49 protein-coding genes and 1 pseudogene (1 of these 50 running past the window's edge) are annotated in these 56,635 nt (G+C 75.2%); 12 read left to right on the top strand and 38 right to left on the bottom strand.

Annotation, left to right across the window (positions count from 1 at the left end; genetic code table 11):
- Window positions 1-30 precede the first annotated feature (30 nt).
- The 5 genes from RM780_RS01685 to RM780_RS01665 all read right to left on the bottom strand — a co-directional run bounded on the left by RM780_RS01685 (window position 31) and on the right by RM780_RS01665 (window position 8,202).
- The gene (locus RM780_RS01685) at window positions 31-1,485 is read right to left on the bottom strand and encodes a hypothetical protein (protein WP_311628587.1); all 1,455 of its coding nucleotides are present in this window, start codon (window positions 1,483-1,485) and stop codon (window positions 31-33) included.
- 4 nt (window positions 1,486-1,489) lie between these two features.
- The gene (locus RM780_RS01680) at window positions 1,490-1,834 is read right to left on the bottom strand and encodes a hypothetical protein (RefSeq protein ID WP_311628586.1); all 345 of its coding nucleotides are present in this window, start codon (window positions 1,832-1,834) and stop codon (window positions 1,490-1,492) included.
- A 35-nt stretch (window positions 1,835-1,869) separates the two neighbouring features.
- A complete protein-coding gene (locus tag RM780_RS01675; RefSeq protein ID WP_311628585.1) occupies window positions 1,870-4,401 on the bottom strand; it encodes a TPR repeat region-containing protein in 2,532 nt (843 codons plus the stop codon).
- Window positions 4,402-4,726: 325 nt separating this feature from the next.
- Window positions 4,727-6,127, bottom strand: a complete 1,401-nt coding sequence (locus RM780_RS01670; protein ID WP_311628584.1) for a class I SAM-dependent RNA methyltransferase — start codon at window positions 6,125-6,127, stop codon at window positions 4,727-4,729.
- Between the two features lie 44 nt (window positions 6,128-6,171).
- Window positions 6,172-8,202: an APC family permease gene (locus tag RM780_RS01665; RefSeq protein WP_311628583.1), complete on the bottom strand. Its 2,031-nt coding sequence runs from the start codon at window positions 8,200-8,202 to the stop codon at window positions 6,172-6,174.
- Between the two features lie 103 nt (window positions 8,203-8,305).
- On the opposite strand from RM780_RS01665, the gene RM780_RS01660 reads away from it, so the two are divergent.
- Complete coding sequence (locus RM780_RS01660; protein WP_311628582.1) at window positions 8,306-8,971, top strand: potassium channel family protein; 666 nt, start codon at window positions 8,306-8,308, stop codon at window positions 8,969-8,971.
- A complete protein-coding gene (locus RM780_RS01655) occupies window positions 8,968-9,630 on the top strand; it encodes a potassium channel family protein (RefSeq protein ID WP_311628581.1) in 663 nt (220 codons plus the stop codon). Before RM780_RS01660 ends, RM780_RS01655 begins: the two co-directional genes overlap by 4 nt.
- A gap of 343 nt (window positions 9,631-9,973) precedes the next feature.
- Here the strand turns inward: RM780_RS01655 and RM780_RS01650 are convergent, their stop codons facing one another.
- The 7 genes and pseudogenes from RM780_RS01650 to dut all read right to left on the bottom strand — a co-directional run bounded on the left by RM780_RS01650 (window position 9,974) and on the right by dut (window position 14,532).
- Complete coding sequence (locus RM780_RS01650) at window positions 9,974-10,753, bottom strand: DUF3159 domain-containing protein (protein WP_394812861.1); 780 nt, start codon at window positions 10,751-10,753, stop codon at window positions 9,974-9,976.
- A 199-nt stretch (window positions 10,754-10,952) separates the two neighbouring features.
- Window positions 10,953-11,354, bottom strand: coding sequence for an OB-fold nucleic acid binding domain-containing protein (locus tag RM780_RS01645; protein ID WP_311628580.1), 402 nt, complete (start codon window positions 11,352-11,354; stop codon window positions 10,953-10,955).
- 51 nt (window positions 11,355-11,405) lie between these two features.
- On the bottom strand, window positions 11,406-12,092 hold the full coding sequence (locus tag RM780_RS01640; protein ID WP_311628579.1) for a response regulator: 687 nt from the start codon (window positions 12,090-12,092) through the stop codon (window positions 11,406-11,408).
- A pseudogene (locus tag RM780_RS01635) lies at window positions 12,067-12,855 on the bottom strand (sensor histidine kinase); the annotation flags it as partial. The gene RM780_RS01640 and the pseudogene RM780_RS01635, both read right to left, overlap by 26 nt.
- On the bottom strand, window positions 12,852-13,139 hold the full coding sequence (locus RM780_RS01630; protein ID WP_311628578.1) for a DUF6343 family protein: 288 nt from the start codon (window positions 13,137-13,139) through the stop codon (window positions 12,852-12,854). The pseudogene RM780_RS01635 and the gene RM780_RS01630, both read right to left, overlap by 4 nt.
- A gap of 99 nt (window positions 13,140-13,238) precedes the next feature.
- On the bottom strand, window positions 13,239-14,009 hold the full coding sequence (locus RM780_RS01625; protein WP_311628577.1) for a DUF3710 domain-containing protein: 771 nt from the start codon (window positions 14,007-14,009) through the stop codon (window positions 13,239-13,241).
- A 1-nt stretch (window position 14,010) separates the two neighbouring features.
- Window positions 14,011-14,532, bottom strand: a complete 522-nt coding sequence (gene dut / locus RM780_RS01620) for a dUTP diphosphatase (RefSeq protein ID WP_311628576.1) — start codon at window positions 14,530-14,532, stop codon at window positions 14,011-14,013.
- A 57-nt stretch (window positions 14,533-14,589) separates the two neighbouring features.
- Between dut and RM780_RS01615 the strand changes: the two genes are divergently transcribed.
- Entirely contained in the window at window positions 14,590-15,111 is a 522-nt protein-coding gene (locus tag RM780_RS01615) for a DUF3093 domain-containing protein (protein ID WP_311628575.1), read from the top strand.
- A 22-nt stretch (window positions 15,112-15,133) separates the two neighbouring features.
- Here the strand turns inward: RM780_RS01615 and RM780_RS01610 are convergent, their stop codons facing one another.
- The 3 genes from RM780_RS01610 to RM780_RS01600 form a co-directional block, all read right to left on the bottom strand.
- On the bottom strand, window positions 15,134-15,433 hold the full coding sequence (locus RM780_RS01610; RefSeq protein WP_049571160.1) for a DUF4193 domain-containing protein: 300 nt from the start codon (window positions 15,431-15,433) through the stop codon (window positions 15,134-15,136).
- A 355-nt stretch (window positions 15,434-15,788) separates the two neighbouring features.
- Window positions 15,789-17,111: a sensor histidine kinase gene (locus RM780_RS01605; protein WP_311628574.1), complete on the bottom strand. Its 1,323-nt coding sequence runs from the start codon at window positions 17,109-17,111 to the stop codon at window positions 15,789-15,791.
- Window positions 17,112-17,116: 5 nt separating this feature from the next.
- Entirely contained in the window at window positions 17,117-17,770 is a 654-nt protein-coding gene (locus tag RM780_RS01600) for a response regulator transcription factor (RefSeq protein ID WP_311628573.1), read from the bottom strand.
- Between the two features lie 277 nt (window positions 17,771-18,047).
- Between RM780_RS01600 and RM780_RS01595 the strand changes: the two genes are divergently transcribed.
- The gene (locus RM780_RS01595; RefSeq protein WP_311628572.1) at window positions 18,048-18,209 is read left to right on the top strand and encodes a hypothetical protein; all 162 of its coding nucleotides are present in this window, start codon (window positions 18,048-18,050) and stop codon (window positions 18,207-18,209) included.
- Between the two features lie 535 nt (window positions 18,210-18,744).
- Here RM780_RS01595 and RM780_RS01590 read toward each other — a convergent pair.
- Both RM780_RS01590 and RM780_RS01585 read right to left on the bottom strand, forming a co-directional pair.
- Complete coding sequence (locus RM780_RS01590; RefSeq protein WP_311628571.1) at window positions 18,745-19,578, bottom strand: inositol monophosphatase family protein; 834 nt, start codon at window positions 19,576-19,578, stop codon at window positions 18,745-18,747.
- Window positions 19,579-19,597: 19 nt separating this feature from the next.
- Complete coding sequence (locus RM780_RS01585; protein WP_311628570.1) at window positions 19,598-20,722, bottom strand: ferrochelatase; 1,125 nt, start codon at window positions 20,720-20,722, stop codon at window positions 19,598-19,600.
- A 487-nt stretch (window positions 20,723-21,209) separates the two neighbouring features.
- Here RM780_RS01585 and sepH point away from each other — a divergent pair, with 487 nt between their 5' ends.
- The gene (gene sepH, locus RM780_RS01580; RefSeq protein WP_311628569.1) at window positions 21,210-22,265 is read left to right on the top strand and encodes a septation protein SepH; all 1,056 of its coding nucleotides are present in this window, start codon (window positions 21,210-21,212) and stop codon (window positions 22,263-22,265) included.
- A 35-nt stretch (window positions 22,266-22,300) separates the two neighbouring features.
- Here sepH and RM780_RS01575 read toward each other — a convergent pair whose 3' ends face one another.
- A complete protein-coding gene (locus tag RM780_RS01575; RefSeq protein WP_311628568.1) occupies window positions 22,301-23,140 on the bottom strand; it encodes a sulfurtransferase in 840 nt (279 codons plus the stop codon).
- A 98-nt stretch (window positions 23,141-23,238) separates the two neighbouring features.
- Here RM780_RS01575 and RM780_RS01570 point away from each other — a divergent pair, with 98 nt between their 5' ends.
- The gene (locus RM780_RS01570) at window positions 23,239-24,021 is read left to right on the top strand and encodes a VOC family protein (protein WP_311628567.1); all 783 of its coding nucleotides are present in this window, start codon (window positions 23,239-23,241) and stop codon (window positions 24,019-24,021) included.
- Here RM780_RS01570 and RM780_RS01565 read toward each other — a convergent pair.
- Window positions 23,999-25,024 carry an EamA family transporter gene (locus RM780_RS01565; RefSeq protein ID WP_311628566.1) on the bottom strand — a complete coding sequence of 342 codons (1,026 nt, stop codon included), beginning with the start codon at window positions 25,022-25,024 and terminating at the stop codon, window positions 23,999-24,001. The genes RM780_RS01570 and RM780_RS01565 overlap by 23 nt on opposite strands.
- Before the next feature lie 99 nt (window positions 25,025-25,123).
- On the opposite strand from RM780_RS01565, the gene RM780_RS01560 reads away from it, so the two are divergent.
- Window positions 25,124-25,636, top strand: coding sequence for a MarR family winged helix-turn-helix transcriptional regulator (locus RM780_RS01560; protein ID WP_311628565.1), 513 nt, complete (start codon window positions 25,124-25,126; stop codon window positions 25,634-25,636).
- A 20-nt stretch (window positions 25,637-25,656) separates the two neighbouring features.
- Here the strand turns inward: RM780_RS01560 and RM780_RS01555 are convergent, their stop codons facing one another.
- The 4 genes from RM780_RS01555 to RM780_RS01540 form a co-directional block, all read right to left on the bottom strand.
- Window positions 25,657-26,346 carry a thymidine kinase gene (locus RM780_RS01555; RefSeq protein WP_311628564.1) on the bottom strand — a complete coding sequence of 230 codons (690 nt, stop codon included), beginning with the start codon at window positions 26,344-26,346 and terminating at the stop codon, window positions 25,657-25,659.
- 21 nt (window positions 26,347-26,367) lie between these two features.
- Window positions 26,368-27,528, bottom strand: a complete 1,161-nt coding sequence (locus RM780_RS01550) for an alkaline phosphatase family protein (RefSeq protein ID WP_311628696.1) — start codon at window positions 27,526-27,528, stop codon at window positions 26,368-26,370.
- Between the two features lie 80 nt (window positions 27,529-27,608).
- Window positions 27,609-28,196 carry a DUF5998 family protein gene (locus RM780_RS01545; RefSeq protein ID WP_311628563.1) on the bottom strand — a complete coding sequence of 196 codons (588 nt, stop codon included), beginning with the start codon at window positions 28,194-28,196 and terminating at the stop codon, window positions 27,609-27,611.
- A gap of 99 nt (window positions 28,197-28,295) precedes the next feature.
- Entirely contained in the window at window positions 28,296-31,421 is a 3,126-nt protein-coding gene (locus RM780_RS01540) for a GNAT family N-acetyltransferase (RefSeq protein ID WP_311628562.1), read from the bottom strand.
- Window positions 31,422-31,498: 77 nt separating this feature from the next.
- Between RM780_RS01540 and RM780_RS01535 the strand changes: the two genes are divergently transcribed.
- The gene (locus tag RM780_RS01535; protein WP_311628561.1) at window positions 31,499-31,789 is read left to right on the top strand and encodes an HPr family phosphocarrier protein; all 291 of its coding nucleotides are present in this window, start codon (window positions 31,499-31,501) and stop codon (window positions 31,787-31,789) included.
- 103 nt (window positions 31,790-31,892) lie between these two features.
- Here RM780_RS01535 and RM780_RS01530 read toward each other — a convergent pair whose 3' ends face one another.
- The 3 genes from RM780_RS01530 to RM780_RS01520 form a co-directional block, all read right to left on the bottom strand.
- Window positions 31,893-32,570 (bottom strand): GntR family transcriptional regulator, encoded by a 678-nt coding sequence (locus tag RM780_RS01530; protein WP_311628560.1) that lies wholly within the window; start codon window positions 32,568-32,570, stop codon window positions 31,893-31,895.
- Between the two features lie 275 nt (window positions 32,571-32,845).
- Entirely contained in the window at window positions 32,846-34,246 is a 1,401-nt protein-coding gene (locus RM780_RS01525) for a M16 family metallopeptidase (RefSeq protein WP_311628559.1), read from the bottom strand.
- Window positions 34,243-35,634 (bottom strand): M16 family metallopeptidase, encoded by a 1,392-nt coding sequence (locus RM780_RS01520; protein WP_311628558.1) that lies wholly within the window; start codon window positions 35,632-35,634, stop codon window positions 34,243-34,245. Before RM780_RS01520 ends, RM780_RS01525 begins: the two co-directional genes overlap by 4 nt.
- Window positions 35,635-35,806: 172 nt before the next feature.
- Here RM780_RS01520 and RM780_RS01515 point away from each other — a divergent pair, with 172 nt between their 5' ends.
- A complete protein-coding gene (locus tag RM780_RS01515) occupies window positions 35,807-38,257 on the top strand; it encodes a DNA gyrase/topoisomerase IV subunit A (protein ID WP_311628557.1) in 2,451 nt (816 codons plus the stop codon).
- Between the two features lie 325 nt (window positions 38,258-38,582).
- On the opposite strand, the gene RM780_RS01510 is transcribed toward RM780_RS01515, so the two are convergent.
- Window positions 38,583-39,584: a CobW family GTP-binding protein gene (locus RM780_RS01510; protein WP_311628556.1), complete on the bottom strand. Its 1,002-nt coding sequence runs from the start codon at window positions 39,582-39,584 to the stop codon at window positions 38,583-38,585.
- 148 nt (window positions 39,585-39,732) lie between these two features.
- Here RM780_RS01510 and RM780_RS01505 point away from each other — a divergent pair, with 148 nt between their 5' ends.
- A complete protein-coding gene (locus tag RM780_RS01505) occupies window positions 39,733-40,623 on the top strand; it encodes a sucrase ferredoxin (protein ID WP_311628555.1) in 891 nt (296 codons plus the stop codon).
- A gap of 22 nt (window positions 40,624-40,645) precedes the next feature.
- Here RM780_RS01505 and RM780_RS01500 read toward each other — a convergent pair whose 3' ends face one another.
- Window positions 40,646-42,763 carry a DNA gyrase/topoisomerase IV subunit B gene (locus RM780_RS01500; RefSeq protein WP_311628554.1) on the bottom strand — a complete coding sequence of 706 codons (2,118 nt, stop codon included), beginning with the start codon at window positions 42,761-42,763 and terminating at the stop codon, window positions 40,646-40,648.
- A gap of 449 nt (window positions 42,764-43,212) precedes the next feature.
- Here RM780_RS01500 and RM780_RS01495 point away from each other — a divergent pair, with 449 nt between their 5' ends.
- The gene (locus RM780_RS01495; RefSeq protein WP_311628553.1) at window positions 43,213-43,443 is read left to right on the top strand and encodes a DUF7455 domain-containing protein; all 231 of its coding nucleotides are present in this window, start codon (window positions 43,213-43,215) and stop codon (window positions 43,441-43,443) included.
- A 78-nt stretch (window positions 43,444-43,521) separates the two neighbouring features.
- Here the strand turns inward: RM780_RS01495 and RM780_RS01490 are convergent, their stop codons facing one another.
- From RM780_RS01490 to RM780_RS01465, 6 genes are all read right to left on the bottom strand, one after another.
- On the bottom strand, window positions 43,522-44,400 hold the full coding sequence (locus tag RM780_RS01490; RefSeq protein ID WP_394812866.1) for a S1 family peptidase: 879 nt from the start codon (window positions 44,398-44,400) through the stop codon (window positions 43,522-43,524).
- Between the two features lie 136 nt (window positions 44,401-44,536).
- A complete protein-coding gene (locus tag RM780_RS01485; protein WP_311628551.1) occupies window positions 44,537-46,177 on the bottom strand; it encodes an RNA polymerase sigma factor in 1,641 nt (546 codons plus the stop codon).
- Window positions 46,178-46,459: 282 nt separating this feature from the next.
- Window positions 46,460-47,434 (bottom strand): FadR/GntR family transcriptional regulator, encoded by a 975-nt coding sequence (locus tag RM780_RS01480; protein ID WP_311628550.1) that lies wholly within the window; start codon window positions 47,432-47,434, stop codon window positions 46,460-46,462.
- A 132-nt stretch (window positions 47,435-47,566) separates the two neighbouring features.
- On the bottom strand, window positions 47,567-49,369 hold the full coding sequence (locus tag RM780_RS01475) for an ABC transporter ATP-binding protein (protein WP_311628549.1): 1,803 nt from the start codon (window positions 49,367-49,369) through the stop codon (window positions 47,567-47,569).
- A 79-nt stretch (window positions 49,370-49,448) separates the two neighbouring features.
- Entirely contained in the window at window positions 49,449-50,189 is a 741-nt protein-coding gene (locus tag RM780_RS01470; protein WP_311628548.1) for an NUDIX hydrolase, read from the bottom strand.
- Window positions 50,190-50,217: 28 nt separating this feature from the next.
- Entirely contained in the window at window positions 50,218-51,372 is a 1,155-nt protein-coding gene (locus tag RM780_RS01465) for a DUF4192 domain-containing protein (RefSeq protein WP_394812858.1), read from the bottom strand.
- A 143-nt stretch (window positions 51,373-51,515) separates the two neighbouring features.
- Here RM780_RS01465 and RM780_RS01460 point away from each other — a divergent pair, with 143 nt between their 5' ends.
- Entirely contained in the window at window positions 51,516-53,708 is a 2,193-nt protein-coding gene (locus RM780_RS01460; RefSeq protein WP_311628547.1) for a RecQ family ATP-dependent DNA helicase, read from the top strand.
- Window positions 53,709-53,717: 9 nt separating this feature from the next.
- Here RM780_RS01460 and RM780_RS01455 read toward each other — a convergent pair whose 3' ends face one another.
- From RM780_RS01455 to RM780_RS01440, 4 genes are all read right to left on the bottom strand, one after another.
- Window positions 53,718-54,422, bottom strand: a complete 705-nt coding sequence (locus tag RM780_RS01455) for a ribonuclease HII (protein WP_311628546.1) — start codon at window positions 54,420-54,422, stop codon at window positions 53,718-53,720.
- Between the two features lie 13 nt (window positions 54,423-54,435).
- The gene (locus RM780_RS01450) at window positions 54,436-55,101 is read right to left on the bottom strand and encodes a histidine phosphatase family protein (RefSeq protein ID WP_311628545.1); all 666 of its coding nucleotides are present in this window, start codon (window positions 55,099-55,101) and stop codon (window positions 54,436-54,438) included.
- A 51-nt stretch (window positions 55,102-55,152) separates the two neighbouring features.
- Window positions 55,153-55,761 carry a DUF4937 domain-containing protein gene (locus RM780_RS01445; RefSeq protein ID WP_311628544.1) on the bottom strand — a complete coding sequence of 203 codons (609 nt, stop codon included), beginning with the start codon at window positions 55,759-55,761 and terminating at the stop codon, window positions 55,153-55,155.
- Window positions 55,762-55,950: 189 nt separating this feature from the next.
- Window positions 55,951-56,635 carry the end of a vitamin B12-dependent ribonucleotide reductase gene (locus RM780_RS01440; protein ID WP_311628543.1) on the bottom strand. 2,204 nt of this gene lie beyond the right edge of the window, so the window shows 685 of its 2,889 coding nt (coding positions 2,205-2,889); the start codon falls outside the window, past its right edge — the gene reads right to left on this strand; it ends in the stop codon at window positions 55,951-55,953.

Here is a 56,635-nt window from a genome sequence, read left to right as displayed (position 1 = left end):
CGGGCCGGGTGGGCCCGGCCTTCGGCCCGGTCAGTCGCCGAGCACGCCCCGGCCGGCCCGCCGGGCGGGCGACCAGACGGCGGGGTCCTCGGTGAGGTCGGTGGGGGCGCCCTCGCGCCGCCGCTCCTCGCCGCGGGAGGCGCGGGTCGCGCCGGGGGCCGGCGGGGCGGCGGCCGGGCGGGCCGGCCCGGCGGGGCGCGCGGCGCCGGCGAGCTGGTGGCGGGCGGCGGCGTCCGCGCGGCGTCCGCCCCAGGTGGCGGCCCGCTCCCCCGCGGCGCGGGCGCGGGCGCCCGCGGCGGTGGCCGCGCCGCCTCCCGCGGCCCGTCCGGCCGCGTGCGCGGCGGCGCCGGGCGGCGGGGTGAACGGCCGCCCGCCCTGGGCGGCTTCGTGCAGCGCGAAGCGGGTGGCGACGCGGGCCCGCTGCCCGAGGTTACGGGTGGCCTGGTCGACCATCTGGCCTCGCGCCGGCCCGGTGTGCCCGACGCTGGGCGGCACCAGGCCGCCGTAGAGGGCGGCGAGGGATCCGGCGCCGCCGGTGGCGGCCAGGGCGGCGGGGGCGACTCCTCCGGTCAGGCCGAGGCCGGAGGCCAGCGCGCCGGGGCCGCTGCCCAGGCCCGCGAGCCGGGCGGCGTACTCGGTGACCTCCCCGAAGGGCTGGCCGGTCACCGGGTCGATCCACCGGCCCGTGACGGGGTCGAACTCCCGCCCGGTGGCCGGGTCCACGAGGAAGCCGGTGTTCGGGCTGCGGACCCAGCCCGCGAAGTCGCCCTGGTCGGGGCCCAGCACGCTGGAGCCGGGGTAGTCCCCGGCGCCGACGCGGCTGCCGTTGGGCGCGGGCACCCGGTCGGCGGGCCCGCCGGGACCGGTCCGCGCCGCGCCCCCGGTCCGCGCGGTGGCGGCGGCCGTCCCGGCCCCCGCGGTGCCGGCCGCGGCGGTGGCCAGGGCCGTTCCGCCCGCGTCGGCGCCCCCGCCGCCGGAGGCGGGCGCGGTCGGCACCTCGGCGCCGATCACCTCCGCGAACGCCTGGCCCAGCGTCTCCAGCAGGTTCCGCGCCTCGTCGGTGAGGGCCCGCTTCTCCTCGCTCGCCCGCTGGGTCGCCCGGACGGCGGCCATGCCGACGTCCTGCACGGCGAGCAGGCCGTTGGTGCGGTCGGTGACCTCGTCGAACTCCGCCTGGAGCCGCAGAGCGTTCTCGCTCGCGCGGGCGGCCTGCTCGCCGGCCCGGCCGAGCTGCCGGGAGATCTCCCGGGCGACGCGGCCTGCGCCCGTGGCCCAGCCGCTGGTCTCCTCCATCCGGTCCGCGAGCTGGAGCAGGCCCGCGCCCCGCTGCCCCGAGGCCTCGGCGGCGCTTCCGGAGAGCGCGCCGCTCTCGCGGTCGGCGGTCACGGCCAGCGCCAGCCAGGCACCGGAGGCGGCCCGCATCGACAGGTGCCGGGCGGAGAGGATCTTGCCGATGGTGGCCTGGAAGTCCTGGTCGGTGGTCACCGCGTCACCGCCCCGTGTCCACGGCGGAGGTGAACGCCCGGATGGCGTCGACCTGCACGGCCGTCAGCCGGCCGCGGGCCTCCTCGTCCGCGTCCTCGCCGATGCCGGCCGCGGCGGCGGCGCTGTCGCGGATGTCGAGCACGGTGTGCCCGGCGCGCTCCAGCTCGCGCAGCATGTCCCGGGCCGCCCGCTCCAGCGCGGCGGAGGCCGCGGGCGCGTTCGGCACGTCCCCGAACATGCCCAGATCGGAGGCGATCGAGGCGAAGCTCGCCTTCATGGCGGCCAGGCCGTCGCGGTCCCCCGCCCCCCGCTGGGCACCCCGGAGGGCGCCGATGTTCATCGTGACCATCTGTGTCCCCGTCCTCAACGTCTCCGTGGTTCCGGTCAGTTGTGGGTGGCGTCGTTGTACGCCTCGATCAGCGCGTCGCGGTACGCGGAGTACCGGGCGCCCTCCAGGCCGAGCGTGGCCCGGCGCAGGTCCTCCTCGTCCACGTCGGCGCTGCGGGTGTCCGGCAGGGTGGTGTCCCCCGCGCCGTGGTAGTCCGCCCGGACCGCGGCCTCGGCGACGATGGCCCGCACGCCCGTGTCGCCGTGGTTGACGACCTCCTGGTTGCGCTGGTCCGCGATGGCGGCCGGGTCGGGCATCGAGCCGCGCACCAGCTCGCCGATGCCGTAGGCGCCCGCGATGACCGCGAGCTTGGCGGGCGTGGGGGGCGTGAGGTCCTTGATGGCCGCGGCGGAGGCGGCGATGGTGGCCAGGGTCGTGGCCTGCCCGCGCGAGGAGGGGTCGCCGCTGCCCGCGTCCTCGCGCTGCACGTGCTCGACGGTGCCGGCGATCCGGCCGATGGCGTCGAAGGCGGCCGACTGCTGGGGCGGGCCTTCCCCGTCGCGGACGAAGGCGTTGTAGGCGGTGGTGCCCTGCCAGGTGGTGACGCCGTTGAAGAAGTCGGTGCGCACCGGCTGGTCGGTGCTGTTCATCAGCCCGAACAGCGCCTCGCGGTCGGAGCCGGAGAGCTGGAAGGAGTACCGGTAGTCGTTACCCAGCAGGTCGCGGTCGGTGCGCGCGTTGGGGTCGTTGGGGTCGCCGGGCGCGTGGAAGCCGCTCTCCTGGCCGTTCTTGGAGATCATGTCCATGTACTGGAGGGCGGTGTCGCCGATGGCCTGCTGGAGCCGGCTGTGGTCCAGGTGGTCCTCCAGGCGCATCATCGGCGGGACGCGCTCGCCCAGGATGGCGGGCTCGGCGTCGGGCGCGGAGCTGAGCAGGTTGTAGGCGGCCTGGACGTACTGCCGCGCCTCGGTGGCGTTGTGGTCCATGCCCTCGGGGATGGTGGTGGCGCTGCGCACCAGCTCGCCGGCGCCCTGGCTGTCCTCCCAGGAGGAGTTGAGGAAGCGCTCGCGGAACTCGCCGTCGTTCATCAGGCCCGCGCTCGCCTCGGTGTTGAGGGCGGCGGCGCTGAGCAGGCCGGTGCCGAAGTGGTTCTCGGTGGGGTCGCCGTAGCTGCCGCCGATGGCGCCGACGTACTGGTTGTTGGTGCGCTGCTGCACGTCGAGGGCGGCATGGGCGAGGTCCCTGCTGAACTGGTCGCCCGAGGCGATGTTCGCGGAGTCCAGGAGCCCGCCGAAGGCGTTGAAGCGCTCCATCTCCTCGCGGAAGCCCTCGGTGCCGAAGACCGAGTGGTAGCCGCCGCCGGTCTCGGGCGGGTAAAGGCCGCTGCGCTCGTAGTCGTAGACGAACGGCCGTACCCCCGAGGGTACTTGAGCGCGGCCGGCCTCGGTGGAGGGGTCGATGCCGCCGATCTCCGGGTTCATCAGCATCATCAGTCCGTTGGAGACGTTCTGGGCGGCGGCGAAGCGCAGGCCGTTCACGCCGGGGTCGAGGTCCCGGGACTGCTCGGTCAGGTGGCCGAGGCGGACGAGGTCGTCGGCGTCGAGGCGGCCGAAGAACTGCTGGAGGTAGGCGCGTTCGGCCGCCGTCAGGTCGCGGGCGGGGTCCCCGCCGCCGTGCGGGACGCCGGAGCCCTGCTCGTAGATGCCCTGGACGAGGGACTCCAGGGTCTGGGTGTACATCAGCAGGACGTCGGTGTCGGGGCGGTCCTTCTCCAGCTCGGCGGCGAGCCGGCCGGCGGCGAAACGGGCCTGCTCCTCGGTGAGGAAGAGCCGGAAGGGGCCGTCGGAGAGGTCGTAGCCCAGCTCGTCCAGCTCCAGGCCGTACTCGGCGAGCCGGCGGCGGTAGGCGTTGATGGCCTCGGCTATCTGCGTGTCGTAGTCCGAGGCGTACTCGGCCGTCTCGTTGATGTGCCGCTCGCGGATGTCCTCGGCCAGGCTGTCGGGGAGGGAGTAGACGGCCGAGCCGTCGGCGGCGTGCGAGCTGGGGGCCAGCGAGAGGGAACGGCCGTTGTGCACCACCGTCAGCGGGACGGAGCGGGCGTTGGGGTTGGTGGCCGCGTTGGCGTTGCGCCGGCTGACGGCCTCGGTGAGGGCCTGCTGCCATCCCTCCCACTCGTGGACGGAGGAGTGGTTCTTGCGGGTGAGCATCTCCTCCAGCATCCCGTCGCCGAAGACGAGGTCGCGGACCTGCTCCTCGGCGTCCACGGCGTGGTTCATCGCGCGCACCAGGTAGCGGACGACCTCGTCCATGTTCCGGCCGTTGCCCTGCAGGCCGCGCGCGGTCTCCTGGATGCGGCCCTCGTCGTCCACGAGGGAATCGCCGTCGAAACCGCCGGAGTCGGCGCCGAGCTGGGTGGCGTGCCGGGCCAGCTCGCCGGCGTTCTCGGCCTCCCCGGCGGCGCGGGCGTAGATCGCGGCGGTGTCCGCCATGTCCCCGGGATCGATCTCCTGCGAGAACTGCCGCTGACGCGTCCAGGGCTTCTTGCCCCTGGCCTCGACGTCTTCGCGGGTGAAACGCAGGTTGGGCATCACGACTCCAGGATTCCGGCGGTGGTCAGTCGCCGGTCTCGTCAGCGGTCAGGGCGTGGCACATACGTCCGCGCATCCTGCGCACATGATGGGTCGTCGCCGCCGAAGGGAAGGTGTCCGGCACATGACCGCCCGGTGGCGAACCCCCGAACGAGCCGTCCCCGGCCCGGACATTCCCGCCCATCGCCGCGCGTTCGCGGCGGCAACGACCCCACTCGCGCAGGCCGTGCGGCCCGCACGACAGTGCAGCGAAGTTGCCCAACGCCAGTGTCCGCAACGAGAGTTGCACGCGCCGCGGGGCAACGCCCCGCCCCGCCCGGCGGGTTCAGTCCCCGCCGTCGCCGGCCCGCGCTCCCGCCTGTGCGGCGGGCTGGAGGATGGCCACGCACTCCAGGTGGTGGGTCATCGGGAAGAGGTCGAACGCCCGCAGGAAGCGCGGCACGTAGCCGGCCGCGCGGAAGTGGGACAGGTCGCGCGAGAGGGCCGCGGGGTCGCAGGCGACGTAGGCGATCCGGCGCGGGCCCAGGGCCGCGACCTGCTCCACCACCTCACGCCCGGCGCCGGCCCGCGGCGGGTCCAGGACGACCAGGTCGGCGGTGGTGATGCCGGTGCGCGGCAGGACCTTGGCGACCGTGCCCTGCTCGACGCGGACCCGGGGGAAGTCCGCCAGGTTGTGCCGGGCGTCGCGCACGGCGCGGGCCGAGGACTCGATGCCCAGCACCGCGCCCCGCTCCCCCATCCGGTCGGCCAGCGCCCCGGCGAAGAGGCCGACGCCGCAGTAGAGGTCGAGGGCCGTCTCGCCCTTGCGCGGGGTCAGCCCCCGCATCACCGCGTCCACCAGCAGCCCGGCGGCCTCCCGGTGGACCTGCCAGAACCCGCCGCCGCCCACCCGCCAGGTGCGGCCGTCGGCGCGCTCGCGCACGAAGTCCCGGCCGTGAACGCGGTGCACCTGCACCCCGCGGCGGCCGTCCTCGGCGCGCAGCACGGAGACCGGGCGGTCCAGCTCCACCAGCGGCAGCCGCTCGCCCGGCCGGGGTGTGATCACGACCATCCGGTCGTGGGAGCCGGTGGCGGCGACGGCCTGCACGTCCGCGATCCCGGGCCAGGACCGGCGTTCGATCCCCAGCTCGGTGATCCCCTCCGCGGCGATGAGGCAGCGGTCGACCGGCTCCACCTCGTGGGAGCGGTGGCGGCGCAGGCCCGCCCGGCCGCGCTCGTCCACGGCGTACTGCACGCGGGTGCGCCAGGCCGGGACCTCCCCGGCGGGCACCTTGTCGCCGGGGACGGGCTCGACGGTGCCGTCCCAGCCGGCCTCCTCGGGGGTGAGCGAGGCCAGGGCGCGGAGCTGCTCGGTGAGCACCTCGCCCTTCAGGCGGCGCTGGGCGCCGGGCCGCACGTGCTGCCAGTCGCAGCCGCCGCACTTGCCGGGCCCGGAAAAGGGGCAGGGCGCCGGAATGCGGTCGCGGGCGGCCTCCAGCACGCGCACGGCGTCGGCGCGCAGGAAGCGGGAGTCCTCGCGGCCCTCGGTGACGCGGGCGACCACGCGCTCCCCGGGCAGGGCGTGGCGGACGAAGAGGACGCGGCCCTCGCCGGTGCGGGCGACGCAGTGGCCGCCGTGGGCGACCGGGCCGACCTCGACCTCGTACTCCTGCCCGACCAGGGAGGCCGCCTTCGGCGCCGGGGTCGCGGTTCCTTCGTCGGCGGCCGGAAGGTCTTCGGTGGCCATGCGTGCGGCGCTCCAGGGACGATGCGGGGGGACAGCGGCCCAGTCTACGGCCGCCGCGACCGGTGTCCGGTCCCCCGGCGGACGGCCCCCGGGGCATGCAGCTCCGAGCGGCGCTTGGCGCGGGCGCGGGCCGCCTCGGCGGAGTCGAGCTGCCAGGGCACGGAGGTGACGGTCACGCCGGGCGTCAGCAGCAGGCGGGCCTTCAGCCGCAGGGCGCTCTGGTTGTGCAGCAGCGCCTCGTACCAGTGGCCCACGACGTACTCGGGCAGGACGACGCTGACCACGTCGTTCGGGTGCGCGCGGCGCAGCTCCTTGACGTAGGCCACGAAGGGGTGGGTGATCTCCCGGTACGGGGCGTCCAGCACCTTCAGGGGAACGTCCAGCTTGCGGCGGCGCCACTGGGCCTTCAGCTCGCGGGCGGCGTCGGGGTCGACGGCGATGGTGACGGCGACCAGGCTGTCGGAGCGCAGGAGCCTGGCGTAGGCCAGGGCCCGCAGCGTGGGCTTGTGGATCTGCGAGACCAGGACCACCACGTGGACCTGGGAGGGCCGCATGCCGAGGTCCTCGTCGGGGATGTCCAGCGCCAGCTCCTCGGCCACCCGGTCGTAGTGGCGCCTGATGCCGGTCATGACGGCGTAGAAGAGGGCCATTCCGACCAGGGAGACCCAGGCGCCGTGGCTGAACTTGGTGATCAGCACGATGACCAGGACGACCACGCACAGGATCGCGCCGAAGCCGTTGAGCGCGCGGGCGCGGACCATCCGGCGGCGGGCCGCCGCGTCCACCGGGCCGTTCTCCCCCGCCAGCAGCCGGTTCCAGTGCCGCACCATGCCGCTCTGGCTGAAGCTGAAGGAGACGAAGACGCCGACGATGTACAGCTGGATGAGCTGGTTGACGTTGGCCCGGAAGGCGATCACCAGCAGCGCGGCCAGCAGCGTGAGGAAGGCGATGCCGTTGCTGAACGCCAGCCGGTCGCCGCGGGTGTGGAGCTGGCGGGGGAGGTAGCGGTCCTGGGCGAGGATCGAGCCGAGGACGGGGAAGCCGTTGTAGGCGGTGTTGGCCGCGAGGAAGAGGACCAGGGCGGTGGCGGCGGCCAGGTAGAGGAAGAGGACCGAGCCGCTGCCGAAGACGGCGGCGCCGACCTGGGCGATGACCGGGTCCTGGTGGTAGCCGGAGCCGGCGGGCTCACCGTCGATGATCAGGTCGTGGGCGGGGTTCTCGGCCATGTGCACGTCGGTGTACAGGGCCAGGGACATCACACCGAGGAACATGGTGGCCGCGATGGCGCCCATGAACGCCAGGGTCGCGGCGGCGTTGCGGCTCTTGGGCTCGCGGAAGGCGGGCACGCCGTTGCTGATGGCCTCGACGCCGGTGAGCGCGGCGCAGCCGGAGGAGAACGCCCGCAGCAGCAGGAAGGCCATCGCCCAGGCGCCCAGGCCCGTCTGCTCGGGGGTGACCTCGTAGTCGGCGGTCGGGGCGCGCATCCCGTCGTCCAGCACCAGGGCCTTGAACCCGCCCCAGGCGACGGTGCCCAGCACGCCGATGACGAAGGCGTAGGTGGGGATCGCGAAGAAGGTGCCGGACTCCTTGACGCCCCGGAGGTTGAGCAGCATCAGGACGGCGATGACGACGACCGCGCACAGGACCTCGTTGCGCTCCACGAAGCCGACCGCGGAGCCGAGGTTGTCCACCCCGGCGGAGACGGAGACGGCGACGGTGAGCACGTAGTCCACGAGCAGGGCGCTGGCGACCGTCATCCCGGCGCGGCGGCCGAAGTTGTTGGACACCACCTCGTAGGCGCCGCCCCCGTTGGGGTAGGCGTGGACCGTCTGCCGGTAGGAGGCGACCACCGTGATCATCAGGACGACGATGGCCAGCGTGATCCACCAGCTGTGCCGGTACGTGGTCAGGCCGGCGAGGGAGAGGATCAGCAGGACCTCGCCCGGGGCGTACGCGACGGAGGACAGCGGGTCGGAGGCGAAGACGGGCAGTGCCACCCGCTTGCGCAGCAGGGTCTCGCGCAGCGCGTCACTGCGGAGTGCCCGGCCGAGCAGCACTCGTTTCGCGCCATCCATGGGGTCACCGTAGCCTGGCGCGCCGGGGCCCGCCGCCCCCGGGCCCGGACATCGGAAGCAGGGGCCGGTAGCGTGGTCGCGACGAGAGAGAACTGCGAGAGCTATGCACATCGTGATCATGGGCTGCGGCCGGGTGGGCGCGACCCTCGCGCAGAGCCTGGAGGAGCGCGGGCACTCGGTGGCCGTGATCGACCGGGACCCGACGGCGTTCCGGCGGCTGGGACCGCGGTTCGGCGGGCGCCGGGTCACCGGGCTCGGCTTCGACCGGGACACGCTCAGCGAGGCCGGTCTCGACCAGGCCGGGGCGTTCGCGGCCGTCAGCAGCGGGGACAACTCCAACATCATCGCGGCCCGGGTGGCGCGCGAGGTGTTCGGCGTGGAGCACGTGACGGCCCGCATCTACGACCCGCGGCGGGCCGAGGTCTACGAGCGGTTCGGGATCACGACGGTGGCGACGGTGCGGTGGACCGCCGACCAGATGCTGCGCAGGCTGCTGCCGGCCGGGGCCGAGCCGCTGTGGCGCGATCCGACCGGCGGCGTGCAGCTCTCTGAGGTACACGTGGCCGAGGCGTGGATCGGGCACCGGATCAGCGCCTTCCAGGAGCGGACCGGGGTGCGCGTGGCGTTCCTCACCCGGATGGGCGAGCCGATGCTGCCCGTGGCGGACACGGTCCTTCAGGAGGGCGACCTCGTGCACGTGATGATGTACAGCGACCGGGTCGCCGAGGTGGAGGCCGCCGCTTTGCTCGGGCCGGAGGAGCCGTCATGAGGGTGGCGATCGCGGGGGCGGGCGCGGTGGGGCGTTCCATCGCGGCCGAGCTGCTGGAGAACGGGCACGAGGTGCTGCTGATCGACAAGTCGCCGCAGGCGGTGTCGGTGGAGCGGGTGCCGCAGGCGGAGTGGCTGCTGGCGGACGCGTGCGAGATCGCGACGCTGGACGAGGCGGCGCTGGAGCGCTGCCAGGTGGTCATCGCGGCCAGCGGGGACGACAAGGTCAACCTCGTGGTCTCGCTGCTGGCCAAGACGGAGTACGGCGTCCCGCGGGTCGTCGCGCGGGTCAACCACCCGAAGAACGAGTGGCTGTTCAACGACGCCTGGGGCGTGGACGTGGCGGTCTCGACGCCGCGGCTGATGTCGGCGCTGGTGGAGGAGGCCGTCTCGATCGGCGACCTGGTGCGGCTGATGCGCTTCAGCCAGGGCGAGGCGAACCTGGTCGAGCTGACCCTGCCGGAGGGCACGGCGGTGGCGGGCACGCGCGTGGGCGAGGTCGCGTGGCCGCCGGACACCACGCTGGTGACGATCATCCGCGGCCCGCGCGTCCTGACCCCCGACCCCGAGGGCACCCTGGAGCCCGGCGACGAACTCCTCTTCGTCACCACGGCGGACGGCGAACCGGCCCTGAAGGCCCTGCTCTCCCCGCCCCGCTGAGCGCGCCCCTCACGGCGTCCGCGCGGCGGGACGGCGATGGCGAAGCCGGGGCGCAGGCCCAGACGGACCGCACGGCGGAAACGCCGATGATGCCCCGGAGCCGGGACGGCCGGGGACGACCGTGGTACCCGCGGCGGCTCTCGGCCCGCTGCCCGGGGCGCCCCCTCGGCCGACGCCGCGCGGCGGCAACGCCCGTGGCGTGGGACTCGGGTCACGACCCGGGGCCGGGTGGCCGGAACACCGGCGGTCTGCAACGACGGATCGGCCCGGGCGCCGGAGCGCCCGTGGCGGGCAGCGGCGTATCGGCCCGCACGGCCGGAAGGCCCCTGGCGGACGGCGCGGGTCAGCCCGCGCGGCCCGGGGTGGCCGGGTCGGGGGCCGGCTCGGCCGGGGCCGGCGCGGGGGTGTCCTCCGCCGCGTTCGCGGATGCCTCCTCGGACGCGGCCTCGCGGGCCTCCCACTCGGCGATCACGTCGATCGGCGCGGGGGCCTTCACGAGGATCAGCCAGGTCACGTAGACGGCCAGCAGGAACGGCGGGATGCCCAGGGCCACCCGCAGCCAGCCGAGCTGCGTGGCGTCGCCCCAGAAGTAGATGGGGAAGGTGATCGCCGACTTCGCCAGCAGGATCGCGCCCCACACGTAACTGGCCCGTGTGTAGGCCCGCTTGCGGCCGGGGTTGCGGGTGCGCCAGGAGAGGTTCTCGCGGAAGACCGGGCCGAGGATCAGGCCCAGCAGCGGGACGCCGGCGAGCGCGGTGACGACGTAGGCCACGCCGAGGCCCAGGGTGTAGAGCATGCCGGGCAGGTAGAAGTTCCGCGCGTCGCCCGAGATCATCGCGAAGACCGCGCCGAAGGCCACCCCGAAGACGCCGCCGAAGGCGTGCTTGAGGGTGTCGCGCTGGACCAGCCGCGAGACGGCCAGCACCACGGACAGGCCCAGGGCGGCGGCGGCCGAGACGTTGATGCTGCGGGTGATCGTGAAGGTGAGGACGAAGACCAGGCCGGGGACCGTGGTCTCCACCATGCCCCGCACCCCGCCGAAGGCCGCGAAGAACGCCTCCCGGGTCGCCGCCTCGTCCGCGGTCTGATCCGCCACCCGCCCCTGCGCGGCCTGGTCGCTCACTGTGCCTCCCTGTTTGCTTCTCCGCCCGCGCGGCACAGCGCGGCTGTCGTCGTCCTATGCCCGGCAGCCGCGCGTGCGTCGCTCACAGTGCCTCCCTGTTTGCTTCTCCGCCCGCGCGGCACAGCGCGGCTGTCGTCGTCCTATGCCCGGCAGCCGCGCTGGGGGTACCTCCCGCTTGCGGGGGAGCGTCGCTCACTGGCTACTCCTTCTCCGGGGGGTGGAGCTGGTACCGGGGATTGAACAGCACCGGGCCGCCCGCTGTCATCGCGATCCGTCCGGAGGCGACCAGAGCCCGGCCGGGCGCGATGCCCGCGATGGCCCGCCGGCCCAGCCACACCACGTCGAGCGTGGCCGACCCGTCGTCCAGCTCGGCCTGGAGGGCCGGGAGCCCCGCCACCGTCCGCTCGGTCACCGTCCGCAGCGTACCGGTCACGTGGACCACGGGGCGCCCGGCGGGGCCGTCGCCACCGCAGTCCCGGATGCGGGTGCAGGCCGGCCCCGGCGGGCCCGCCGGCTCCCCGGACGCCTGGGCCCCGGCCCGGTCCCGCCCCGGACGCCCGAGCAGGCGCGTCCACCAGCCTCCGCCCTCCGCGACACTCATGCCTTCAGCCTAACGCCCGCCCCACCCGCCCCGGCAGGCCGCGCGGCGCCCTCAGCCCTGGCGTTCGAAGCGGTAGCCCATGCCCGGCTCGGTGATCAGGTACCGGGGCGCGGAGGGGCTGGCCTCCAGCTTGCGGCGCAACTGCGCCATGTACACGCGCAGGTAGTTCGTCTCCGTGCGGTAGCCGGGGCCCCAGACCTCCTGGAGGAGCTGCTTCTGGCTGACCAGGCGCCGGGCGTTGCGGATCAGCACCTCCAGGAGGTGCCACTCGGTGGGGGTGAGGCGGATGTCGCGGCCGTCGCGGTGCACCTTCTTGGCGGCAAGGTCCACGGTGAAGCTGTCGGTCTCGACCACCGCCTCGCCCTCCGCGGGTCCCGGCTCGGCGCGGCGGACGGCGGCGCGCAGGCGGGCCAGCAGCTCGTCCATTCCGAAGGGCTTGGTGACGTAGTCGTCGGCCCCCGCGTCCAGGGCTTCGACCTTCTCGTCGGAGGTGTGGCGGGCGGAGAGGACGATGATCGGGACGCGGGACCAGCCGCGGATGCCGTCGATCACGCGGACGCCGTCCATGTCGGGCAGGCCGAGGTCGAGGATGATCACGTCCGGGTGCCGCTCGGCGGCCAGCCGCAGGGCCGTGGCCCCGTCCGCGGCGGTGTCCACCTCGTAGCGGCGCGCCTTGAGGTTGATGACCAGGGCGCGCAGGATCTGCGGCTCGTCATCGACGACCAGGACCCGGTGCATGAACGGCCTTCCGCTGCGGGGGATCGGTGTGCTGACCATCGTCGGGGTGCTCGGGGGGCCCGCCGGCGGCGGGCAGGCCGAGGACCATGGTCAGGCCGCCGCCGGGCGCGTCCTCGGCGTCGAGCGTGCCGCGCAGCGCCTCGGCGAAGCCGCGGGCGACGGCCAGGCCCAGGCCGACGCCGTTGCCCCGGGGCGTGTCCCCGTGGCGCTGGAACGGCTCGAAGATCCGCTCCTTGTCCGCGTCCGGCACGCCGGGGCCACGGTCCCCGACGCGCAGCTCGACGCGCCCGCCCAGGGCGCCGGCCCGCACCACGCCGCGCTCCAGCAGGCCGGGGTCGGCGGCGACGAAGGGCAGCGGCTCGGGGATGTCCAGCTCGACGGCGGTGATGTCGGGGACGCCGCCCAGGGCGCGGGGAACGACCTCGTCCAGGTCGATGGCGCGGATCAGCGGTTCGACGGTGCCGGTCTGGAGGCGGGACATGTCGAGCAGGTTGCCCACGAGCTGGTCGAGCCGGTCGGCGCCCTGCTCGATGCTCTCCAGCAGGTCGGCCTCGTCCTCCTCGGACCAGGCGACGTCCTCGGAGCGCAGGGAGGAGACGCCGGCCTTGATGGCGGCCAGAGGGGTGCGCAGGTCGTGGGAGACGGCGGGCAGCAGGGCGGTGCGGATGCGGTTGCCCTCGGCCAGCTCGTGGGCCCGTCCGGCCTCGTCCTCCAGGCGCTGGCGGTCGAGTATGGCGGCGGCCTGGGCGGCGAACGCGGTCAGGCCGCCGGGCCGCCCCGTGCGCGGCGCCGGCGGCGCAGCACGATCAGCAGGTCGACGAGCGCGATCAGCGTGAGCGCCGCGCAGCCCAGCGTGAGCGCTCCCAGCTCGCCCGGGGACGGCTGGTCCTCCTCGTCCGCCGAGGCCCACCACACGCCGAGCGCCACGGTCACCGCCGCGAAGAACGGCAGGAACAGCGCGGACAGCAGCAGCCGCAGCCGCAGCGCGCTGTACGCGGTCACGGGCTCGCTGCCGGTGCGCCGCCAGTGTCCTCCACCCTCCACCATGCGCCCCGGGTACCCCGGGTGTCCCCGGCCATGCGTGGGCACGCCCCCGCACGGAGGGCGGGGGCGGGGGCGCGTCCGGCCACCGGGGGGCGGGCGCGGCTAACGGACCTCGGAGATCTCCGGGCCGCGGCGCAGCTTGTCCAGGCCGCCCGCGAAGCGGGAGACCTGGGCGCCGCCCTCGGCGGCCTTGTCCTGCTTCACGCCGTCCGGCACCATCTGCGCGTCCTGCGGCAGCTTCAGCACGATCGGGTCGCGCGGCGCCATCGGCGAGTCGCCCCGGACCACCACCGTGTCGCGGACGATCTGCTCCAGCAGCCCGGCCGCCTCGGGCTGGACCGCGCCCTGCCCGGAGATCACGCCGCGAAGGAACCACCGCGGCCCGTCGACGCCGACGAAGCGCACGACCTGCATGCCGCGCTTGCCGTCGGGCAGCTGCACCGGCACCCTGGCCCGCAGCTCCCAGCCCAGCGGCCCCTCGACCTCGTCGATCACGCCGCCCTGCTGGGTGATGCCGCCCGCGATCTCCTCGCGGACCTCCGCCCAGATGCCCTCGCGCTTGGGCGCGGCGAACGCCTGGAGCTGGACGGCGCTGTCGCGGACGACCACCGTGGCCGCGACGATCGCCTCCCCGGCGACCTCCACGCGCAGCTCCATCCCCTGCACGCCCGGCACGAACAGCCCGCCGAGGTCGACGCGGCCCTCGGCCGGCTTCTCGACCTCACTGACGTCCCAGGGGCCATCGGGCCGCGGCGCCGGCTCCAGCCTGACCCGGCTCACCTCCGCCTCGTCCGGGGCCTCGGCCTCCTCCTCGGCGGTGGGCTCCACCGCCTCGGCCGGGTCCTCGTTCCGCTTGCGACGACGTCCGAACACGTCAATGTCCTTTCCGGTCGGGGCTCCCGCCGGGTCCGACCGCTGCATAGGGGTTGTGCTCGCCGGCATGGCCGCCCGTGGAGCCGAAACCCCCCGTGCCCCGCGCGGATCCCGGCAGCTCCGCGACCTCGTGAAACCGCACCGTCTCGACCCGCTGGACGACCAGCTGCGCGACCCGGTCGAACGGCTGGAACCGCACGGCCTCCCGGGGGTCCAGGTTGATCACGATGACCTTGATCTCCCCACGGTACCCGGCGTCGATGGTCCCCGGCGCGTTCACCATGGCCACACCGCACCGGGCCGCGAGGCCGGAGCGGGGGTGCACGAAGGCGGCGTACCCGTCGGGCAGCGCGATCGAAACGCCGGTGGGCAGCACGGCCCGCTCGCCCGGGGCCAGCTCCGCGGCCTCGGTGGTGACCAGGTCGACGCCGGCGTCTCCCGGGTGCGCGCGCGCGGGGAGGGGGACGGCGGGGTCGGTCCGGCGGATCAGGACGTCAACCGGTGCTGGGGTGTGGGCACTCACGGTGCAGACCCTACCGCCGCCGCCTGCCGGCAGGGGCCTGCCTGCCATGCTGGGGCCATGAATGGGCCACAGGAACCGGGCGGCGCGGGGCGCCCGCCCGCAGCGCAGCGCGATGGATACGACGGGGGCTACGACGAACGCCTGACCGTGCCCCGGAGCTGGTGGCTGATGGCGGGCCTGGGCGTGGTGCTGCTGGGGGTCGCCCTGGCGCCGCTGGGGGCCGTTCCGCTGCTGTGCGGGCTGGCGGCCGGCGGGGCCCTGGCGGGGGTGGCGCTGAGCGCCTACGGATCGGCGCGGATCCGGGTCGTGGCGGGCTCCCTGGTCGCCGGGCAGGCGCGGGTCCCGCTGTTCGCGCTGGGCGAGGCCCGGGCGCTCGACGCCGAGGAGGCGCGCGCGTGGCGCACCCATCGTGCGGATGCCCGGGCTCACATGCTGCTGCGCGCTTATATCCCGACGGCGGTGCGGGTCGAGGTTGCGGATCCGGCGGACCCGACGCCCTATCTCTACCTCTCGACCCGCCAGCCCGCGCGTCTGACGGCGGCACTGGCCGCCGCCCGCCCGGATCCGGCCCAGCCGTAGCCGGCCTCGTCCGGGCGGGCGCTCACGCCGCGCAGTCGCGGCAGATGGGCTGGCCGTCCTTCTCGGAGGCGAGCTGCGAGCGGTGGTGGACCAGGAAGCAGCTCATGCAGGTGAACTCGTCGGCCTGCCGCGGCAGCACCCGGACGGACAGCTCCTCGTTGGACAGGTCCGCGCCGGGCAGCTCCAGGCCCTCCGCCTGCTCGAACTCGTCCACGTCCACGGTGGACGCCGACTTGTCGTTCCTCCGTGCCTTCAGCTCCTCGATGCTGTCCTCGTTGACGTCATCGTCGGTCTTGCGTGGAGTGTCGTAGTCGGTTGCCATTTCGTTCTCCCCCTCCGGGTGTCTGTGGTCTCTCCAGCGCACACAACGCGCGGGGGGCCGGACTTTGTGCCCGACCCGAGGCGGAGATTTTGCCTCACATCAAGTGGTGTTACTCAATCGACACCCAACCGAACGCCTGAAGAGGTGATCATTCCGGCTGCCGATCGGCCCGCCGATCGCCTGGTCCTGGGCGATCGTCCGGGAATGTCCCAGCTCAGCCGCCCGCGGCGACCTCGGGCGCCGGGCGGCCCCGGGCCCGCCTATGCGATTGATCACATCTCATTCCTTCCCCCGCCCGGGGCCCGCCAGACCAGCACGAACGCGCCCTTCCGGGCGCCCGCGGGCGCCGTGCCGTTCACAGCGGCAGGGCCACCCGCATCAGCAGGCCCCCGCTCTCGCGGGGCTCGGCCCGGACGTAGCCGCCGTGGGCGCGGGCCACGGAGCGGACGATGGACAGGCCGAGGCCGACCCCCTTGTCGCTCCCGGTGCGCTGGGTCCGCAGCCGCCGGAAGGGCTCGAACATGTTGTCGATCTCGTAGGCCGGGACGACGGGGCCGGTGTTCTCCACGACGAGGACGGCCTGGCCGGGGCGGCTCTCGGTGTCCACCCGGATCCAGCCGCCCTCGCGGAGGTTGTACCGCACGGCGTTCTGCAGGAGGTTGAGGGCGATCCGCTCCAGCAGCACGCCGTTGCCCTGCACCCAGACGGGACGGCGGGTGCCGCGCAGCTCCACGCCCTTGGCGACGGCCTCGGCGCGCGTCTGCTCCACCGCCTGCCCCGCCACCTCGGCCAGGTCCACGGGCTTGCGGTCCAGGATCTCGTTCTCGCTGCGGGCCAGCAGCAGCAGGCCCTCCACGAGCTGCTCGCTGCGCTCGTTGGTGGCCAGCAGGGTGTTCCCCAGCTGGATCAGCTCGGGCGGGGCCCCGGGGTCGGCGAGCTGGACCTCCAGCAGGGTCCGGTTGATCGCCAGGGGCGTGCGCAGCTCGTGCGAGGCGTTGGCCACGAAGCGCTGCTGCGCGGTGAACGCCCGGTCCAGGCGGTCGAGCATCTCGTCGAAGGTGTCGGCCAGCTCCTTCAGCTCGTCGTCCGGCCCGTCCAGCTCGATCCGCCGGTGCAGGTCCGAGCCGGCGACGCGGCGAGCCGTGCGCGTGATCCGGCCCAGCGGGGAGAGGACGCGTCCCGCCATGATGTAACCGAAGGCGAAGGCGGCCACGGCCAGCCCGAGGAGGGCCAGCAGGGCGCTGCGCAGCAGCTGGTCCAGGGCGATGGCGCGCTGGGTGTCGGAGCACTTGGCCAGCCAGCTGCTGAACTGCTCGGCGCTCACCTGGCTGGTGATGGAGGGGCACACGTCCGAGTCGATGTTGACCCGGGTGTCGGTCTCGAACGAGAACGGCAGGGCCGTCCCGCGCTCCAGGGCCTCGGCGGCGAGCAGGTAGATGATCGTCAGCAGCACCACGCCGGCGATGAGGAACATGCCGCCGTAGAGCAGGGTGAGGCGGATGCGGATGGTCGGCCGCAGCCAGCCGGGCGAGGGCTCGGCCTCCGGGTCGGCCTGCGGGCGCGGCGGGGCGGGGGGAGGGGGCGGGGCTGGAGGCGCGGGAGCGGGAGCGGCCGGCGGGGCGGGGGGCTTGCCCGGGGTGGGCGGTTTGCCCGGCGTGGGGGGAGTCGTGGCGGCCATGGCGGTCAGATCCGGTACCCGGCGCCCGGCACGGTGCTGATCACCGGCGGGTCGCCCAGCTTGCGCCGCAGGGTCATGACCGTGACGCGGACCACGTTGGTGAAGGGGTCGGTGTTCTCGTCCCACGCCTTCTCCAGGAGCTGCTCGGCGGAGACGACGGTGCCCTCGCCGCGCATCAGCACCTCCAGGACCGCGAACTCCTTGGGCGCCAGCTGCACGGGGCGCCCGTCGCGGTGGACCTCGCGGCGGTTCGGGTCCAGCGTGATCCCGGAGCGCTCCAGCACCGGGGGCAGCGGGGCGGTGGCGCGGCGGCCCAGGGCGCGCACCCGGGCGATCAGCTCGCTGAACGCGAAGGGCTTGGGCAGGTAGTCGTCCGCGCCGATCTCCAGGCCCTCCACGCGGTCGCTGACGTCGCCCGAGGCGGTGAGCATCAGCACGCGAGTGGTCCGGCCCAGGCCGATGATGTGGCGGCACACGTCGTCGCCGTGGACCAGCGGCAGGTCGCGGTCCAGCACGACCACGTCGTAGTCGTTCAGATCGACGCGCTCGGTGGCCGCGGCGCCGTCGTAGACGACATCCACGGCCATGGCCTGGCGCCGCAGCCCGGTGGCCACGGCGTCGGCGAGCAACTGCTCGTCCTCGACGACGAGTACGCGCACGTCCTGTCCTTCTGTCGTGGTGGGGGTTCACCCCCCATCCTGCACCGGCCCCCGGTAAACCACCGGTAAGTGGGTGATGTGACCGATGCCCCGTGGATTTTCTGTTGCGGGCAGGTTTCCGCCGCCGAATCGCCGGGGAGGAAGGGCTCAACCCCAGCGACCACCGCCCTGACGGCGGCAAGCCACCTCACGCTGCCGACCGGCTTCCCGGGGCGCCCTGGCCGCACCCACCCCCGGCACCCCCCAGTGCCGCCGATCGAAGACGAGGGGGCGCACCTTGGACGCGTTCACCGCTGGAATCCGTCAGCGTATCGAGAACACCCAGTCCGATCTGCACCGCGCTCGTGAGGCCGGAGATGTGTTCGCCATGGACGTGGAGCAGGCCGAGCTGGATGACCTGCACCGCCTCGCCGAGGAGCTCGGCGTCCACATCGGCTAGTCCCGCCGCACATCACCCACCGAGCGCCCCCGGGTCCCCCACCCGGGGGCGCTCGGCGTTCCCGCCCCCGCCTTACCGCGGGGTCGCGGCCGGGACGCCCCGCCCAGCCCGAGGCCCACGGCGGCGCCGGACACCCGGCGCACAGCGCCGGGCGCACAACGGCAGCACCCACCGCGCGCGCCCCGGCCCTCCCGCCCGCCGGGTCGGCGCCCGGGCCCCCGCTGACCGCGCACGGCCTGGCGCCGGGCGCGGCAACGTGCCGCAGCGGCGCGCGGCGGCGGAGCCTCCAAACCCCCGCGCCGCCGCGCACGGCCCGCCGCAACCGGGGCGCAGCGCTCGCGCGAAACGGCGAAGGCCATCGTGCCCCCGCGCGCGAGCCGTGCCCGGCCGGGGCGGGCGCCCGGAGAGGGCGGCGCGCGGCGCAGAGGCGCGTGGCGGCAGGGGCTCGCCACCCGGCGCGGCCGGCCCGCGGCGCGCAGCCGGCGCGGCAGCGCGGCGCACCCATGTAGCGCCGCGCGCCGGAGGGCGTGCGGCGCTAGTCGTGCCAGGCGCCGAAGTCCTCCAGGAGGGTCTGCAGGGGGGCGAAGAGGCCGGGCGGGGCCGCGACCGTCAGGTCGGGGCCGGGGGGCGTGCCGGGGCGACCGCCGGTGAGGAGCCCGGCCTCGCGGGCGATCAGGTCGCCCGCGGCCAGGTCCCACGGCGCGAGGCCGCGCTCGTAGTACCCGTCCAGGCGCCCGCCCGCCACGTCCGCCAGGTCGATCGCGGCCGAGCCGGAGCGCCGGATGTCCCGCACCAGCGGGATGAGCCGGTGCGCCACGGCCGCCTGGGCGGCCCGCGTGGCGGCCACGTAGTTGAAGCCGGTGGCGATCAGCGCCTGGTCCAGCGGCGGCACGGGCCGCGACCGCATCGGCTCGGGCGCGGAGGCCCCGGCCGCCAGCCGGTGCGCCCCGCCCCCGCGCACGGCCCAGTACGTCTCGCCGCGCATCGGCGCCGCGATCACCCCGGCGACCAGCTCGCCGTCCAGCTCCGCGGCGATGGAGACGGCCCACTGGGGCAGCCCGTAGAGGTAGTTGACGGTGCCGTCCAGCGGGTCGACGATCCAGCGGACCCCGCTGCTGCCCTCGCTCGTGCCGCCCTCCTCCCCCAGGACGGCGTCGTCGGGGCGGCGGTCCGAGAGGAAGCCGGTGATCAGCTTCTCGGCCGCCACGTCCATCTCGGTCACGATGTCGATCGGGCTCGACTTGGTGGCGGCGACGCCGAGGTCCGCCGGGCGGCCCTCGCGCAGCAGCCGCCCGGCCCGGTCCGCGGCCTCCCGGGCCAGGCCGAGGAGTTCGGCCGGCAGCTCGCCGGCCCGCGGTCGTTCGGACACGGTGCTCAGCTCCTGAAGGTCAGTGGAAGGGGCTGTCCGCGCCCGCGGCGGCAGGCTTGGCCGCCCGGGCCGGGCAGCAGCCGACGGGGCACAGGTCGTGGCTGGGGCCCAGCGCGCCCAGGGCCGGGCGCGGGGGGTCCCCGCCCCGCTCGGCGGCGGCCCGCTCGGCCACCAGCCCGCGGATCGCGGCCACGAACCGCGGGTGGGCCCCCACCGTCGCGGACCGGGCGGCGGGCAGGCCAAGATCCTTGGCGGCGGCCAGGGCCTCGGTGTCGAGGTCGTAGAGGACCTCCATGTGGTCGGAGACGAAGCCGACCGGGACCATGACCACGGCCGGGGCGCCGCGCTCGCTCAGGGCGGTCAGGTGGTCCACGATGTCCGGCTCCAGCCACGGGATCGGCGGGCCGCTGCGGGACTGGTAGACGAGCGCCCAGGGCCGTTCCACGCCGGTGGCCCCGGCGACCGCGGCGGCGACCCGGCGCGCGGCCTCCAGGTGCTGCGCCACGTACGCGCCCCCGGGGCCGTGCCCGGCCGGGGGGCCCGAGGTGTCGGCCGCGGCCGTGGGAATGGAGTGCGTGGTGAACGCCAGGTGCGCGCCGTCGCGGACCTCCGCGGGCAGCTCCTCCAGCGCGGCGAGAACGCCCTCGGCGACGGTGTCGAGGAAGCCGGGGTGGTTGTAGTAGTGGCGCAGCTTGTCCACGCGGGGCAGTGGCAGGCCCTCCTCGCGCAGGGCGGCCAGGGCGACGGCCAGGTCCTCGCGGTACTGGCGGCAGCCGGAGTAGGAGGCGTAGGCGCTGGTGGCCAGGACCAGGACGCGGCGGCGGCCGTCGCGGGCCATCTCGCGGAGGGTGTCGGTCACGTAGGGGGCCCAGTTGCGGTTGCCCCAGTAGACCGGCAGGTCCAGGCCGTTGCGGGCGAAGTCCTCGCGGAGGGCGGCCAGGAGCGTGCGGTTCTGCTCGTTGATCGGGCTGACGCCGCCGAAGAGGCGGTAGTGGGCGCCGACTTCCTCCAGGCGCTCGCGGGGGATGCCGCGCCCGCGGGTGACGTTCTCCAGAAACGGCAGGACGTCCTCGGGTCCTTCGGGTCCGCCGAAGGAGAGCAGGAGCAGGGCGTCGTAGGGGGCGGGGTCCAGCGCGCGGTCCATGGCTGTAGATCCTGCCACCCGCCCCGGGGGCGTGCCCGGCCGGCGCCGGGCCTTGGCGCACACCGATTCTCTACCCGGAGTTCCACCGTTTGCCGCATGCCCCACAGGCCCCGCACGACGCACACGTCACCCGCGCACCACCGGCGCGGGGGCGCGCGTCCGGGCCGTGCGTTTTGACGGGCTCCGCGAAACTTGTCACTCTTGGGGAGCACTCGCCGGGACGGCAACTCCCTTGCCCGGCGTGAAGTTCCAAGGCGCGGCACCCTGCCGCCCTGGTCCCGATGGAGTAGTGTGACGAGTCCTGGCCTTGGCTCCCGCCGGCCCGCGTGCACGCGGTTCGCCCGGGGTGGTCACCACGCGTGGCAAAGTGGTGACTGTGCCATAACGGCGGCTCAAGTCCATGGCCCGACACGCCGGGCAAGTGGGCAAGGTTGTGGCGGGCTGCGCCCGGGCAGGTCACACTCGTCTGGCGGGAGCAGCGACGTACGTGACGTCGGCAGGCACCACCCGGGAGGTCCTCGTGCCCGAACTGCGTGTCGTGGCCGTGAGCAACGACGGCACACGTCTCGTGCTCAAGGCTGCCGACAACACGGAATACACCCTGCCGATCGATGAGCGGCTGCGCGCCGCCGTCCGCAACGACAGGGCCCGTCTCGGCCAGATCGAGATCGAGGTGGAGAACCACCTCCGCCCGCGCGACATCCAGGCGCGCATACGAGCCGGCGCGACCGCCGAGGAGGTGGCGCAGTTCGCCGGCATCCCCGTCGAGCGGGTCCGCCGCTTCGAGGGCCCCGTGCTGGCCGAGCGCGCCTTCATGGCCGAGCGCGCCAGGAAGACCCCGGTGCGGCGCCCCGGCGAGACGGCCGGCCCGCAGCTCGGGGACGCGGTGGCCGAACGCCTGCTGCTGCGCGGCGCGGAGAAGGACGCGGTCCGGTGGGACTCCTGGCGCCGGGACGACGGCACCTGGGAGGTGCTGCTGGTCTACCGCGTCGCTGGTGAGACGCACTCCGCGAGCTGGGCGTACGACCCGCCGCGCCGGCTGGTGCAGGCCGTGGACGACGAGGCCAGGTCGCTGCTGGGCGAGACCGACGACACCCCGGAGCCGAGCACGCCGTTCGTGCCGCGGATCGCGCGGCTGCCCCGCGAGGGGGAGCGCCCGCCCGCGGCCCGGGCCGCGGCCTCCGCGGAGAGCGAGACCGACTCGCTGACCAGCCTGCTGGAGGCGGTGCCCAGCTTCCGGGGCGACCTCGTCGTCCCCGAGCAGCCCGGCCCGGCGGCGGCCCCGCCGGCCGCCGGCCCGCCCGTCGCGGAGGAGCCCGAGGACGAGGAGCCGGCGGCGCGTCCGGTGCCCCCGGCCGCGGCCAGCGCCGGGGCCACCTACGCGGACGTGCTGATGCCGCGCTCGGTGGGCGGGCACCGGGACCGGCTGACCGGCAGCACCGACCGGCAGGCCGAGGCGGACGGCGTCCGCCCCGGCCGCCGCGCGGCGGTGCCCAGCTGGGACGAGATCGTCTTCGGCACCCGCCGCAAGAAGAAGGACTGACCCCGGCCCGGCCGCGAGCGGCCGGGGCGGCCGTCTCAGCCCCGCTCGGGCCCCGTGGCCACCGGGCGGGAGGGGTCGGCGGTCCACTCGCTCCAGGAGCCCGGGTAGAGCGCGGCCTCCACGCCCGCCTCGGCCAGCGCCAGCACCTCGTGCGCGGCCGAGACCCCGGACCCGCAGTAGACCCCGACCTCGGCCCCGGGCGTCGCCCCGAGGGCGGCGAACCTGGCCGCCAGCTCGGCGCGGTCCCGCAGGCGGCCGTCCGGGCGGGCGTTCTCCGTGGTGGGGGCGGAGACGGCGCCCGGGATGTGACCCGCGACCGGGTCGATGGGCTCCACCTCGCCGCGGTACCGCTCCCCGGCGCGGGCGTCCAGCAGCAGCCCCCGGCGCGCGAGGGCGGCGGCGCCGTCCGCGTCGAGGACCGGCAGGCCGCCGGGCTGGGGCACGAAGTCGCCCTCCTGCGGGCTGGGCACCTCGGTGGTCAGCCCGCCCTCCCAGGCCGCGAGGCCGCCGTCCAGCACGCGCACCCCGGGGTGGCCGGCCCAGCGCAGCAGCCACCAGGCGCGGGCGGCGCCCCAGCCCTGCGCGGCGTCGTAGACGACCACCGGGCGGCCGTGCGAGACCCCCGCGGCGCGCATCGCGGCGCCGAAGATCTCCGGATCGGGCAGCGGGTGCCGCCCCGCGGCCCCGGCCGGGCCCGCCAGCGCCGCCTCCAGGTCCACGTACACCGCGCCGGGGATGTGCCCCTGGGCGTAGGCGGCGTCGCCGGGCGGGCCGCCGAGCTGCCAGCGCACGTCGAGCAGCACCGGACGTTCACGCTCCGGACGCGTGGGGTCCAGTGCGCCGGCCAGGTCCAGTGACGAGATGATTACTGTCATGGGCCCATTCTCCCGGTAACCGGGGGGAGACTCCCTGAGTAGCGAGTAACGGCAGTGGCGCACTGGTCATCGATGGGGACCGAGGAGAGAGGACGAGGATGACGACCGAGGCAGCGAGCCCGCCCGCATCCGGAACGCACCGCTGGGTGAGTCTGATGGTGCACGACCTGGCCGCGAGCCAGGCGTTCTACCGGGAGCTGTTCGGCTGGGAGTTCGAGGAGGGGCCGCCGCAGCTTGGCCCCTACGTGCAGGCCGTGAAGGACGGCGTTCCGGTGGCGGGCCTGGGGGAGATCGAGGGCGGCCCGCGCGTGGTCGCCTGGCTGCCGTACATCGCGACCCGGGACGCGGACGCCACCGCCGCCGCGGTCCGGGAGAGCGGCGGGACGATGGCGGTCGGGCCGCTGGAGGTGGAGGGCGTGGGCCGGCTGGCCATCGCGGCGGACCTCAGCGGGGCGGCGTTCGGGCTGTGGCAGGGCGGGCCGCGCCGGCGCGGCTCCTTCCGGCCGCCCTCCGGCGCCCCGGAGTGGAACGAGCTGATCACCGCGGAGTCCTCTGCGGTGGCGAAGTTCTACTCCGTGGTCTTCGGCTACGAGGCGGGTCCCGAGCCGGCGCTCCCGGAGGGCAGCGACTACCTGACGCTGACCCTGGCCGGCCGCCCGGTGGCGGGCATCCGCGGCGTGGGCGCCTCGCTCCCGCACGACCGGGGGCCGCACTGGCTGACGTACTTCAAGGTGCCGGACGTGGCCGAGGCCGTGGAGCGGGTGACCGCGCTGGGCGGGCGGCGGCTGTCCGGGCCGGAGGAGTCGCCGTTCGGGCTGTGGGCGCAGGTGACCGACCCGGAGGGCGCGCCCTTCGCGGTCATCCGGCCCGGGAGGCGGTAGGCACCGGGTCACCGGCGTGACGCCCCCGGCCCGTCCGGCCGGGGGCGTCGTGCTGCCGCGCGGAGGGAACGGCCTGGGGAACGGCCGGAGTTGCCGCCTCCGGGCCGGTCCTGGCCGACGGCCGCCCCTGGCCGAGGACGATGCCGAGGACGACCAGCGCGAAGCCCGCAAGCTGCCCCGGCGTGAGGGTCTGGCCGAGCAGGAGCAGGCCCGCCAGGGTGGCGACCAGCGGGTTGGTCAGGGTGAGGAAGGCCAGGGACGAGGCGGGCAGGCGCTCGATCCCGCGGAACCACAGGGCGTAGGCGAGGGCCGTGCCGATCAGGCCGAGGTAGGCGTAGCCCAGGGCGTTGCCGGCGGTGATCCCGGCGGGCAGGCCCTCGGCGGCCAGGGCGAGCGGGGCGAGGACCAGGCCGCCCGCGGTCAGCTGCCAGCCGGTGAACGCCAGCAGCGAGACGCCGTCGGGGCGGCCCCAGCGCTTGCCCAGGACGACGGCGAGCGCCATCGCCGCGGTGGCCCCGACCATGGCCAGCAGCCCGGCGGCGTCGACCGCGGCGTTCCCCCGCAGGACCAGCAGGGCGACGCCGCCGACGCCGATCAGCCCGGCGTACAGGGTGCGGGCGGTGGGCCGGACCTTCAGCAGGCCGATGCCGAAGGCGGCGACCAGCAGCGGGGCGACCGCGCTGATGGTGGAGGCGACGCCGCCGGGCAGGCGGTAGGCGCCGTAGAAGACCAGGGGGAAGAGGATGCCGAAGTTGAGCAGGCCCAGCACGGCGGTCTTCCACCACCAGGCGCCGCGCGGCATCCGGCGGGTGAACGCCACCAGGAGCAGCCCGGCGGGCAGGGCGCGGAAGGCGGCGGCGAGCAGGGGGCGGCCGTCGGGCAGCAGCTCGGTGGTGGTGACGTAGGTGGTGCCCCAGGTCGCGGGGCCGACGGCGGCGAGGGCGGCCGTTCCGGCGTAGGCGAGGAGACGGGAGCGGGGGGCGGCGGGACGGGGGACGGACACGGCGGCTCTCCTCAACGCTATTATTCTCAACGTTGAAGCATTCTCCCCTCCAGCGTCAGCGAACGTCAAGTTTCTCAACATTGAAAGAAGGGCGAGGGCATGGACCAGGCCACCGACGCGATGGACGAGCTGCGCGGCCAGTGGGAGCGCGAGCGGCCCGATCTCGCGGGCCTCGACGCCATGGCCCTGGTCGGCCGGATCACGCGGGCCGCCAGCCTGCTGCTGAAGGGAATGAAGCCGGTCTTCGCCCGGCACGGCCTGGAGCAGCCCGAGTTCGACGTGCTGGCCACCCTGCGCCGGGCCGGGGCACCGTACGAGCTGACGCCCGGCGGCCTGCTGAAGTCCACGATGGTCACCTCGGGCGCCATCACCAACCGCCTGGACCGGGTGGAACGCAAGGGGCTGATCGAGCGCCGCTCCGACCCCGCCGACCGCCGCGCGGTCCGGGTCCGCCTCACCCCGGCCGGGGTCGAGCTGGTGGACCGGGTCGTGGGCGAACACCTCGCCAACGAGGAGCGGATGCTGGCGGACCTCTCCCCCGCCGACCGCGCCGCGGTGGACGCCGCCCTGCGCCGCCTGCTGATCTCCCTCGGGGACACGCACCTGGGCTGAGGCCCCCCGGGCGCCGGGGGCTACGCCGGGGCCGGGCGCTCCTCGCGCGGGGCGGAGGGGGGCGGGACGGCGTCCGTGGGCAGGACGTCCGGCGAAATCGGGCCGGCCCCGGCCGTGGCCGCCGTCAGCCGCCGCCGGTGGTGGCGGCGGCACAGCACCTCGTAGCCGACCTCGCCGTCCGCGCCCACGTCCCCGACGACCACCTGCGCGCCCTCGACCACCATCCGGCCGCCCACCGTGCGGGCGTTGTGCGTGGCGCGGGCCCCGCACCAGCACAGCGCCTCGACCTGCAGCACCTCCACCCGGTCCGCCAGCTCGATCAGCCGCTGGGAGCCGGGGAAGAGGCGGGTCCTGAAGTCGGTGGTGATACCGAAGGCGTAGACGTCGATGCCCAGGTCGTCCACGATCCGGGCCAGCTGGTCCACCTGCTCCGGGGAGAGGAACTGCGCCTCGTCCGCGATCACGTAGTCGGCCCGGCCGCCCGAGGTGAGGTAACGCACCAGGTGCGCGTGGAGGTTCATCTCCTCGCCCGCCTCGATCGCCTCCGTCACCAGGCCCAGGCGGGAGGAGAGCCGGCCCTCCCCCGCCCGGTCGTTCCGGGTGAAGATCAGGCCGCGCAGGCCGCGGGCCGAGCGGTTGTGCCGGATCTGCAGCGCGAGCGTGCTCTTGCCGCAGTCCATGGTGCCGCAGAAGAAGGCGAGTTCAGCCACGGGGACGTGCTCCAGGTCGGGTCAGGTGCGGACTTCGAGGAGGGGGACGAGCTGCTCGGCCGGGGTCACCGAGCCGTGCATGCCGACCAGCGCGGACTCCCGCGGCTCGCTGCGCGTGGCCACCACCGCCGAGCTGCCGGTCATGGCCACCAGCACGTCGCCGATCCGGCCGCGCACCCGCGGCTCGACGTCCACGCCGGGCGGGCCGAACCAGCCCAGCTCGATGGCCTCCTCCCGCGTGACCACCCAGGCGTGCCCGGCCAGCACCTCGCGCCAGACCGCGTGCACGTCGGCGGCGGCGCCGGGGACGGCGTAGAGGTGGCGCGCGCGGCCCTCCCCGCCGAGGCGGGCCACGCCCGCACGCAGCTCCCAGTCCTCGTCGAAGTCGAACCGGGCCTCCTCGCTCTGCGGAACGTCCACCATCCCGTGGTCGGCGGTGACGTAGAGCACCGAGCGGGGGGGCAGCTGGTCGGCCAGCCGCCGGGCGAGGCCGTCCACGTACCGCAGTTGCTCGCGCCAGGCGGCCGAGCCCATGCCGTGTTTATGCCCGGTGCCGTCCAGCTCGGCGTAGTACGTGTACACCAGGGAGCGGTCGGCGGCGGCCAGCCGCGCGGCGGCCAGGTCCATGCGCTCCCCCGGGTCGGGGCGGCCGAAGAACGTGCCCCCGGCCAGGGCCACCTCCGTCAGCGGGGTGTGCTCGAAGTGCGGGGCGGAGACCTGCGCGACGGCGATGCCGGCGGCGTGGGCCCGCTGGAAGACGGTGGGGTGCGGCTGCCACTGCCGCGGGTCCGTCCACGGCTCCCAGCGAAGCTGCTGCATCAGCTCGCCGGTGGCCGGGTCGAGGACCCGGTACCCGGTCAGGCCGTGGGCGGCGGGGGGGAGGCCGGTGCCGACGGAGGCCAGGGAGGTCGCGGTGGTGGCCGGGAACCCGGCCGTGATGGGCTCGCCGGAGCCCGCGCGGGAGCTGGGCAGCAGGGAGGTCAGGAAGGGGGCCTCCGCCGGGTGCGCGAGCAGCGCCTCCCAGCCGAGGCCGTCCACGAGGAAGAGGCAGACGCGGTCCGCGGGCGGGAGGGCGAGGCCGGAGGCGGGGCCCGCCAGGCCCAGGCCGGCCGCGGCGGCGGGGAGCACGTCGGCGAGCGAGGCCGTGCCGTACCGGGGGGCGGGCGCGGCGCGGGGGTCCAGCGGCTCGGGGTCGGCGCCGGCCTGGTCCTGGGCGGCCGGCGGCCCGGCGCCGCTGCCGGGCGGGGGCCCCCAGGGCCGCGTCACCTGTCGGCCGCCGCGGTCGCCTCGGAGAGGGCCTGGGCGAACTCCAGCGTCTGACGGACCGTCTCGGGGCCGTCGCCCGCCTCGCTGATCCGCAGCGAGAGGTCGTCGGCGGTGGTGGAGCCGGTGTAGCCGTGGTCCGCCTCGCAGTTGGGGTCGCCGCAGCCGGCGGGCTCCAGGTCGATGCGGTTGACCGCGCCCCAGCCGATGGTCAGCACGACCTCGCGCGGCGCTGTGCCCGGGACGTAGGACTGCGGGTCGGAGACCACGCGGCTGATCACCACGGAGGAGATCCGGGAGAGCTTCACGGACTCGGTGGAGGTGGTGGCGTACGGGGCCGGGGCCGAGCTGTCGGCGGACTGCTCGTCGGTGTGGCTGACGATGAAGCGGGTGGGCGTCAGCACGAGGACAGTGGCGTGGCGGCGGACCTCGTTGCTGTCGAACGTCGTCTCCTGGTGGACGAGGAAGGAGACGACGGACTCCCGTCCTACGGCGGCCTCCACCGCCTCGGCGACCAGCGCCGGGTAGTAGCCGCTGCGCTCGATCGCCTCCCGCAGCCCCTGGGACGTCGTACCGGTCTTCGCCATGTGCCCATCCTAAGGGGCAGGTGTGACACCGGCAGGGCCGTTCGGGGCAGTGCCGGAACGGCCGGGGCGCGGCGGGCGGCCGGGGGCGGCCGTCGGCGGTCAGTACGCGGGGAGGCGGCGCGGCCCCAGGTCCGCGCGCGGGGGCGGGGGCGCGACGCGCACGGTGGCCGCGAGGACGCCGACGCCGTGCGGCGCGACGACCACGGGGTCCAGCTCGACGGCCGCGATCTCCGGCCGGTCCTCGACGAGGCGGCCGGTGCGCAGCAGCAGCTCCTCCAGGGCGGGGGTGTCCACGGGCCGGGCGCCGCGCCAGCCGAAGAGCATGGGCGCGGCCCTGATGGCGCGGACCAGTTCGGCGGCGTCCCGGTCGGTCACGGGGAGCAGCCGGTGGGCGAGATCGCCCAGCAGCTCGGAGGGCGGCCCGGCCAGGCCGAAGGAGAGCACGGCGCCGATCGAGGCGTCCACGGTGGCCCGCACGACCGTGTCCACGCCGCGCGGGGCCATGGCCTGCACCACGGGCCGCAGCCGCTCGGGGCGGTCGCCGAGCTGCCTCGTCAACTCGGTGTAGGCGCGTCGTAGTTCGCCCTCGGTGGCCAGGCCGAGCCGTATCCCGCCGAGGTCGGCGCGGTGCCGCAGGTGGGGGGCGGTGGCCTTCAGCGCTACGGGGAAGCCGATGGCGCGGGCCGCAGCCACGGCGGCCTCGGCGTCGGGGGCCTGCCGGGCGGGGAGCAGGGGGATGCCGTAGGCGGCGAGCAGTTCCTCGGTGCGGGCCGCGGGGAGCGTGACGGGCCGCCCGGCCCCGGCCGCCTCGGCCAGGGCCCGCCCCGCGGCCTGCTCGTCCACATCCTCGAACCGGGGCACGCGCCCGGGCGCTGCGGCCCGCGCGCGCCACTCCGCGTGGCGCACGGCCGCGGCCAAGGCCCGCGCGGCCCGCTCGGCGGACGGGAAGGCCGGCACGCCCCGCTCCCCCAGCGCGAGGGCCAGCTCCTCCAACGCCAGATGCGCGACGAGCACGGGCTTGCGCACCCCGCCGCCTTCTCCGGCGGTCGCCGGTTCCCCGGCGGGGGCAACGGCAGAGGCGGGCGTGCGCCCGGCGCCTTCCGCCGGGGGCGGTCCTCCCCCCGGCACGGCTTCGGCTCCCGGCGGGGTCCGGCCGGGGCCCGGCGGGGTGGCGCCCTGCGGGCCGAGGGCAGCCCTGCGGGGCTGATCACCCGGCACGGGGCCGGACGGCGCGGCACGGACGCGTGCGTCGCCGCCGTCCGCGGCGGCTCCCGAATCGCCATCCGGACCAACGCCCCGGGCCGGCGCGCACCCCACGCCCTCCGCCGGGGGCGGTCCCTCCCCCGGCGGGGGCCCGGCGAGGTCCTCCGGCGCGGTGGCGCCGCCGGGGGCGCGCCCCGCGGAGGGGACGGCACCGGCCGGGGCGTCGGCCGTGCCGGGCAGCGGCGCGGCGCCGCCGGCCGCGGGGGCCAGGGCGGCGGCCAGGGCTTCCGAGGGCGGGCCGGCGTCCGCTACCGAGGGGATGACCGTGACCAGGACCGCGTCCGTGGCGGGGCGGGCGAGGGCGGCGGCCACCGCGGCGCGGTAGTCCTCGGGGGGCGCGCCCGGGGCGAGGGCGGCGGGCGGCGAGGGGCGCAGGCCCAGCGCGCGGCAGGCGTCGTGGGCGACGAGGCCGAGCGCCTCGTCGTTGCCCACGATGGCCACGCGCGGCCCCGCGGGCAGCGGCTGGCGGGCCAGCAGCAGCCCGGTGTCCACCAGCTCCACGGCCGTTCCCGCCTCGATGACCCCGGCCTGCCGCAGCAGCGCGGAGACCGTGTCCTCGGGCGTGCGGCCGACCGGCGCGGAGTGGCCGGGCGGCGGGGCGCCGCCGCTGTGCCGGCCGCCCCGGACGACGACCACGGGCGTCCCGGCCGCGGCGGTGCGCCGCACCAGGCGCGTGAACTTCCGCGGGTTGCCCAAAGATTCGAGGTACATCAGCACGACGTCGGTTGACGGGTCCTCGTACCAGTACTGGAGGACGTCGTTGCCGGAGACGTCGGCGCGGTCCCCGGCGGAGACGAAGGTGGACAGGCCGCCGCCGCGCCGCTCCAGCTCGTCCAGCGCCGCGATGCCGGTGGCGGCGGACTGGGTGAACAGGCCGATCCGCCCGGCGCGGGGCAGCCGGGGCGCGGGGCTGGCGTTCAGCCGCACGTCCGGCGCGGTGTTGATCACGCCGAACGCCGTGGGTCCCAGGATGCGCATGCCCAGGGAGCGGGCCTGCCGCACCAGCTCGCGCTGCCGCGCCCGGCTGTGGCCCGAGGCCAGGACGACCAGGCCCTGCACCCCGTGCTCCCCGCAGTCCGCGACGACCCCGGCGACCCGGTCGGCGGGGACGGCCACCACCGCCAGGTCCACGGGGGCGCCGATGGCGCCCACGGAGCGGAACGCCGGGGCCCCGCCGAGGCGGTCCTCGCCGGGCGGGAGGGCGGAGTTGACGGCGTAGACGGGGCCGGAGAAGCCCCCGGCGAGCAGCCCGGCCAGCACCGTGCGCCCGGCCCCGCCGGGGCGGCGGCCCGCCCCGACCACGGCCACCGCCCGCGGCGCCAGGAGCCGCTGCACGGAGCGCGCCTCGGCCCGCTGCTCGCGGGCGCGCATGACCGCCAGGGAGGCGGCCGTCGGCTCCAGGTCGAGGGTGAGGTGGACGGAGCCGTCCGCGAAGCTGCGCCGCTGGGAGTACCCGGCGTCCGTGAACACCTTGATCATGCGGGAGTTGGCGGGCAGCACCTCGGCCGTGAAGCGGCGGATGCCGCGTTCCCGGGCGACGGCGGCGACGTGTTCGAGCAGCGTGGAGGCCAGGCCCCGGCCCTGGTGCGTGTCCTGCACCAGGAAGGCGACCTCGGCGCGGTCGGCCGGGGCGGGCGCCGCCCGGCCCTGCGCGTCGACGCGGTCGTAGCGGACGGTGGCCACGAACTCGTCACCCACCGTGGCGGCCAGGCCGACCCGGTCGACGTAGTCGTGATGGGTGAAGCGGCGCACGTCCCGGTCGGAGAGCCGGGGGTAGGGGGCGAAGAAGCGGTAGTACTTCGACTCGTCGGAGACCCGCTCGTAGAAGCTGACCAGCCGCCCCGCGTCCTCGGGCGTGATGGGCCGGACGTGGGCGACCCCGCCGTCGCGCAGCACCACGTCGGCCTCCCAGTGCGCCGGGTACGGGGGCGGTGGGCCGGGAGGCTGAGCGGTCGTCCGCATGGGTTCAGCGTACGGTTGTCCGACCGAACGTTCCGCCAACGCACGTCCGCACGTCCGCTCCCCGGAAGGGCACCACCATGGCCGAGCGCCGCGTCACCATCGGCTGGGCGGAGGGGCTGCACGCCCGCCCCGCCTCGATCTTCGTCCGCGCCGCCACGGCCACCGGGGTGCCGGTGACCATCGCCCGCAAGGGCGGGACGCCGGTGAACGCGGCCTCCATGCTCGCCGTGCTGAGCCTCGGTGCCGAGGGCGGCGAGGAGGTGGTCCTGGCCTCCGCGGCCGAGGACGCCGACGCCGCGGAGGCGGCCCTGGATCTGCTGGCGAGGCTCATTTCCGAAGGACTTGAGGAGCTTCCGGAAACGGTGTGAATAAACCGTTCGCGGCGGCGCCGAAACGCGGGCAGCAGAATTCGCCGCCGCGATTCTCGCGGCGGAATTCAGGGCGCTATTACCCAGGTGTATACGGCCCTTGTTAAATCTGGCCGCGCACCGTGTTTACGGCAGGTTTCGGGCTTCTCACAGCGGCGGGCCTGAACTGCCGCCGGGCGGGCGTGGAGCGTTCCAGCTGGGCCGCCGTCAGCGCCCGCGCCCGCTCCGCGTCGCCGCGCGCGATGGCGTCCACCAGGGCCCCGCGCTCCTGCCACAGGACGACCGCCCGGGAGACCGGCTCGCCCGCGTACAGCCAGGTGATCTTGCGCCGTAGCTGCACCAGCAGCGCGGTCAGCCCGGGGCTGCACGTGGCCTGCGCCACCGTCTCGTGGAACCAGTCCCCCAGCGAGCGCAGGTCCGCCTCCTGCCCCTGGCCTGCGCGCTGACGCCCCAGCCGGACCAGACCGCGCAGCACCTTCAGGTGCGCCTCGGTGCGGCGCTGGGCGGCGCGGGCCGCGCCCAGCGGCTCCAGCAGCGCGCGGATGTCCAGCAGGTCGGCGGCCTCCCGGTCGCCGGGCTGGGCCACGCACGCCCCGGCGTGCCGCCGGGAGACGACGAAGCCCTCCGACTCCAGCGTCCGCAGCGCCTCGCGCACCGGGACCCGGGAGACGCCGTAGCGCTGCGCCAGCTGCTCCTCCGCGAGCCGGGAGCCGGGCGGCAGCACGCCGCCGACGATGTCGTCACGGATCGCCGTGCATACCGTGTGCGCGGAGATACGCATGAACAACCCCCATAAGCCGGCGAGAGCTTCGTGTATTACTACCGGGTCACTGGAGGGAACTGTATGGCAAAACCGGGGGAATGCCGATAGCGCCCCAGTAAAGAGAGGGTTTTTCGGCCTTGAAACCCGGCGGTGCGCGGAGTTTCGGCCACGGGCGCGCCGGAGGCCGGAGGGGGCCCGGGCGCGCCAGCGGGCCCCGGGCGGCGTGGCACGCCCGGGGCCGGCCGGGGGACCGCGCGGGAAGGCCGGGGAGGCCGGGACCAACCGGCGCGGCGTCAGCCGCCGTTGACGACCGTGACCTCGCCGATGCCCAGCTCCGCGACGGGGCCGGCGATCTGCGAGGCGTCGCCCACCAGCACCGTCACCAGCCGGTCGAGGGGGAACGCCCGCACCACGGCCGCCGTTGCCTCCACCGTGCCCGCCTCTGCGAGCCGCTGGTAGAGCCGGGCCTGGTAGTCGTCCGGCAGCTCCTCCTCCACCTGGTCGGCCAGGGTCCCGGCGACCGCCGCGGCGGTCTCGAAGCTCAGCGGCGCCACGCCGACGAGGTACTGGACCGCCGAGTCGCGCTCCTCCTCCGTCAGCCCCTCGGCGGAGAGCGTGCGCAGCACCGCGAAGAGGTCGGCCAGGGCCGGGCCGGTCACCTCGGTGGCCACCGAGCCGCGGATGCCGAGCAGGGCCAGGCCCGTGCCGTCCGCCTTGGAGAGCAGCACCTGGCTGAACGCCCGGATGCCGTAGGTGTAGCCCTTCTCCTCGCGCAGCACCCGGTCGAGCCGGGAGGTGATGGTGCCGCCGAGGCAGTAGATCCCCAGGCGGCGGGCCGGGTAGAGCGGGTCGTGCCGGTCGGCGCCGGTGCGGCCGATCAGCAGCTGGGTCTGCACGGAGCCGGGGCGGTCCACGATGACCACACGCGCCGCGTCGTCCACGGCCGGCGGCTGCCAGGCCAGCGGCGCGGCGGCCGGGCCGCTCCAGGCGCCCAGCGTCTCCTTCAGCACGGCGTCCACGTCCACGCCGGTCAGGTCGCCGACGACCACGGCGGTGGCGCCGGCCGGGCGGACGTGCGCGTCGTAGAAGGCGCGCACGGCCTTGGCGTCGATCCGCTCCACCGTCTCGGCGGTGCCCTGCCGGGGCCTGGCCATCCGGGAGCCGGCGGGGAAGAGCGCGTCGTAGAGGGCCATGGCCGCGCGGCGGCCCGGGTTGGCCAGCTCGTGCGGGATCTCGTCCAGGCGATTGCCCACCAGGCGCTCGATTTCGCTCTCGGCGAACGCCGGGGCGCGCAGCGCGTCCGCCATCAGGCCCAGGGCGGGGCGCAGCCGGGAGGCGGGGACCTCCAGCGAGACGCGAATGCCGGCGTGGTCGGCGTGGCTGTCCAGGGTGGCGCCGTAGCGCTCCAGCTCGGCGGCGAACTCCTCGGCGGAGTGCCGGTCGGTGCCCTCGGACAGGGCGCGGGCCATGATCGTGGCCACGCCCTCCTGGCCGGCGGGCTCGGCGGCCAGCGGGGCGGGCAGGTGAAGGTCGACGGCGACGACCCGCTGGCCGGGCCGGTGGCAGCGCAGCACGGCCAGGCCGTTGGGCAGGCCGCCGCGCTCGGGGGCGGGGAACGCCCAGGGCCGGGGCTCGCCGCCGGAGGGCTGGGGGTGAAGCGTCATGGCGGGGGTCACGGGGGTGGTCTCGGTCATCGGGCTGCCGCCTCTTCGGTGTCGGCCTGGCCGGCGGCGGGGGCCGCCTGCGCGGTCTCGTCGGTGTCCTCGTCCCCGTCGCGGCCCTCGGGCGCGGTCGGCTCGTAGACCAGGACCGCGCGGTTGTCCGGGCGCAGCCGGGCGGCAGCCACCGCCCTGACCTCCTCGGGCGTCACCTCCAGGATGCGCCGCACGGCGGTGAGGGCAAGCTGCGGGTCACCGAAGTGGACGGCGTACTTGCACAGTTCGTCGGCGCGGCCCGCCACCGTGGCCAGCCGGTCCAGCCACTCGCGTTCCAACTGGGCCTGGGCGCGCTCCATCTCCTCGGGGCTGGGGCCATCCTCGGCGAAACGCGCCAGCTCCTCGTCCACCGCGGCCTCGATGGCGGCGATCTCGGCGCCGGAGGAGGTCTTGACGTCCAGCCAGCCCAGCGACGGGGCGCCGGCCAGGCGCAGCAGCCCGAAGCCGGCGGCCACGGCGGTGCGGTCGCGGCGGACCAGGCGGTTGTGCAGGCGGGAGGACTCGCCGCCGCCCAGCGCGGTCAGGGCCAGGTCGGCCGCGTCGGCCTCGCGGGTGCCGTCGTGGGGCAGCCGGTAGGCGGCCATCAGGGCGCGGGCGGGAACGTCCTCGCGCAGCAGCTCGCGCACCTCGCGGCCGAGGACGTCGGGCAGGCTGCCGTCGCGCGGGGGACGCTTGCCGTCGTGGGAGGGGATGGAGCCGAAGTACTTCTCCACCCAGGCCAGGGTCTGCTCGGGGTCGATGTCCCCGACGACGGCGAGGACGGCGTTGTTCGGCGCGTAGTAGGTGCGGAAGAACTCCTGGGCGTCGGCGAGCGAGGCGGCGTCCAGGTCGGCCATCGAGCCGATGGGGATGTGGTGGTAGGGGTGGCCCTCGGGGTAGATCATCGCGCTGAGCTTCTCGAAGGCCGTCCCGTAGGGGACGTTGTCGTAGCGCTGGCGGCGCTCGTTCTTCACCACGTCGCGCTGGTTCTCCAGGGACTCCTCGTCCAGCGCGGACAGCAGGGTGCCCATCCGGTCGGCCTCCAGCCAGAGGGCGAGCTCCAGCTGATGGGCGGGCATGGTCTCGAAGTAGTTGGTGCGTTCGAAGCTGGTCGTGCCGTTCAGCGAGCCGCCGGCGTTCTGGATGAGCTCGAAGTGGCCGTTGCCCTTGACCTGGTGCGAGCCCTGGAACATCAGGTGCTCGAACAGATGGGCCAGTCCGGTGCGGCCGGGGACCTCGTGCCGGGAGCCGACGTCGTACCAGAGGCAGACCGCGGCGACCGGGGTGAGGTGATCCTCGGAGAGCACCAGGCGCAGGCCGTTGGCCAGCCGGTGCTCGGTCGCGGTGAGCCCGCCGACGGTATCCTGCGGGTTGGCCGTGTGGCCCATGGGAATGCGGTCCCTTCGCTCGGACGGTGCTGAGACTTTCGGCAGTTCTACGTCACCTTATGCAAGGTGAGCCGGGGTGCGCGAAGTTCCCGGTTGTCAGAGGGGCCGTCCACCATGGTCGGCAGAATGGCCGCCAGCAACCCGCCCGTCCGCACGAAGGAGCCCCGCCGCGATGGCCCGCCGCAGCCCGCAGTCACCGCCTCCCGAGCAGTTCGAGGAGCGGATCCTCGACATCGACGTCGTCGACGAGATGCAGGGCTCCTTCCTGGAGTACGCGTACTCGGTGATCTACTCCCGCGCCCTGCCGGACGCGCGGGACGGGATGAAGCCCGTGCACCGCCGGATCCTGTACCAGATGCACGAGATGGGCCTGCGCCCCGATCGCGGGTACGTCAAGTGCGCCCGCGTGGTGGGCGAGGTGATGGGCCGCCTGCACCCGCACGGGGACTCGGCCATCTACGACGCCCTGGTGCGGATGGCCCAGCCCTTCTCGATGCGCCTGCCCCTGGTCGACGGCCACGGGAACTTCGGCTCGCTGGGGAACGACGACCCGCCCGCCGCCATGCGGTACACCGAGTGCCGCTCCGCGCCCGCGGCCGGGCTGATGGTGGAGTCCATCGACGAGGACACCGTCGACTTCGCGCCCAACTACGACGGCAGCGAGCGGGAGCCGGCCGCCCTCCCCGCCGCCTACCCCAACCTCCTGGTGAACGGCGCGAGCGGCATCGCCGTGGGCATGGCGACGAACATGCCGCCGCACAACCTCGGCGAGGTCATCGCCGCGGCCCGGCACCTGATCCGGTATCCGAACGCCGACCTGGCCGCGCTGATGCGCTTCGTGCCGGGGCCCGACCTGCCGACGGGCGGTCAGATCGTGGGCATGGACGGCGTGCGGGACGCCTACGCGAGCGGCCGGGGCACGTTCCGGATGCGGGCCACGGTCGCGGTGGAGCCGGTCACGGCCCGCCGCAAGGGCCTGGTGGTCACCGAACTGCCGTTCACCGTCGGCCCGGAGAAGGTCGTCGCCAAGATCAAGGACCTGGTCAACGCCAAGCGGCTCCAGGGCATCGCGGACGTCAAGGACCTCACCGACCGCGAGCACGGCCTGCGCCTGGTCATCGAGGTGAAGAACGGCTTCAACCCCGAGGCGGTCCTCGCCCAGCTCTATAAGCTCACCCCGATGGAGGAGTCCTTCGGGATCAACAACGTCGCCCTGGTGGACGGCCAGCCGCTGACGATGGGCCTGAAGGAGCTGCTCCAGGTCTACGTCGACCACCGCTTCGAGGTGGTGCGGCGGCGCAGCGAGTTCCGGCGGCGCAAGCGGCGGGACCGGCTGCACCTGGTCGAGGGCCTGCTGGTGGCGCTGGTCGACATCGACGAGGTCATCCGGCTGATCCGCTCCAGCGAGAACGCCGCCGCCGCCAAGGAAGCGCTGATCGCGCGCTTCGGCCTGTCGGAGACGCAGACGCAGTACATCCTCGACACGCCGCTGCGGCGGCTGACCCGCTTCGACCGGCTGGAGCTGGAGGGCGAGCGGGACCGGCTGACGGCCGAGATCGCGGAGCTGACGGCGATCCTGGACTCGGACGCGGAGCTGCGGAAGCTGGTCTCCGCCGAGCTGGCCGAGGTCTCCAAGAAGTACGCCACGCCGCGCCGCACGCTGCTGGCCGAGGCGCGCCCCGAGGGGGAGGCCGCCGAGGCCGTGCCCCTGGAGGTCTCCGACGACCCCTGCCGCGTGCTGCTGTCCTCCACCGGGCTGCTGGCGCGCTCGGCGGACGGGGACGTGGCGTTCGACCAGCGGGCGCGGCGCGGCAAGCACGACGTCGTCGTATCGGCCGTGCCGTCCACCGCGCGCGGCGAGGTCGGGGCCGTGACCTCCACCGGGCGCCTGCTGCGGCTGGCCGTGGTGGACCTGCCGCAGCTGCCGCACAGCTCCTCGGTGCCGAGCCTGGCGGGCGGGGCGCAGCTGTCGGAGTTCCTCTCGCTGGAGCCCGACGAGCGGGTGGTGTGCCTGACGACGCTGGACGAGTCCTCGCCGGGCCTGGCCATCGGCACGGAGCAGGGAGTGGTCAAGCGCGTGGTGCCGGACTACCCGGCCAACAAGGAGGAGCTGGAGGTCATCTCCCTGCGGGAGGGGGACCGGATCGTCGGCGCGGCCGAGCTGCGCAGCGGCGAAGAGGACCTGGTGTTCATCACCAGCGACGCCCAGCTGCTGCGGTACCCGGCCTCCCAGGTGCGGCCTCAGGGCCGGCCGGCGGGCGGGATGGCGGGCGTGAAGCTGGGCGAGGGCGCGCGGGTCATCTCGTTCACGGCCGTCGACCCGGCGGCCGAGGCCGCGGTGGTCACGGTGGCCGGCGGCCCGGACACGCTGGACGCGCTGGGCACGGCGAAGCTCACGCCCTTCGACCAGTACCCGCGCAAGGGGCGGGCCACGGGCGGCGTGCGCTGCCAGCGTTTCCTGAAGGGCGAGGACCACCTGGCCTTCGCCTGGGCGGGGGCCGCCCCGCCCCGCGCGGCCACGGCGGCGGGCGCCCCGGCCGACCTCCCTGAGCCCGACCCGCGCCGGGACGGCTCGGGTGTCCCCCTGGCCAAGCCGATCGCGGTGGTCGCCGGGCCGGTGTGAGCGGCGCGCTCCGCCCCCGGGCGGAACGCGCCCACCCGGGGGCCGGGGCCTTGCCCCCGGCCCTGGCGACCGCCGCCGCGACGCGGACGCGTCACCCTGCCCTGAAGCCGGGCCCCTCACAACGGCTTTCGCGGGCGCTGCGCCACCGACGCCGCCGGGCTTCTTCGCAACGGCCGCCACATGCGTTGTCCCACCCCCGCCCCGGGCGAGGGAGTCGCCCCCAGCGGCCGACACCGCACGCGTCCTCCGACCCCCGCTCCGGGCGGGAGCGGCGGCCTCGCGGCGACCCCCTCACGGGCCAGGCGGGCCGCGCACCCGGCGCCGGTCAGCGCCCCGGCGCGTCCGGGACGTCGTCCGGGTCGTCCACGTAGCGCAGGAACGCCCAGCGGCCGGCCGCGGGGTCGGGGTCGGGGCCCGCGCAGGCGGAAAGCTCCTTGTGCAGGGCCTCCGCGTCGATGCCGGAGCCGATGAGGACCAGCTCGGTGCGGCCCGCCTCCGCCGGGTAGAAGCGCAGGAAGCGGCCCACGGCGTGGACGGCGTACCGCTCGGCCGGGCCGAGGGCGACGTGCCCCTTGATGCGGTAGAGGCCAGGCGGCCTGGTGTCGAGGAAGCGCATCAGGCGGGCGGCGGACAGCGGCTCCTCGGAGGCGAACGCCACGCTCTCGTGGGCCGCGTGGGGATGCGGGCCCGCCTCCTCCTCGGCGGCGAGCAGGTCCGCGAAGCTGAGCTGCCGCGCCCCCTCCGCCCGGCCGGCCCCGCCCGGGTCCAGCAGCAGCCGCGGGTCGATCCGCCCGTGCTCCGCCGCGACGACCGGCGCGCCACGGGCGCGTTCGCGCAGCTCCTCCAGCAGCCGCGCCAGGCGCTCGGGCCCGACCCGGTCCGCCTTGTTGACCACCACGAGGTCGGCCACGCCCGGGTGCCGGGTGCGCTCCGCCTCGGCCGCGTCCACCACCTGCACCAGCCCGCCGTAGAGGGCGCGCGGGTTCTCCCCGGCGAGGATCATCCGGGCCAGCGCGGGCGGCTCGGCCAGGCCGCTGGCCTCCACCACGATCAGGTCCATCCGCAGCTCGGGGCGGGTCAGGCGCTCCAGCGCGTGGTCCAGGTCCTCGGTGTCCACGGCACAGCACAGGCAGCCGTTGCCGAACGAGGCCAGGGCGTCGACCTGCCCCGCGACGGTCATGGCGTCCACCGGGATGCTGCCGAAGTCGTTGACCACCGCGCCGATCCGCGCGCCCTCGCGGTTGCGCAGCAGGTGGTTGAGGAGCGTGGTCTTCCCCGCTCCGAGGAAGCCCGTGAGGACGAGGACCGGGACCCTGGGGCTGACCATGCCCCGCACGATACCGGCACCCGGACGGCCGCCCCCGCGGCGGCCGTTCACCCCCGGCGGGCCCGGCGGCAGGCGCCCGGACACAGGCGGACACGCACCCGGGCACACCAACGCGACGGATGGGGCAGGAGTGGTTAGCCTTGCCTGGGTGAGCACGTGTGCGAACGCCTCCCGGGCGGCGGCCGAGCCGCTGCCGGGCACGGCGGCGACGGCGGGGACCTGGCTGCTGATCGAGCAGCCCGGGCCCTGGGGCGCGCGGGCGCTCACCGACAGCCGGCTGGACCCGGGCGTGGGCCGCGCGCTCGGCGCCTGGGACGCCGCGGGCGTGCGCGCCGCGCTGATCCGCCGCCCCGGCCGGGACGGTGCCGCGGAGGAACGCCGGGCCGGCCGGGTCTTCCTGGCCCACACCGCGCCGGGCAACGCCTGGATCCGCGCTCTGTGCCCCGCCGACCCCCGCGAGCTGCTGGCCCTGGACCCGGCGCGCCTGGGCGCCGGGCACCACGACGGCGTCGGCGAGCCCTACCGCGGGGCCCCGCTGGTCCTGGTGTGCACCAACGGCCGCCGCGACCGCTGCTGCGCGGTGCTGGGCCGGCCCCTGGCGGCGGAGGCCGCCGCGGCCGGGGGCGCCTCGGTCTGGGAGGTCACCCACCTGGGCGGGCACCGGTTCGCCCCGACCCTGCTGGTCCTGCCGCACGGCTACGCCTACGGGTGGATGACCGCGGTGGCGGTCAAGGACGTGGTCAGCGCCGTCCAGGACGGGCGGGTGGTCACCGAGCGCTGCCGCGGGCGTTCCGCCTGGGACCGCGCCGGGCAGGCCGCCGAGCTGGCCGTCCGCGCGCTGACCGGCGAGGACGGCGCGGACGCCCTGACGGTTGCGGGCGGCCCACGGCCCACGGTGAGCCACCGGGACGGGCGGGCCTGGCGGGTCACGGTCGCCCGGACCGAGCCGGGCCCGCCGGTGCCGGCGAGCTGCGGCGCGGACCCCGAGCCGCAGACCCGCTTCGAGGTCACGGCCGTGGAGCCGCTGGGCCCGCGCTAGCCGCGCGGCCCCGGGGCCGCGCTCAGGTGTCGATGCGGGAGCGGTCCAGCGTTCCCGCCGAGCGGGCCAGGAACTCGCGGCGCGGGGCGACGTCGTTGCCCATCAGCAGGCTGAACGCCTCCTCGGCCGCCTCCAGGTCGCTGATGTTGATCCGCCGCAGGGTCCGCTTGCGCGGGTCCATGGTGGTCTCCGCGAGCTGGTCGGCGTCCATCTCGCCCAGGCCCTTGTACCGCTGGATGGAGTCCTTGTACCGCACGCCCCGGCGCTCCAGGTCCAGCAGCGTCTGCCGCAGCTCCTGGTCGGAGTACGTGTACACGTACCGATCCTGGCCGCGCCTGGGGTTGGACAGCTCGATGCGGTGCAAGGGCGGGACGGCCGAGAAGACGCGGCCCTGCTCGACCATGGGCCGCATGTAGCGCTGGAAGAGGGTCAGCAGCAGGCAGCGGATGTGCGCGCCGTCCACGTCGGCGTCGGCCAGGAAGATCACCCGGCCGTACCGGGCCTGGTCGATGTCGAACGTCCGCCCCGACCCGGCTCCTATCACCTGGATGATGGCGCCGCACTCGGCGTTCTTCAGCATGTCCGCGACGGAGGACTTCTGGACGTTGAGGATCTTGCCGCGGATGGGCAGCAGGGCCTGGAACTCGGAGTTCCGCGCGAGCTTGGCCGTGCCCAGGGCGCTGTCGCCCTCGACGATGAACAGCTCGCTGCGCTCGACCTCGTCGCTGCGGCAGTCGGCCAGCTTGGCGGGCAGGGCCGAGGACTCCAGCGCGGTCTTCCGGCGCTGGGCCTCCTTGTGCTGGCGGGCGGCGATGCGGGTGCGGGCTGCGGCCACGACCTTCTCCAGCACGGCGCGGGCCTGCTGCTTGGCGTCGCGCTTGTTCGAGGTCAGGAACGCCTTCAGCTCCTTGGCGACCACGGTGGCCACGATCCGGGAGGCGGCCGAGGTGCCCAGGACCTCCTTGGTCTGCCCCTCGAACTGCGGCTCGGCCAGGCGGACGGTGACGACGGCCGTCAGGCCCTCCAGGGCGTCGTCCTTGGAGATGTCGTCCTCGGCGACCCGCAGCAGCTTGGTGGCGCGCAGGACGTCGTTGACCGTGGTGCGCAGGGCCCGCTCGAAGCCGGCAACGTGGGTGCCGCCCTTGGGGGTGGCGATGATGTTGACGAACGAACGCACGGTCGCGTCGTAGCCCGTGCCCCAGCGCAGCGCAACGTCCACCTCCAGGTCCCGCTTGACCTCGGTGGGGATCATGTGGCCGCGGTCGTCCAGGACGGGAACGGTCTCCTTGAAGGTGCCCTGGCCGCTCAGCCGCAGCACGTCGCAGACCGGCTTGTCGGGGGCCAGGAACTCACAGAACTCGCTGATGCCGCCGTCGTAGCGGAAGACCTCCTCGACGGGGCCCTCGCCGTCGGAGGGGCGCTCGTCGCGGACGGTGATGGTCAGCCCCGGGACGAGGAACGCGGTCTGGCGGGCGCGGGCGTGCAGGGTCTCCACGGACAGGCGGGCGTCCTTGAGGAAGATCTGCCGGTCCGCCCAGTACCGCACGCGGGTGCCGGTGCGGGACTTGGGAATCTTGCGGACCCGGCGCAGGCCGCCGGCGGGGTCGAAGGGGGCGTCCGGGCTGGTCTCGGTGAAAATGCCGGGGGTGCCGCGCCGGAAGCTGATGGCGTGGGTGTGGCCGCCGCGGTCGACCTCCACGTCAAGGCGGGCGGAGAGGGCGTTCACCACCGAGGCGCCCACGCCGTGCAGGCCGCCGGAGGCCGCGTAGGAGCCGCCGCCGAACTTGCCGCCGGCGTGCAGCTTGGTCATGACGACCTCGACGCCGGACAGGCCGGTCTTGGGCTCGGCGTCGACGGGGATGCCCCGGCCGTTGTCCCGGACCTCCACGGAGCCGTCCTCGTGGAGGAGGACGTCGATGCGGTCGCAGTGGCCGCCCAGGGCCTCGTCCACGGAGTTGTCGATGATCTCCCAGAGGCAGTGCATCAGGCCGCGGCTGTCCGTGGAGCCGATGTACATGCCCGGGCGCTTGCGGACCGCCTCCAGGCCCTCCAGGACCATCAGGTGCCGGGCGGTGTAGGCGCCCCCCGGGTCGGACCCGGTCAGCAGTGCGGCGGATGGCACGGACGTGTCGGCGGTCACGCGGTTTCGCTCCTCGCTGAATCCTGATCGGTGGCGGAGTGCCGCTCAGAGGGTACCGAGGCCAGAGAGAGCGGTTGTGCAGCCACCCACGAGGTCACAGGGTAGCCCAGAGTCGCTCACTTGTTCGAAGAAGGGGAGGGGTGACGGATACATCACGTTCCCTTCGAGGCATGAACCCTTTAGGCTCCGGGCACGTCCTCCTGAACGAAGGACGAGCAGCCGGGTACACGGAGGTAGACGGCGTATCCGGAGCCTGACCGTCAGCCCCATAGACCGATAGACCGCGCTACACCAAGCAATCACTGCAATACGGCTCATTCGCCGCCAACCGGCAGCGTCCGGTCATCCCGGGAAAGTTTTTTCTCCGGGAAGCCGCGAGCGGGAACGTTCTCGGCCTGGTTGGATGTTGTCCCTGGTACGACAGCTCGTCGAGCTAGAGAAGAGGCGACGTGACTACTGTTCTGACCCCCGCGACCCCGCTGACCGCCGGGGACCGCTGCGACCGCTGTGGTGCCCAGGCATATCTCCGCGTGGTCCTCATCAGCGGCGGAGAGCTGCTGTTCTGCGCCCACCACGGCCGTAAGTTCGAGCCGGAGCTCAAGAAGATCGCCGCGGAGATACAGGACGAGACGGAGAAGCTGACCGCTGCTCCCGCCAGCGCGCGCGAAGACGAACGCTGACCGGCGCGCCGGTCAGGCGCATCGCGTCCACCCACCCGACGGGCTCGGTCCGGCGCCAGAGCCGGAGGCAGCGGGCGGTCACCCCGACGAAACCAGGGGTGGCCGCCCGTTTCCGTTCGACTTCTGACCGGACGCGACGGCCGCCGCGATGGCCGAGCCCTCCGTGTACACCCCGGGGCGGCCCCGCTCGCCGCAGCCGCTGCCCCAGGAGACCAGGCCGACCAGCCGCCCGCCGGCCACCAGCGGGCCGCCGCTGTCGCCCTGGCAGGCGTCCGCTCCCCCGCCCGGGGCGGCGGCGCAGACCATCGAGGCCGGGTCGAAACGGCCGTTCCCCGCTTCCCGGTACGCACGCGCGCAGGCGTCGTCCGGCAGCAGGCGCACGCCCGCCGAGCGCAGGCCGGTGGCGTAGCGGCCCGTGCCGTCGGTGTCGCCCCAGCCGTAGACGCGGGCGGGGGTGCCGGCGCGGTAGGCCGGCTCGCCGGGGTCCGCGGCCAGAGGGATGACGTGGCCGTCGGGCAGGGCCTCGGCCAGCGTCAGCACGGCCAGGTCCCCGGAGTGGGTGCGCTCGTCGTAGTCCGGGTTCACCCAGGCCTCGGCCACGGGCACCTCGCGGCCCGCGGTGCCGGTGAGGTCGTCGCGCCCGGCGATGACCGCCAGGTCGGGGGGTGGGGGGCCCGCCGGGGCGCCGGGCTCGGGCGTGAGCAGGCAGTGGGCCGCGGTGACCACGGTGCGCGGGCCCAGCACCGCCCCGCCGCAGTACTGGCCCGAGCGGGCGTCCCCGAACAGCGACCGGCTGGCGAGGGCCACCACCCAGGGGTGGCGCTCGACGGGGGTGGCGTGGCCGCCGACCACGGTCCCGTCCGCGGCCGAGGCGGCGGGAACGGCCGGGGCCAGGGGCGCGGCGGGCAGCAGCGCGAGGAGGAGGGCCGAGAGCACCGGCCACGACGGCCGGGGCAGCCGGGACGGACAACGCATGAGGGCTCCTGACCGTGTGGGGTCCTTTGGACACCCAGCGTCATGGCGACGGCCGCGGCGCGCATCCCGAATGCGCCCGCGGCCGTCGTCGCGCTCCCGCCCCCGTAGGGGGACGGGGTCAGTCGAGGTAGTCCCGCAGCACCTGCGAACGGGAGGGGTGGCGCAGCTTGGACATGGTCTTCGACTCGATCTGGCGGATCCGCTCGCGGGTGACGCCGTAGACCTTGCCGATCTCGTCCAGGGTCTTGGGCTGGCCGTCGGTGAGGCCGAAGCGCATGGAGACCACGCCGGCCTCGCGCTCGCTGAGCGTGTCCAGCACCGAGTGGAGCTGCTCCTGCAGGAGGGTGAAGCTGACCGCGTCCGCCGGGACCACGGCCTCGGAGTCCTCGATGAGGTCGCCGAACTCGCTGTCACCGTCCTCGCCGAGCGGGGTGTGCAGGGAGATCGGCTCGCGGCCGTACTTCTGGACCTCGACCACCTTCTCGGGGGTCATGTCCAGCTCCTTGGCCAGCTCCTCCGGGGTGGGCTCGCGGCCCAGGTCCTGGAGCATCTGGCGCTGCACCCGGGCCAGCTTGTTGATCACCTCGACCATGTGCACCGGGATGCGGATGGTGCGGGCCTGGTCGGCCATGGCGCGGGTAATGGCCTGCCGGATCCACCAGGTCGCGTAGGTGGAGAACTTGTAGCCCTTGGTGTAGTCGAACTTCTCCACGGCGCGGATGAGGCCGAGATTGCCCTCCTGGATCAGGTCCAGGAAGAGCATGCCGCGGCCGGTGTACCGCTTGGCGAGGGAGACGACGAGGCGGAGGTTCGCCTCCAGCAGGTGGTTCTTCGCGCGGCGGCCGTCCTCGGAGATGATCTCCAGCTCGCGCTTGAGCTTGGGGGCGATCTTGTCCGAGCCGGCCAGCTTGTCCTCGGCGAAGAGGCCGGCCTCGATGCGCTTGGCCAGCTCCACCTCCTGCTCGGCGTTGAGCAGGGGGACCTTGCCGATCTGCTTGAGGTAGTCCTTGACCGGGTCGGCCGTCGCGCCGGCGGCGGCGACCTGCTGGGCGGGGGCGTCGTCCTCGTCCTCGTCGGACAGGACGAAGCCCTCGTTCTCCTGCTTGCCCTCGGGGCCGGGCTCGGCCGGGGCGGCGCCGCGGGCGGCCCGCTCGGCGGGCTCCTCCAGCCCTTCCTCCTCGCCCTCGAGGAACTCGTCGACGATCTCCTTCTTCGACTCCCCCTTCTTGCCGGTCGCGGCGGTCTTCTTCGCCGCGGCCTTCTTGGCGGGAGCCTTCTTCGCCACGGCCTTCTTGGCGGGGGCCTTCTTCGCCACCGCCTTGGCGGCGGCGGGCGCCTCGGGGGCCTCCAGCTCCTCCGGGGCCTGCGCGGCGGCGGGCGCCTCCAGCTCCTCGGGGTCCGGAGTCCCGGCGCCCGCGGGGGCGGCCAGGGCGGTGGCCTTCTTGGGAGGGGGGGTCTTCGCCGCGACGGTCTTCGTCGCGGTGCGCTTGGCCGTTGTCTTCGCGGCGACACTCTTGCGGTTGCGCTTCGGCGCCTCGGCGGCACTCACCATCAGCGTCACGCCCTCCTCGTCGAGGATCTGGTTGAGGCTGCGCAGAACGTTCTTCCACTGGGTTGACGGGATCTGGTCAGCCTCGAAGGCCCGGCGCACGTCATCGCCGGCGATCTGCCCCTCAGCCTTCCCCCGCTCGATGAGCGCCATCACAGAATTGGACTCGGCGATCTCCGCGGGGAGGGAACGGGAAGTGCTGGCCGACACGAACAACCTCTCGGAAACTCTGGGAACGGCTTGGGGCCCGCCCCAGGCGGACGGGACCGTGGCCGGCGGCGGGGGTGAGCCGTCGGCATCGGCGGCCGCGGCGGCGGACTGCTGGTCCTGCCGCTGCTGCCACCTCTTGATTCATCGCGCTGCTCCCCGAAGCGTTACGCAGCTTTCGCGTGTCCCGAGTCACACCGCACGCTCGAGAGTAGCGGGCCGGGCTGAAGGCGTCGCCGGAAGGCCGGTGCGGACCCGTCCCGGCGACACCCTGGCCCGCCGCGGTCAGTGCTCGCGCGGCGCCGGGACGACGTGGTCCGCGCCGGGGGCGGCCCCCGCCGCGGGAGAGGCGGGCTCGCCCGCGGCGAGCAGCTGGCGCATCGCGGTCTCCGCGGCGGGAGGCTCGGCGGCGGCGATGGCGTCGACGATGCGCTGGTGGAGGGCGACGGTGCTCTCGGTGGGGTGCTCGCAGCCGGAGGGGGCGCCGCCGGAGACCTGGAGGGCGGCGGCGACGATGCCGGAGAGGTGCTCCAGCATGCGGTTGCCCGCGGCCTGGAGGAGCAGGCCGTGGAACTCGGTGTCGGCGCGGGAGAAGGTGAGGGCGTCGCCCTGGGCGAGGGCGTGGGTCATGATGTCGACCATGTCGGCCAGGCGCTGGCGGACCTCGTCGGGGGTGTCGGAGGCGGCGAGGCGGGCGGCCAGCGGCTCGATCGTCAGGCGCAGCTCGCACAGCTCGCGGCGCTGGTCCTCGCGCTGGGGGCCGAAGGCGCGCCATTCGATGATGTCGGGGTCGAGGAGGTTCCAGTCGCCGACGGGGCGGACGCGGGTGCCGACGTTGGGGCGGGCGCTCACCAGGCCTTTGGCCTCCAGGACGCGGAGGGATTCACGGACGACGGTGCGGGAGACCTCGAAGCGCTGGCCGATCTCCTCGGGCACCAGCGGGCGGTCGGCGCCCAGGTCGCCGGAGACGATCATCTGGCCGAGCTGCTGGACGAGTTGGCCGTGCAGGCCGCGGCCGCGGCTTCCGGCGGCGCGGCGGCCGATGCGGCCGAGGTCGGGGTCCCCGCCGTCCCAGGCGGGGGCGTTGGTGGTGCGGGCGGCGCCGGTGGACTCCGCGTAGGAGTAGCGGTCGAGGTCGCCCGGGCCTGCGGGGCCGGAGTCGGTGGCCCGCGGGGCGGTCATCATGGAGTGCGCAAGGGTAGTCACGCCTCCTTTGTCGGCGGGCCCCGTTGACACCTTGAGGTCTTTGGTGAAAAGCACACGAAAGGGTGATCGGCGCCTCCCGCATAATTGACGCCTATCCGGAAGGAAATGGTCGCGCATCGCGCAATACGGACATCCTGTAAGGTCGTTGGGGGCGGCGACGGCGCGCGCGGGGGGCGCGCGGCGGGGTTATTCGTCCTGGAGCCGGGGGCCGTTGCGCAGGCTGACGAGGGCGTACGCGCCCGCCATGACGGTCAGGGACAGCAGGAGGGCCCAGCCGATCGGCTGGGACGCCAGACGCACGCTTGCGGACAACCAGCGGTCGACTCCGGAAGGGAACGGAAGCTGGGTCAACGCGTGCAGCCGGCCCGGGAGTCCGTCGAGCGACCGGCCCGCCGGCCCGGCAAGCACGGCGCGCAGCGCGGGGGCCACCGCGAGGGGGAGGAGGGCGACGGCGGCCAGCCCGGCCAGGGCGGAGCGGAAGAGCCCGGCGGCCAGCAGCCCGGCCCAGGCGCAGCCCGCCGACAGGCCGGTCGTGCAGGCCAGCGCCCACTCCCAGGAGCCCTCGACGGGAACGCTCTGCCCGAACAGGAGCGTGAAGGACGTGGAGTTGACGGCGACGGAGGTCAGGCACAGCAGCGTCGCGGCGCAGGTGGCGACGACGAGCTTGCCCGCGAGCAGGGAGATCCTGCGGGGCACGGGGACGCGGGTGGGGGCGAGCGCGGGGTACCGGAACTCGTGGCCGAAGGACAGGGCGCCCAGGACGCCGGCCGCGAGGGCGGCCGGGGGCAGCGGCAGCGGGGCGGCCCAGCCGGCGAGCACCCGCTCCGCGGGGGCGGGGCCGCCGGAGGCGAGGAGGAGGGAGGCGACCAGCCCCGCGAGCAGGGCCGCGCCCATCACCACCCAGCCGGTGGCCACCCCGGCCCACCGGCGCAGCTCGTAGCGGACCGGCCAGGCGGGGCCCGGCGGCGGCAGCGCCGGGAGCCGGGGCGGCAGCCGCGCCGGCCGACCCGCCCCGGACTGCGGCCGGGGGCCGGAGGGGGCGGCGGTCGCCGCCGCGGCCCTGCCGTCGGCGCGCAGCAGCGGCCCGGCAGGGTAGCGATCCCCGCGGTCGCCCACCTCGTCGGCGAGCTGGTGGACGACGACGCGGTGGCGGTGGGCGATCTCGCCGACGGCCGCGAGGCTGCTGCCGAAGACGGAGATTCGGTCGCCCGACTCCCGCACGACCTCCGGCCGCTCCCCTCCGGGCGCGGGAGCCGCGAGGGCCAACTCCCGTGCCAGAGCGTCCTCCAGCAGGTCCGCGTGCGGGGTGAGCACCGCGACGCGGGGGCGCAGCAGGGCCCGCCCGAAGTCCAGGGCCGTCTGGTCGGCGACCAGCCGCCCGTCGTCGACGCTGACCACGCGGTCGGCGACCCGCGCGGTCTCCCGAGGGTCCTCCGCACTGGTCAGCACGGTGCCGCCCTGCTCCGCGTAGCCCCGCAGCAGGCCGCGCAGCCAGGCGGTCTCGCGGGGGGAGAGCCCGGCCCCCGGGTCGTCGAGGACGAGGGTGTGCGGGTCGCCCAGGAGGGCGACCGCGAGCCCGAGCCGGCGGTCCATGCCCCGGGAGAACCGGCCAAGCGGCTGGTCGGCCAGGCCGCTGAGCCCGACCACCTCCAGCACCTCCCCGGCCCGCGCGGCGGGGACCCCCGCGACGGCGGCCAGCATCCTCAGGTGGCCCAGGGCGGTGCGCCGCGGGTGGCCCGGCACGTCTCCGAGCAGGACGCCGACCTCCCGCGCGGGGTGGGGGACCCGGCCGAGCGGGCGACCGCGGAAGAGGGCGACGCCCCGGCCGGGCTGGAGCTGCAGCATCAGCCGCAGGGCGGTGGACTTGCCCGCGCCGGGCGGGCCGAGGAGGGCGGTGACCTGGCCGGCGCGGGCTTCGAAAGTGAGGTCGTCGACGGCGGGGCGACGGCCGCGCCGGGCCGCGCTGGTGAGTCCGATGGCCTGGATCATCGCTTCTCCCGAGAGGCGTGCACCCTGGCACGATAACGGGAGATATCGGATAAACCGGGTAATTCCCGGTGTCGCGCGGTCAGACCTCGGGCCGCAGCATCGGGGGGTTGAGCAGCGTGGCGCCGCCGGCCCGGAACAGCTGGGCGGGCCGCCCTCCCTGACGGGTCGTCGTGCCGCCCACGGGAACGAGGAACCCGGGCGTCCCCGTCACCTTGCGGTGGAAGTTCCGCGGGTCGAGGGCGACTCCCCACACCGCCTCGTACACCCGGCGCAGCTCCCCCACCGTGAACTCCGCCGGACAGAAGGCCGCCGCCAGGGAGGAGTACTCGATCTTCGACCGGGCGCGCTCGACGCCGTCGGCGAGGATCCGGGCGTGGTCGAAGGCCAGCCGCTCGGTGGCCTGCTCGTCCAGGCCCTCGAGGAGCCGCGCGACGGGGGTCCACCGGGCCCCGCCCGCGTCGCCGCCGGCGGTCGGGGCGGGCAGGTCGGGGGCCAGGACCAGGTGGGCCACGCTGACCACCCGCATCCGCGGGTCCCGGCCCGGCTCTCCATAGGTGGCCAGCTGCTCCAGGTGCACCCCTGCCTGCGTGCTGCCCGGATCCTGGGTCCCCAGGCCCGTCTCCTCCGCCAGCTCGCGGGCCGCCGCGGTGACCAGGTCCTCCTCCACCCGCACGAACCCGCCCGGCAGCGCCCACTGCCCCCGGTACGGCTCCTCGCCGCGGCGCACGGTGAGGGCGCACAGCGCATGCCGGCGGACGGTGAGCACGACCAGGTCGACGGTGACGGCGAACGGCGGGAAGTCGGACGGGTCGTAGGGCATGCCGTGATCATAGGGGCCCGTGACACCCTCACCGGCGCCCCCGGGCAGCCCGCTCCCGGCGCATGGAGCGGCGCAGGGGCTCGGGGTCGACGCCCTCGTTGCACGCCTGGTGCAGGAGTCGCGCGAAGACGTACTCGGGGTCCGTCTCCAAGGCCATCCCCAGCGCGATCCGCGCCCCCACCTCGTCCCCCGTGGCCCAGGACACCCAGCCCGCCAGGGTCAGCGGGGCGGCGGCGTGCTCCCGGTACGCCCCGACGCAGCGGCGCGCCAGCGCCCGCCACAGGCGCAGCGCGGGTGGGGCCTCGGTGCCCTCCATCCACTCGGCCGCGATGTCCCGGATGGTGCGGTCCTGCAGGCCGAGGACCAGCCGGGCCGCCTCCTCGGAGGTGAGCAGGGCGTCGTCCCGCCCGTCCGTGGAGGCGTCGTCGGGGTCGGCCGGGGCCAGGGCCCGCTCGAAGCGCTCAAGCAGCCGCCCGGCCAGATCGAGGCTCTCGGCCCGGACCGCGTCGATGCTGGCCTGCCCGTCGAGCATCCGGGGCACCAGCTCGGCGGCAGCGGCGTCCAGGGCACGCAGCTGCCGGGCCTCGGCCGGGCCGGTCAGCGGCGCCAGCCGGCTCTCGAGGTCCCGCAGGGAGCCCTGCACGCGGATCCCGGCGTACGCGGCGGCGGCCGCCATCGGGGAGGTGCCGGTCAGGGGCAGCTCGTTCCCCTCGGCGGGGCAGCAGTCGGGGCCGGGGCAGCAATAGGACCAGTACCGCGCGCCGGTGACGTAGAGGGCTTCGAGGACGGGCACGTCCAGGGCGCCGCAGGCGGTGCGCATCCGCTGCGCCAGGGGGCGCAGCCGCTCCATGGTCTCCTGGGCGGACACCCCGGGCTGGGGCTCCTGGCAGAGGTAGACGACGGCGGCGTCCGGGCGTCCGCGGCGGGCCGCGGCGCTCTCCACCAGGCAGCCCGCGAGCTGCTCGGCGGCCTCGCTCCAGGCTGCCGGCTCCTTGGGGATGCCCGTGCGCAGTCGGCCGCCGAGCCGACCGCGCCGGCCGTGGAGGCCGATGAGCACGATCGAGTCGTCGGGGTGGTACCCCAGCAGGTAGGGCAGGGCGTCGGCGAGGTCGGCGGGGCCGCGGAGAACGACGCGGTTCTCCTGGAGGGTGACGTGGTGGGCGGTGTCGCTGTGCTGGTTCATGGCGGCGAGGATGCCGCCGGGCGGGGCGGTCGCGCCGCGCGTTGTCCACAGGTCCGGGCTGCGGTCGTACTCGTCATAGGTATGACCGAGTTGTCCACAGGGGCGGCTGGCACCGCCCCGGGCGAGTGGGCTTGCATGGGCTCATGCAGTCATCGCCCGCGGGCCACGCCCCGCCTTCCTCGTCCGGGTCGCCCGAGCTGCGCGCCGAGGCCGACGCCACCCTGGCCCGCCTCGTGGGCAGCGACACGGCCGCGCTTCGGCCGGACCAGTGGCGGGCCATCGAGGCGCTGGTGGCCGAGCGGCGCCGCGCCCTCGTCGTGCAGCGGACCGGGTGGGGCAAGTCGGCGGTCTACTTCGTGGCCACCGCGCTGCTGCGCCGCCAAGGCGCCGGCCCGACCGTCATCGTCTCCCCGCTCCTCGCCCTGATGCGGAATCAGATCGAGGCGGCCGCGCGGGCCGGCATCCACGCCCGCTCCATCTCCTCGGCCAACGCCGAGGAGTGGGAGGCGGTCCGCGAGGAGATCGAGAAGGGGGCGGTCGACGTGCTGCTCGTCTCGCCGGAGCGGCTGAACAATCCGGACTTCCGCGACCGCGTCCTTCCACGGCTGGCCGCGGCCACCGGGCTGCTCGTCGTCGACGAGGCGCACTGCATCTCCGACTGGGGCCACGACTTCCGCCCTGACTACCGGCGGCTGCGCACGCTGCTCGCCGACCTGCCGGCCGGGGTGCCCGTGCTGGCCACGACCGCGACGGCCAACGCCCGGGTGACCGCGGACGTCGCGGAGCAGCTCGGCACCGGCGGGGAGGACGCGGGGGCCCTGGTGCTGCGCGGGCCGCTGGACCGCGAGAGCCTGCGGCTGTCCGTGCTGCGGCTGCCCGACGCCGCGCACCGGCTGGCCTGGCTGGAGGGCTACCTCGGCGAGCTCCCCGGCTCCGGGATCATCTACACCCTCACCGTGGCGGCGGCCGAGGAGGTGGCGGCCCACCTCTCCGCCCGCGGCCACCGGGTGACGGCGTACACGGGGCGGATGGAGAACGCCGACCGCCAGGCCGCCGAGGACGACCTCCTGGGCAACCGCGTCAAGGCGCTCGTCGCCACCTCCGCGCTCGGGATGGGCTTCGACAAGCCGGACCTCGGCTTCGTCGTGCACCTGGGCTCCCCCTCCTCCCCCATCGCCTACTACCAGCAGGTGGGCCGCGCAGGGCGCGGCGTGGCCCACGCGGAGGTGCTGCTCCTGCCGGGCCCCGAGGACGAGGCGATCTGGCGGTACTTCGCATCGCTCGCCTTTCCGCCCGAGGAGCAGGTGCGGCGCACCCTCGACGCGCTGGCCGCAGCCGACGCGCCCCTGTCCCTGGCGGCCCTGGAGCCCCGGGTCGAACTGCGCCGCTCCCGCCTGGAGATGATGCTCAAAGTCCTGGACGTGGACGGCGCCGTGCGCCGCGAGCGCGGCGGCTGGACCGCCACCGGCTCGCCCTGGGCGTACGACGCCGGGCGCTACGCCGGCGTGGCAAGGCGGCGCGAGACAGAGCAGCAGGCGATGCGCGACTACGTCGCGGCCACCGGCTGCCGGATGGAGTTCCTGCGCCGGCAGCTGGACGACCCGGAGGCGGCCCCCTGCGCGCGCTGCGACAACTGCACCGGCCGGGGCCACGCGCCCGACGTCGACCCCGACGCGCTGGCCGCCGCCCGGGGCGAGCTGGCCCGCCCGGGGACGCCCGTGGAGCCGCGCCGGATGTGGCCCACCGGCCTTCCGGCCGTCGGCGTCGACCTCAAGGGGCGCATTCCCGCCGGCGAGCAGGCCGAGCCGGGGCGCGCCCTGGGCCGCCTGTCGGACATCGGCTGGGGGAACCGGCTGCGCCCGCTGCTCGCCCGGGGCACCCCGGACGGGCCGGTGCCGCAGGACGTGGCGGACGCGGTCGTCACCGTCCTCGCCGACTGGGCCAAGGGCCCGGGGGGTTGGGCCACCGGGGATCCGGAGGCGCCGCGGCGCCCGGTCGGCGTGGTCACTGTCGGCTCCCGCTCCCGGCCCGTGCTGATCGGCTCGCTGGGCGAGCGGATCGCCGCCGTGGGCCGGATGCCGCTGCTCGGCGCGCTCGACCCCGGGCCGCCCGAACGCCCGGCCCGCCGGAGCAACAGCGCCCAGCGCGTGCGGGAGCTGGCCGACTCGCTCACGCTGCCGCCCGCCCTCGCCGCGGCGGTCCGGGAGGCAGGCGGGCCGCTGCTGCTAGTGGACGACCTGACCGAGACGGGCTGGACGCTGGCCATGGGGGCGCGGCTGCTGCGCGCCGCCGGCGCCGAGGCGGTGCTGCCGCTGGTCCTGGCCGTGGACGGCTGACCCACCGGCTCAGAACATGCCGAGCTGACCGGCCTCTTCCAGAGATTCGACGGCCGCCGCGTCGCGGTGCGAGGGGAGTTTGAGATGGCGCCAGCGAGGCAGCGCGTCCAGGTAGGCCCACGAGCGGCGGTGGTGCGGAGTCGGGCCCAGCCGTTCCAGCGCTTCCCGGTGCACCGGGGAGGGATAGCCCGCGTTGCTGTCGAAGCCGAACCCCGGGTGCTCCGGGGCCAGTTCGGCAAGCATCGCGTCACGGCGCACCTTGGCGATGACGGAGGCAGCCGCCACCGCCACGCAGGACTGGTCCCCCTTGACCACCGTGCGCACCCTCCAGGGCTCGCCCAGATAGTCGTGACCGCCGTCCAGGATCACCGCGTCCGGGGGCTCGGGAAGTCCCTCCAGGGCCCGGCCCGCCGCGAGCCGCAGGGCCGCGGTCATGCCCAGCGTGTCGATCTCCCGGGGCGAGGCGTGCCCCAGGGAGAAGGAGGTGACCCAGCCCGTGAGGACGTCGGCCAGCGCAGTGCGGCGCGGCGGGGACAGCAGCTTGGAGTCGGTCAGCCCCTCGGGCGGGCGGCGCAGGCCGGTGACGGCGGCGCAGACGGTGACCGGCCCGGCCCAGGCGCCCCGCCCGACCTCGTCGATCCCGGCGACGAGCCGGGCCCCGGTGGTGGCGCGCAGCGACCGCTCGACGCGGTGGGTGGGAGGCTCGTACGGCATGGCGCGGCCCACCTTACGCGCACCAGCCCTCGAAGGGCCGCTCGGGTGTGTGCCAGCGGTCGAAGGGGCGGTCGAGGTGGTACCGGCCGTCGCCGCCCAGCACCAGTTCACGGGTCTCGCCGTTGCCCGGGTTGGACAGGGACTCGAACTCGGCGACGGTCCAGTGCAGCCAGCGCATGCAGAAGAGCCGCATGGTCAGCCCGTGCGTCACCAGCAGGACGTTGGGCGGGTGGTCCGGCTCCTTGAAGCTGCGCCACAGGCTCTCCAGGAAGGCGCCCACCCGGTCGTAGACGTCTGCCCCCGACTCGCCCTGCGCGAAGCGGTAGAAGAAGTGCCCGTAGGCGTCCCGGGCGCGCTTCTGGCGCAGCACGTCCCGGCGGTCCTGCCAGTTCCCCCAGTCCTGCTCGCGCAGCCGCGGCTCCTCGCGCACCCTGACGCGCGCCGGGTCCAGCGCCAGGGCCCGGAAGGTCTGGTGGGTGCGGCGGTAGGGCGAGACATAGGCGGAGACCCGCTCGGTGCCGAAGACCTCGCGCAGCCGCTTCCCGGCCGCCTCGGCCTGCTCCCGGCCGCGGTCGGTCAGCTCCAGGGCATGGTCGGGCACCCGCTCGTAGACCGAGTCGTCGTGGTTCCCCTGAGACTCGCCGTGCCTCAGGAGAACGATGCGCCGGGGCCGTGCCATGGGCTCAGCGTAGTTCCCGGCCGCCGGCGGCGCTGGGCCGCGGCACGTCCGTCAGACCGTCCATCCCGGCTCCATGTCGATCACGTCCCCGGCGATCGCGGCGACATCGGCGCCGGTCTGGGCGCGCAGCGCGAGCCGTTCCACGCGCTCCGTGCGGTACTTGGCGCGTTCGGCCGCCGAGTCCCACATCGACAGCACGAGGAATTCGCTCTCCGGCTCGGCCTCCGCGAAGACCCCGCGGAGCATGCCGGGCGAGCCCGCCATCGCCGGGTTCCACACCTTCTCCTGCATCAGCGCGAAGTGCTCGGCGCGCTCCTTGTGGACCCGGCAGTGGGCCACGCGCAGCAGGTCGGCGTCGGTGAACCGCGGCTCGAAGCCCATCTTGACATCGAAGCGGTACTGGAAGAGGAGGGATCGTGTGTCCTGGACGGCCCCCGACTGGGCCGCGGCGAGCCGGTCGTGGGAGCGGGCCATGAAGGAGTCGTAGAACGCCCGGCTCTCCCAGAAGGAAAAGAGGTGCACGACGTTCGGCCGGGTGCGGCTCCAGCCGCCCCCCTGGGCCCGGAATCCGGGCTCGCCGAGCAGCCCCGCCCACTTCCGCTGCGCTCGCTCGAAGCCGACCCGGTCGACGACGGTGCAGCGCATCCACTTGACCAGCACCGCGCCATGGTACGGCCATCCGTGATGCCCACGGCACGAGATCACCCAACCCGCACCGCACCCACCGGGCCCGTCCCCGGCGGCCGTTGGGGCGGACGACGGCCGCCCCGCCCGCCGGGAGGCGGGCGGGGCGGAGGAGAGCCGGCTCCGCCGGGGCGCTGGAGGCAGACCGGCGCCCCGGGCGGTGGCTCAGCTGCAGCCGCTGGTGGAGCCGCAGCCCTCGCACAGGTAGCAGCTGCCGGCGCGGCGCATCTTGGTGCCGCAGGTGAGGCACAGCGGGGCGTCCGCGCTCAGACCCAGCTGCATCTCCAGCAGCTCCGTGGAGCTGTGCGCCTCCTTCGGCGCGGGCTGCTCGGGGGCCGCTGCCCGCGGGGCGGCGGGCGGGACCGGACGCGACGCGGGCGGTGGGGTCACGATCTGGCGCGGGGCCGACTGGGACAGCGCCTCCACGTCGACCTCGTCCTCCTCCTGCTCGTAGGAGCCGGTGTCCAGGTGCCGCTGGCGCTCCCCGGCGGTGTGGATGCCCAGCGCCGAGCGGGTCTCGAAGGGCAGGAAGTCGAGCGCCAGGCGGCGGAAGATGTAGTCCACGATGGACTGCGCCATCCGCACGTCCGGGTCGTCCGTCATCCCGGCCGGCTCGAAGCGCATGTTGGTGAACTTCGAGACGTAGGTCTCCAGCGGCACCCCGTACTGCAGGCCGACGGAGACGGCGATGGAGAAGGCGTCCATCATGCCCGCGAGAGTGGAGCCCTGCTTGGACATCTTCAGGAAGACCTCGCCCAGCCCGTCGTCCGGGTAGGAATTGGCCGTCATGTAGCCCTCGGCGCCGCCCACCGTGAAGGAGGTGGTGATGCCGGGGCGCCCCTTCGGCAGC

This window comes from Streptomyces boetiae, assembly GCF_031845405.1.
In the GTDB taxonomy this organism is placed as follows: Bacteria; Actinomycetota; Actinomycetes; order Streptomycetales; family Streptomycetaceae; genus Streptomyces; species Streptomyces boetiae.
This window is presented reverse-complemented; position numbering and strand designations above follow the sequence as displayed.

Coding starts and splice junctions, on each gene's coding strand:
- RM780_RS01575 (WP_311628568.1), bottom strand. CDS start 23,140: ATGACAGTAATCATCTCGTCACTGGACCTGGCCGGCGCACTGGACCCC.
- RM780_RS01680 (WP_311628586.1), bottom strand. CDS start 1,834: ATGGTCACGATGAACATCGGCGCCCTCCGGGGTGCCCAGCGGGGGGCG.
- RM780_RS01460 (WP_311628547.1), top strand. CDS start 51,516: ATGCAGTCATCGCCCGCGGGCCACGCCCCGCCTTCCTCGTCCGGGTCG.
- RM780_RS01640 (WP_311628579.1), bottom strand. CDS start 12,092: ATGCACCGGGTCCTGGTCGTCGATGACGAGCCGCAGATCCTGCGCGCC.
- RM780_RS01455 (WP_311628546.1), bottom strand. CDS start 54,422: ATGCCGTACGAGCCTCCCACCCACCGCGTCGAGCGGTCGCTGCGCGCC.
- RM780_RS01660 (WP_311628582.1), top strand. CDS start 8,306: ATGCACATCGTGATCATGGGCTGCGGCCGGGTGGGCGCGACCCTCGCG.
- RM780_RS01510 (WP_311628556.1), bottom strand. CDS start 39,584: ATGGTCAGCCCCAGGGTCCCGGTCCTCGTCCTCACGGGCTTCCTCGGA.
- RM780_RS01540 (WP_311628562.1), bottom strand. CDS start 31,421: ATGCGGACGACCGCTCAGCCTCCCGGCCCACCGCCCCCGTACCCGGCG.
- RM780_RS01560 (WP_311628565.1), top strand. CDS start 25,124: ATGGACCAGGCCACCGACGCGATGGACGAGCTGCGCGGCCAGTGGGAG.
- RM780_RS01675 (WP_311628585.1), bottom strand. CDS start 4,401: ATGCCCAACCTGCGTTTCACCCGCGAAGACGTCGAGGCCAGGGGCAAG.
- RM780_RS01535 (WP_311628561.1), top strand. CDS start 31,499: ATGGCCGAGCGCCGCGTCACCATCGGCTGGGCGGAGGGGCTGCACGCC.
- RM780_RS01515 (WP_311628557.1), top strand. CDS start 35,807: ATGGCCCGCCGCAGCCCGCAGTCACCGCCTCCCGAGCAGTTCGAGGAG.
- RM780_RS01525 (WP_311628559.1), bottom strand. CDS start 34,246: ATGACCGAGACCACCCCCGTGACCCCCGCCATGACGCTTCACCCCCAG.
- RM780_RS01670 (WP_311628584.1), bottom strand. CDS start 6,127: ATGGCCACCGAAGACCTTCCGGCCGCCGACGAAGGAACCGCGACCCCG.
- RM780_RS01630 (WP_311628578.1), bottom strand. CDS start 13,139: ATGGTGGAGGGTGGAGGACACTGGCGGCGCACCGGCAGCGAGCCCGTG.
- RM780_RS01465 (WP_394812858.1), bottom strand. CDS start 51,372: ATGAACCAGCACAGCGACACCGCCCACCACGTCACCCTCCAGGAGAAC.
- RM780_RS01610 (WP_049571160.1), bottom strand. CDS start 15,433: ATGGCAACCGACTACGACACTCCACGCAAGACCGACGATGACGTCAAC.
- RM780_RS01475 (WP_311628549.1), bottom strand. CDS start 49,369: ATGATCCAGGCCATCGGACTCACCAGCGCGGCCCGGCGCGGCCGTCGC.
- RM780_RS01645 (WP_311628580.1), bottom strand. CDS start 11,354: ATGAGTGTCGCGGAGGGCGGAGGCTGGTGGACGCGCCTGCTCGGGCGT.
- RM780_RS01655 (WP_311628581.1), top strand. CDS start 8,968: ATGAGGGTGGCGATCGCGGGGGCGGGCGCGGTGGGGCGTTCCATCGCG.
- RM780_RS01520 (WP_311628558.1), bottom strand. CDS start 35,634: ATGGGCCACACGGCCAACCCGCAGGATACCGTCGGCGGGCTCACCGCG.
- RM780_RS01570 (WP_311628567.1), top strand. CDS start 23,239: ATGACGACCGAGGCAGCGAGCCCGCCCGCATCCGGAACGCACCGCTGG.
- RM780_RS01470 (WP_311628548.1), bottom strand. CDS start 50,189: ATGCCCTACGACCCGTCCGACTTCCCGCCGTTCGCCGTCACCGTCGAC.
- RM780_RS01530 (WP_311628560.1), bottom strand. CDS start 32,570: ATGCGTATCTCCGCGCACACGGTATGCACGGCGATCCGTGACGACATC.
- RM780_RS01545 (WP_311628563.1), bottom strand. CDS start 28,196: ATGGCGAAGACCGGTACGACGTCCCAGGGGCTGCGGGAGGCGATCGAG.
- RM780_RS01605 (WP_311628574.1), bottom strand. CDS start 17,111: ATGGCCGCCACGACTCCCCCCACGCCGGGCAAACCGCCCACCCCGGGC.
- RM780_RS01615 (WP_311628575.1), top strand. CDS start 14,590: ATGAATGGGCCACAGGAACCGGGCGGCGCGGGGCGCCCGCCCGCAGCG.
- RM780_RS01450 (WP_311628545.1), bottom strand. CDS start 55,101: ATGGCACGGCCCCGGCGCATCGTTCTCCTGAGGCACGGCGAGTCTCAG.
- RM780_RS01665 (WP_311628583.1), bottom strand. CDS start 8,202: ATGGATGGCGCGAAACGAGTGCTGCTCGGCCGGGCACTCCGCAGTGAC.
- RM780_RS01585 (WP_311628570.1), bottom strand. CDS start 20,722: ATGGACCGCGCGCTGGACCCCGCCCCCTACGACGCCCTGCTCCTGCTC.